The organism is Salmonella enterica subsp. arizonae (assembly GCF_008692845.1).
In the GTDB taxonomy this organism is placed as follows: domain Bacteria; phylum Pseudomonadota; class Gammaproteobacteria; order Enterobacterales; family Enterobacteriaceae; genus Salmonella; species Salmonella arizonae.
Window position 1 is genome coordinate 1 of sequence record NZ_VXJW01000015.1, and the last position, 57,671, is coordinate 57,671.

At 52.6% G+C, this 57,671-nt stretch carries 48 protein-coding genes, 1 rRNA gene and 1 pseudogene; 35 read left to right on the forward strand and 15 right to left on the reverse strand.

The window, feature by feature from the left end; all coding sequences use genetic code 11:
* Positions 1-112 (forward strand): 5S ribosomal RNA (gene rrf, locus F4V61_RS19720); the annotation flags it as partial.
* Between the two features lie 163 nt (positions 113-275).
* Here rrf and F4V61_RS19725 read toward each other — a convergent pair.
* On the reverse strand, positions 276-713 hold the full coding sequence (locus tag F4V61_RS19725) for an acetyltransferase (RefSeq protein ID WP_000973252.1): 438 nt from the start codon (positions 711-713) through the stop codon (positions 276-278).
* A 148-nt stretch (positions 714-861) separates the two neighbouring features.
* Here F4V61_RS19725 and metA point away from each other — a divergent pair, with 148 nt between their 5' ends.
* From metA to aceK, 4 genes are all read left to right on the forward strand, one after another.
* Positions 862-1,791: a homoserine O-acetyltransferase MetA gene (gene metA / locus F4V61_RS19730; protein WP_038397217.1), complete on the forward strand. Its 930-nt coding sequence runs from the start codon at positions 862-864 to the stop codon at positions 1,789-1,791.
* A 268-nt stretch (positions 1,792-2,059) separates the two neighbouring features.
* On the forward strand, positions 2,060-3,661 hold the full coding sequence (aceB, locus tag F4V61_RS19735) for a malate synthase A (protein ID WP_038397216.1): 1,602 nt from the start codon (positions 2,060-2,062) through the stop codon (positions 3,659-3,661).
* Between the two features lie 31 nt (positions 3,662-3,692).
* A complete protein-coding gene (gene aceA, locus F4V61_RS19740; RefSeq protein ID WP_000857838.1) occupies positions 3,693-4,997 on the forward strand; it encodes an isocitrate lyase in 1,305 nt (434 codons plus the stop codon).
* A gap of 93 nt (positions 4,998-5,090) precedes the next feature.
* Entirely contained in the window at positions 5,091-6,875 is a 1,785-nt protein-coding gene (gene aceK / locus F4V61_RS19745) for a bifunctional isocitrate dehydrogenase kinase/phosphatase (protein ID WP_024132059.1), read from the forward strand.
* 44 nt (positions 6,876-6,919) lie between these two features.
* Here aceK and iclR read toward each other — a convergent pair whose 3' ends face one another.
* Positions 6,920-7,744 (reverse strand): glyoxylate bypass operon transcriptional repressor IclR, encoded by an 825-nt coding sequence (iclR, locus tag F4V61_RS19750; RefSeq protein ID WP_079829275.1) that lies wholly within the window; start codon positions 7,742-7,744, stop codon positions 6,920-6,922.
* 304 nt (positions 7,745-8,048) lie between these two features.
* On the opposite strand from iclR, the gene metH reads away from it, so the two are divergent.
* Entirely contained in the window at positions 8,049-11,732 is a 3,684-nt protein-coding gene (gene metH, locus F4V61_RS19755; RefSeq protein WP_079903990.1) for a methionine synthase, read from the forward strand.
* A 266-nt stretch (positions 11,733-11,998) separates the two neighbouring features.
* Entirely contained in the window at positions 11,999-13,630 is a 1,632-nt protein-coding gene (locus F4V61_RS19760; protein WP_058344484.1) for a Na/Pi cotransporter family protein, read from the forward strand.
* Positions 13,631-13,703: 73 nt separating this feature from the next.
* Here the strand turns inward: F4V61_RS19760 and pepE are convergent, their stop codons facing one another.
* A complete protein-coding gene (gene pepE / locus F4V61_RS19765; protein WP_058818952.1) occupies positions 13,704-14,393 on the reverse strand; it encodes a dipeptidase PepE in 690 nt (229 codons plus the stop codon).
* Positions 14,394-14,614: 221 nt separating this feature from the next.
* Between pepE and F4V61_RS19770 the strand changes: the two genes are divergently transcribed.
* Positions 14,615-15,154, forward strand: coding sequence for a DUF2058 domain-containing protein (locus F4V61_RS19770; protein WP_038397211.1), 540 nt, complete (start codon positions 14,615-14,617; stop codon positions 15,152-15,154).
* Between the two features lie 47 nt (positions 15,155-15,201).
* The gene (gene rluF / locus F4V61_RS19775) at positions 15,202-16,077 is read left to right on the forward strand and encodes a 23S rRNA pseudouridine(2604) synthase RluF (RefSeq protein ID WP_038397210.1); all 876 of its coding nucleotides are present in this window, start codon (positions 15,202-15,204) and stop codon (positions 16,075-16,077) included.
* Here the strand turns inward: rluF and F4V61_RS19780 are convergent.
* Together F4V61_RS19780 and lysC are read right to left on the reverse strand one after the other, a co-directional pair.
* Positions 16,074-16,346 carry a DUF3811 domain-containing protein gene (locus tag F4V61_RS19780; protein ID WP_038397209.1) on the reverse strand — a complete coding sequence of 91 codons (273 nt, stop codon included), beginning with the start codon at positions 16,344-16,346 and terminating at the stop codon, positions 16,074-16,076. The genes rluF and F4V61_RS19780 overlap by 4 nt on opposite strands.
* A 161-nt stretch (positions 16,347-16,507) precedes the next feature.
* Entirely contained in the window at positions 16,508-17,857 is a 1,350-nt protein-coding gene (gene lysC / locus F4V61_RS19785) for a lysine-sensitive aspartokinase 3 (RefSeq protein WP_038397208.1), read from the reverse strand.
* A 298-nt stretch (positions 17,858-18,155) separates the two neighbouring features.
* Between lysC and pgi the strand changes: the two genes are divergently transcribed.
* From pgi to psiE, 6 genes are all read left to right on the forward strand, one after another.
* Positions 18,156-19,805 (forward strand): glucose-6-phosphate isomerase, encoded by a 1,650-nt coding sequence (pgi, locus tag F4V61_RS19790; protein WP_058818950.1) that lies wholly within the window; start codon positions 18,156-18,158, stop codon positions 19,803-19,805.
* A 391-nt stretch (positions 19,806-20,196) separates the two neighbouring features.
* Positions 20,197-20,439 (forward strand): exopolysaccharide production protein YjbE, encoded by a 243-nt coding sequence (yjbE, locus tag F4V61_RS19795; RefSeq protein WP_141029339.1) that lies wholly within the window; start codon positions 20,197-20,199, stop codon positions 20,437-20,439.
* 63 nt (positions 20,440-20,502) lie between these two features.
* Positions 20,503-21,141: a YjbF family lipoprotein gene (locus F4V61_RS19800; RefSeq protein ID WP_079828707.1), complete on the forward strand. Its 639-nt coding sequence runs from the start codon at positions 20,503-20,505 to the stop codon at positions 21,139-21,141.
* Positions 21,138-21,875, forward strand: a complete 738-nt coding sequence (locus F4V61_RS19805) for a capsule biosynthesis GfcC family protein (protein ID WP_079782320.1) — start codon at positions 21,138-21,140, stop codon at positions 21,873-21,875. Before F4V61_RS19800 ends, F4V61_RS19805 begins: the two co-directional genes overlap by 4 nt.
* On the forward strand, positions 21,875-23,971 hold the full coding sequence (locus F4V61_RS19810; RefSeq protein WP_079828706.1) for a YjbH domain-containing protein: 2,097 nt from the start codon (positions 21,875-21,877) through the stop codon (positions 23,969-23,971). The genes F4V61_RS19805 and F4V61_RS19810 overlap by 1 nt, the downstream gene beginning before the upstream one ends.
* Before the next feature lie 141 nt (positions 23,972-24,112).
* A complete protein-coding gene (psiE, locus tag F4V61_RS19815) occupies positions 24,113-24,523 on the forward strand; it encodes a phosphate-starvation-inducible protein PsiE (RefSeq protein ID WP_000987347.1) in 411 nt (136 codons plus the stop codon).
* 45 nt (positions 24,524-24,568) lie between these two features.
* On the opposite strand, the gene xylE is transcribed toward psiE, so the two are convergent.
* From xylE to malE, 4 genes are all read right to left on the reverse strand, one after another.
* Positions 24,569-26,044 (reverse strand): D-xylose transporter XylE, encoded by a 1,476-nt coding sequence (gene xylE / locus F4V61_RS19820; protein WP_001097248.1) that lies wholly within the window; start codon positions 26,042-26,044, stop codon positions 24,569-24,571.
* A 342-nt stretch (positions 26,045-26,386) separates the two neighbouring features.
* Positions 26,387-27,277, reverse strand: a complete 891-nt coding sequence (gene malG / locus F4V61_RS19825; protein WP_001252079.1) for a maltose ABC transporter permease MalG — start codon at positions 27,275-27,277, stop codon at positions 26,387-26,389.
* 14 nt (positions 27,278-27,291) lie between these two features.
* Positions 27,292-28,836: a maltose ABC transporter permease MalF gene (gene malF, locus F4V61_RS19830; RefSeq protein WP_080161170.1), complete on the reverse strand. Its 1,545-nt coding sequence runs from the start codon at positions 28,834-28,836 to the stop codon at positions 27,292-27,294.
* Between the two features lie 186 nt (positions 28,837-29,022).
* Positions 29,023-30,213 (reverse strand): maltose/maltodextrin ABC transporter substrate-binding protein MalE, encoded by a 1,191-nt coding sequence (gene malE, locus F4V61_RS19835; RefSeq protein WP_058818946.1) that lies wholly within the window; start codon positions 30,211-30,213, stop codon positions 29,023-29,025.
* Positions 30,214-30,573: 360 nt separating this feature from the next.
* On the opposite strand from malE, the gene malK reads away from it, so the two are divergent.
* The 5 genes from malK to ubiA all read left to right on the forward strand — a co-directional run bounded on the left by malK (position 30,574) and on the right by ubiA (position 35,775).
* A complete protein-coding gene (malK, locus tag F4V61_RS19840) occupies positions 30,574-31,683 on the forward strand; it encodes a maltose/maltodextrin ABC transporter ATP-binding protein MalK (protein ID WP_079782316.1) in 1,110 nt (369 codons plus the stop codon).
* Positions 31,684-31,771: 88 nt separating this feature from the next.
* A complete protein-coding gene (locus F4V61_RS19845) occupies positions 31,772-33,130 on the forward strand; it encodes a maltoporin (RefSeq protein WP_080161171.1) in 1,359 nt (452 codons plus the stop codon).
* Positions 33,131-33,293: 163 nt separating this feature from the next.
* Positions 33,294-34,211: a maltose operon protein MalM gene (gene malM, locus F4V61_RS19850; RefSeq protein WP_000782500.1), complete on the forward strand. Its 918-nt coding sequence runs from the start codon at positions 33,294-33,296 to the stop codon at positions 34,209-34,211.
* 180 nt (positions 34,212-34,391) lie between these two features.
* Positions 34,392-34,889 carry a chorismate lyase gene (ubiC, locus tag F4V61_RS19855; RefSeq protein ID WP_000019221.1) on the forward strand — a complete coding sequence of 166 codons (498 nt, stop codon included), beginning with the start codon at positions 34,392-34,394 and terminating at the stop codon, positions 34,887-34,889.
* Between the two features lie 13 nt (positions 34,890-34,902).
* Positions 34,903-35,775, forward strand: coding sequence for a 4-hydroxybenzoate octaprenyltransferase (gene ubiA, locus F4V61_RS19860; protein ID WP_000455252.1), 873 nt, complete (start codon positions 34,903-34,905; stop codon positions 35,773-35,775).
* A gap of 98 nt (positions 35,776-35,873) precedes the next feature.
* Here the strand turns inward: ubiA and plsB are convergent, their stop codons facing one another.
* Positions 35,874-38,294 carry a glycerol-3-phosphate 1-O-acyltransferase PlsB gene (gene plsB, locus F4V61_RS19865; protein WP_012210697.1) on the reverse strand — a complete coding sequence of 807 codons (2,421 nt, stop codon included), beginning with the start codon at positions 38,292-38,294 and terminating at the stop codon, positions 35,874-35,876.
* A 169-nt stretch (positions 38,295-38,463) separates the two neighbouring features.
* Between plsB and F4V61_RS19870 the strand changes: the two genes are divergently transcribed.
* From F4V61_RS19870 to F4V61_RS19885, 5 genes and pseudogenes are all read left to right on the forward strand, one after another.
* Positions 38,464-38,832: a diacylglycerol kinase gene (locus F4V61_RS19870; protein WP_000002902.1), complete on the forward strand. Its 369-nt coding sequence runs from the start codon at positions 38,464-38,466 to the stop codon at positions 38,830-38,832.
* Positions 38,833-38,940: 108 nt separating this feature from the next.
* Positions 38,941-39,549: a transcriptional repressor LexA gene (gene lexA / locus F4V61_RS19875; RefSeq protein WP_000646079.1), complete on the forward strand. Its 609-nt coding sequence runs from the start codon at positions 38,941-38,943 to the stop codon at positions 39,547-39,549.
* A 179-nt stretch (positions 39,550-39,728) separates the two neighbouring features.
* The gene (gene dinF / locus F4V61_RS19880; RefSeq protein ID WP_058818943.1) at positions 39,729-41,054 is read left to right on the forward strand and encodes an MATE family efflux transporter DinF; all 1,326 of its coding nucleotides are present in this window, start codon (positions 39,729-39,731) and stop codon (positions 41,052-41,054) included.
* Positions 41,051-41,164 (forward strand): annotated as a pseudogene (locus F4V61_RS22540) (hypothetical protein). Before dinF ends, F4V61_RS22540 begins: the two are co-directional and overlap by 4 nt.
* A gap of 21 nt (positions 41,165-41,185) precedes the next feature.
* A complete protein-coding gene (locus F4V61_RS19885; protein ID WP_001030592.1) occupies positions 41,186-41,395 on the forward strand; it encodes a CsbD family protein in 210 nt (69 codons plus the stop codon).
* 97 nt (positions 41,396-41,492) lie between these two features.
* Here F4V61_RS19885 and zur read toward each other — a convergent pair whose 3' ends face one another.
* The gene (gene zur, locus F4V61_RS19890) at positions 41,493-42,008 is read right to left on the reverse strand and encodes a zinc uptake transcriptional repressor Zur (protein WP_000416273.1); all 516 of its coding nucleotides are present in this window, start codon (positions 42,006-42,008) and stop codon (positions 41,493-41,495) included.
* 246 nt (positions 42,009-42,254) lie between these two features.
* Here zur and F4V61_RS19895 point away from each other — a divergent pair, with 246 nt between their 5' ends.
* The 4 genes from F4V61_RS19895 to pspG all read left to right on the forward strand — a co-directional run bounded on the left by F4V61_RS19895 (position 42,255) and on the right by pspG (position 46,926).
* Entirely contained in the window at positions 42,255-43,565 is a 1,311-nt protein-coding gene (locus F4V61_RS19895; RefSeq protein WP_001038784.1) for a conjugal transfer protein TraF, read from the forward strand.
* Between the two features lie 456 nt (positions 43,566-44,021).
* Positions 44,022-45,092, forward strand: coding sequence for a zinc-dependent alcohol dehydrogenase family protein (locus F4V61_RS19900; protein ID WP_000646534.1), 1,071 nt, complete (start codon positions 44,022-44,024; stop codon positions 45,090-45,092).
* 385 nt (positions 45,093-45,477) lie between these two features.
* Complete coding sequence (dusA, locus tag F4V61_RS19905; RefSeq protein WP_000546120.1) at positions 45,478-46,515, forward strand: tRNA dihydrouridine(20/20a) synthase DusA; 1,038 nt, start codon at positions 45,478-45,480, stop codon at positions 46,513-46,515.
* Positions 46,516-46,683: 168 nt separating this feature from the next.
* Positions 46,684-46,926: an envelope stress response protein PspG gene (gene pspG, locus F4V61_RS19910; RefSeq protein WP_000891416.1), complete on the forward strand. Its 243-nt coding sequence runs from the start codon at positions 46,684-46,686 to the stop codon at positions 46,924-46,926.
* A 174-nt stretch (positions 46,927-47,100) separates the two neighbouring features.
* On the opposite strand, the gene F4V61_RS19915 is transcribed toward pspG, so the two are convergent.
* Positions 47,101-48,084, reverse strand: coding sequence for a quinone oxidoreductase (locus F4V61_RS19915; RefSeq protein ID WP_080161172.1), 984 nt, complete (start codon positions 48,082-48,084; stop codon positions 47,101-47,103).
* 64 nt (positions 48,085-48,148) lie between these two features.
* Here F4V61_RS19915 and dnaB point away from each other — a divergent pair, with 64 nt between their 5' ends.
* The 6 genes from dnaB to F4V61_RS19945 all read left to right on the forward strand — a co-directional run bounded on the left by dnaB (position 48,149) and on the right by F4V61_RS19945 (position 53,857).
* Positions 48,149-49,564: a replicative DNA helicase gene (gene dnaB, locus F4V61_RS19920; RefSeq protein ID WP_000918370.1), complete on the forward strand. Its 1,416-nt coding sequence runs from the start codon at positions 48,149-48,151 to the stop codon at positions 49,562-49,564.
* Between the two features lie 31 nt (positions 49,565-49,595).
* Positions 49,596-50,675: an alanine racemase gene (gene alr / locus F4V61_RS19925; protein ID WP_080161173.1), complete on the forward strand. Its 1,080-nt coding sequence runs from the start codon at positions 49,596-49,598 to the stop codon at positions 50,673-50,675.
* Positions 50,676-50,859: 184 nt separating this feature from the next.
* The gene (tyrB, locus tag F4V61_RS19930; protein ID WP_038397188.1) at positions 50,860-52,053 is read left to right on the forward strand and encodes an aromatic amino acid transaminase; all 1,194 of its coding nucleotides are present in this window, start codon (positions 50,860-50,862) and stop codon (positions 52,051-52,053) included.
* 186 nt (positions 52,054-52,239) lie between these two features.
* Entirely contained in the window at positions 52,240-52,953 is a 714-nt protein-coding gene (aphA, locus tag F4V61_RS19935) for an acid phosphatase AphA (RefSeq protein WP_000724438.1), read from the forward strand.
* A 128-nt stretch (positions 52,954-53,081) separates the two neighbouring features.
* Positions 53,082-53,498 (forward strand): secondary thiamine-phosphate synthase enzyme YjbQ, encoded by a 417-nt coding sequence (locus F4V61_RS19940; RefSeq protein WP_080161174.1) that lies wholly within the window; start codon positions 53,082-53,084, stop codon positions 53,496-53,498.
* Positions 53,499-53,500: 2 nt separating this feature from the next.
* Positions 53,501-53,857: an MmcQ/YjbR family DNA-binding protein gene (locus tag F4V61_RS19945; protein WP_000155665.1), complete on the forward strand. Its 357-nt coding sequence runs from the start codon at positions 53,501-53,503 to the stop codon at positions 53,855-53,857.
* Here F4V61_RS19945 and F4V61_RS19950 read toward each other — a convergent pair whose 3' ends face one another.
* From F4V61_RS19950 to uvrA, 3 genes are all read right to left on the reverse strand, one after another.
* On the reverse strand, positions 53,858-54,196 hold the full coding sequence (locus tag F4V61_RS19950; RefSeq protein WP_038397187.1) for a hypothetical protein: 339 nt from the start codon (positions 54,194-54,196) through the stop codon (positions 53,858-53,860).
* Positions 54,183-54,626: a hypothetical protein gene (locus F4V61_RS19955; RefSeq protein WP_000776977.1), complete on the reverse strand. Its 444-nt coding sequence runs from the start codon at positions 54,624-54,626 to the stop codon at positions 54,183-54,185. The genes F4V61_RS19950 and F4V61_RS19955 overlap by 14 nt, the downstream gene beginning before the upstream one ends.
* 141 nt (positions 54,627-54,767) lie before the next feature.
* Positions 54,768-57,593, reverse strand: a complete 2,826-nt coding sequence (gene uvrA / locus F4V61_RS19960; RefSeq protein ID WP_000357718.1) for an excinuclease ABC subunit UvrA — start codon at positions 57,591-57,593, stop codon at positions 54,768-54,770.
* Between the last annotated feature and the right edge of the window lie 78 nt (positions 57,594-57,671).

The window sequence follows — 57,671 nt, forward strand, 5'->3', positions numbered from 1 at the left end:
GCGGCACTAGCGCGGTGGTCCCACCTGACCCCATGCCGAACTCAGAAGTGAAACGCCGTAGCGCCGATGGTAGTGTGGGGTCTCCCCATGCGAGAGTAGGGAACTGCCAGGCATCAAACAAGTGAAAAAGCCCATCCTGACGGATGGGCTTTTTTGCGTCTGTGCAAAAGGGCTGGCGCCCGCCCTGCAGGCCTGATAAGCGCAGCGCTATCAGGTATCCTGCACGTACCGGTACCGCCGGATGGCGGCTATCGGTCTACGGGCCCTCCAGGTGTTCACCCATACGCCAGCTTCAGCAAGGGATAGGGTTTACCGAGATCGTCAACTTCCGAGCGTCCCGTTACTTTAAATCCTGTCTTTTTATAAAACCCGACGGCCTGGATATTTTGCTCATTGACGCTGGTCGTTAAATGAGGCGCCAGCGTCAGCGCATGTTCAATCAATAGTTTGCCTATGCCACAACCACGAAAGTCCGGATCGACAAACAGAGCGTCCATATGTTCACCGGTAAGTAGCATAAATCCTACTGGCTCATCCTGATCGGTCACAGCAACCCATAGTGGCGCTTCTGGCAGAAAATCGCTCACCAGTTCTTCCAGTTCGGCCCGGTAAGCGTCTGATAGAAAATGGTGCGTGGCATCAACCGAGCGGCGCCAGATAGCAATCAGTTTTCCCCCTTCCTCATGCGTTGAACGACGAATGTTAATCATCATCTTCACTCCTTTTTTGCCTATTTATATTCTAATGCAAATGCTGTCGTGAAACTTTCTCACCTTGAACCTGCAAACTCGACATTCGCCTGATTTCTGGTTATCTTCAGCTATCTGGATGTCTAAACGTATGTCGTGAGGTTATCAGGTTATGCCGATTCGCGTGCTGGACGAGCTGCCCGCCGTCAATTTTTTACGTGAGGAAAATGTCTTCGTCATGACGACTTCTCGCGCAACAGGACAGGAAATTCGCCCGCTGAAAGTCATTATCCTTAACCTGATGCCGAAGAAGATTGAGACGGAAAATCAGTTTTTGCGCCTGCTGTCGAACTCGCCATTGCAGGTCGATATTCAGCTACTGCGGATAGATGCCCGCGAGTCGAGAAACACGCCGGCCGAGCATCTTAATAACTTTTACTGTAACTTCGAAGATATCTGCGATCAGAACTTTGATGGGCTTATCGTGACCGGTGCGCCGCTGGGTCTGGTAGAATTTAATGACGTGGCTTACTGGCCGCAGATTAGACAGGTGCTGGAATGGGCGAAAGATCACGTCACTTCGACGTTATTTGTCTGTTGGGCAGTTCAGGCCGCGCTCAATATTCTTTATGGTATCCCTAAACAGACCCGTACAGATAAGCTTTCCGGCGTCTACGAACATCACATCCTCCATCCTCATGCTCTTTTGACGCGTGGTTTTGATGATACGTTTCTTGCGCCACACTCTCGCTATGCCGATTTCCCGGCTGCGCTGATACGGGATTATACGGATCTTGAAATTCTGGCCGAAACAGAAGGGGGGGATGCGTACCTGTTTGCCAGCAAAGATAAACGTATTGCGTTTGTCACCGGTCATCCTGAATATGACGCTCATACGTTAGCGGGTGAATATTTTCGTGATGTTGAGGCCGGGTTAAATCCGGATATTCCGTACAACTATTTCCCGAAAAACGATCCGCAAAATAAACCGCGCGCTACCTGGCGCAGCCATGGTAATTTACTCTTTACTAACTGGCTCAACTATTATGTCTATCAGATTACGCCATATGATCTGCGTCACATGAATCCAACCCTGGATTAATCTTCTGCTCCTGACGATCCTAAAGCGTTTCAGCATAATGAATCAGGCACCTTCGGGTGCCTTTTTCATTTTTGAAATTGGCTTCATCATGTAATTAAACTTTATATCCTTTGTTATCAATAAGTTAATTATAAATTTAGTTAAAAATGGAAATTGTTTTTGATTTTGAAATTTAATTGGGTAGTCTTAGTTGTGTTGAACGAAAAGCGCACAATGATCCTTCGTTCGCATTGGGGATGTATCTGGATCAACGACGAGGAGCAGCATAATGAATCCACAGGCAACCACAACCGATGAATTGACCTTTACCAGGCCGCCAGGCGAGCTGGAAAAGCAGGTCCTGACCGCTGAGGCAGTCGAGTTTCTGACGGAATTAGTCACACGTTTTACGCCAAAGCGGAATAAACTCCTGGCTGCACGTATTCAGCAGCAGCAGGATATTGATAACGGTAAGTTGCCTGATTTTATTTCGGAAACCACTTCCATTAGAGAGGGTAATTGGCAGATTCGTGGTATTCCGGAGGATTTACAGGACCGCCGGGTGGAAATTACCGGACCGGTTGAACGTAAAATGGTGATCAATGCCCTGAACGCGAATGTGAAAGTGTTTATGGCGGATTTTGAAGACTCGCTGGCGCCGGACTGGGATAAAGTTATTGATGGTCAAATCAACCTGCGCGATGCGGTTAATGGCACCATTAGCTATACCAACGAAGCCGGAAAAATATATCAGCTCAAGCCCGATCCGGCCGTATTGATTTGTCGTGTACGCGGTCTGCATCTGCCTGAAAAACATGTTACCTGGCGTGGCGAAGCGATTCCCGGCAGTCTGTTTGATTTTGCTCTGTACTTTTTCCACAACTATAAAGCGTTGCTCGCCAAAGGTAGCGGCCCATACTTCTACCTGCCAAAAACGCAAGCCTGGCAGGAGGCCGCCTGGTGGAGCGAAGTCTTCAGCTATGCCGAGGACCGTTTCAACCTGCCGCGCGGCACGATCAAAGCTACCCTGTTGATTGAAACCCTGCCTGCTGTTTTCCAGATGGATGAAATTCTTCATGCGTTGCGTGACCATATTGTGGGCCTCAACTGTGGTCGCTGGGATTATATCTTCAGCTATATCAAAACGTTGAAAAATCACCCGGAGCGCGTTCTGCCGGACAGGCAGGTGGTAACGATGGACAAACCGTTCCTGAGCGCCTACTCGCGCCTGCTGATCAAAACCTGCCACAAGCGCGGCGCCTTCGCGATGGGTGGTATGGCGGCGTTTATCCCAAGTAAAGACGCTGAACGCAATGCGCAAGTGCTGAACAAGGTGAAAGCGGATAAAGCGCTGGAAGCTAACAACGGTCATGACGGTACGTGGATTGCGCATCCCGGCCTTGCGGATACCGCGATGGCAGTCTTTAACGAGGTACTGGGCGAGCACAAAAATCAGCTATTCATTACTCGCGATGAAGATGCGCCGATTACCGCTAAGCAGTTACTGGAACCATGTGAAGGTGAACGGACAGAAGCGGGAATGCGCGCCAATATTCGCGTCGCGGTGCAGTACATTGAAGCGTGGATCTCTGGCAATGGCTGCGTACCGATTTATGGCCTGATGGAAGATGCCGCGACGGCGGAAATCTCACGAACCTCTATCTGGCAGTGGATTCATCATGAGAAAACGCTGAGTAATGGAAAACCTGTAACAAAAACGCTTTTCCGCGAAATGCTGGCGGAAGAGATGCGGGTAATCCAGGACGAGCTGGGCGAGCACCGCTACAGCAAAGGGCGCTTCGACGATGCCGCACGTCTGATGGAGCAAATCACCACCTCAGATGACTTAATCGACTTCCTCACCCTGCCGGGTTATCGCTTACTGGCTTAATTCACCACAGAACAATATGGAGCATTTGTACATGAAAACTCGTACTCAACAAATCGAAGAATTACAGAAAGAGTGGACACAACCGCGCTGGGAAGGCATTACCCGCCCGTACAGCGCGGAGGACGTGGTGAAATTACGCGGCTCGGTTAACCCGGAATGTACGCTGGCGCAACTCGGCGCCGCGAAAATGTGGCGTCTGCTGCACGGCGAAGCGAAAAAAGGCTATATCAACAGTCTTGGCGCGCTGACCGGCGGCCAGGCGCTGCAACAGGCGAAAGCCGGCATTGAGGCCGTCTATCTCTCCGGCTGGCAGGTCGCGGCGGATGCTAACCTCGCGTCCAGCATGTATCCGGATCAATCGTTGTACCCGGCGAACTCTGTTCCGGCGGTGGTGGATCGGATCAACAATACTTTCCGCCGCGCGGATCAGATCCAGTGGGCGTCCGGCATTGAGCCCAACGATCCGCGCTATGTGGATTACTTTCTGCCGATCGTTGCTGATGCGGAAGCGGGATTTGGCGGCGTACTGAACGCATTTGAGTTGATGAAATCGATGATTGAAGCCGGTGCAGCGGCAGTTCACTTCGAAGATCAGCTAGCGTCGGTGAAGAAGTGCGGGCATATGGGCGGTAAAGTGCTGGTGCCGACGCAAGAAGCGATCCAGAAACTGGTGGCGGCACGTCTGGCGGCAGACGTGATGGGCGTTCCAACGCTGGTGATTGCTCGTACTGATGCGGATGCGGCGGATTTGATTACTTCCGATTGCGATCAATACGATAGCGAATTTATTACCGGCGAACGCACCAGCGAAGGTTTCTTCCGTACTCATGCGGGGATTGAACAGGCTATCAGTCGTGGTCTGGCTTATGCGCCTTATGCAGACCTGGTGTGGTGCGAAACGTCCACGCCGGATCTTGAGCTGGCGAAGCGTTTTGCTGATGCTATCCACGCGAAGTATCCGGGCAAACTGCTGGCCTACAACTGTTCGCCGTCCTTCAACTGGCAGAAGAATCTGGACGATAAAACTATCGCCAGCTTCCAGCAGCAGTTATCGGATATGGGCTACAAGTACCAGTTCATCACCCTGGCGGGGATTCACAGCATGTGGTTCAACATGTTCGATCTGGCGCACGCTTATGCTCAGGGCGAGGGCATGAAGCACTATGTCGAGAAAGTTCAGCAGCCGGAGTTTGCCGCAGCGAAAGACGGTTATACCTTCGTCTCACATCAGCAGGAAGTGGGCACCGGTTACTTCGACAAGGTCACCACTATCATTCAGGGGGGCGCTTCTTCAGTCACCGCACTGACGGGCTCCACGGAAGAATCGCAGTTTTGATCAATGCCCGATGGCGCTACGTTTACCGGACCGACGAAGGGATGTAGGCCGGATAAGCGAATGCGCTATCCGGCGTCCGATGGGGATAAAAAAATGTCGCGTGGCCTGGAATTACTGATTGCTCAAACCATCCTGCAAGGTTTTGACGCGCAGTATGGTCGATTTCTGGAAGTGACTTCCGGCGCGCAGCAGCGTTTTGAACAGGCAGACTGGCACGCCGTCCAGCAGGCGATGAAAAGCCGTATCCATCTCTACGATCATCATGTGGGTCTGGTGGTGGAACAACTGCGCTGTATTACCGATGGAAAAAATACCGACGCGAATTTCCTTTTACGCGTTAAAGAGCATTATACCCGGCTGTTGCCGGATTATCCGCGCTTCGAGATTGCGGAGAGCTTTTTCAACTCCGTCTATTGTCGGTTATTTGACCACCGCTCGTTAACACCCGAGCGGTTGTTTATTTTTAGCTCACAACCGGAACGTCGCTTCCGTACTATCCCGCGTCCGCTGGCCAAAGACTTCTTTCCCGATCACGGCTGGGAGCTGCTGTTAATGCGCATACTCAGCGACTTACCGCTGCGCCTGCCCTGGCAGAATAAAAGCCGGGATATCCGCTACATCATTGCGCACCTGACTGAAATATTGGGTGAGGACGCGTTACCTCGCTGCCATTTACAGGTGGCGAACGAGTTGTTTTACCGTAATAAAGCGGCCTGGCTGGTGGGTAAATTAGCCACACCTGACGGTACGCTGCCGTTTTTATTGCCGATTCATCGTACTGATGAGGGCGAATTATTTGTCGATACCTGCCTGACCACCACCGCAGAAGCGAGCATTGTATTTGGTTTTGCCCGCTCCTATTTTATGGTGTATGCGCCGCTGCCTGCCGCGCTGGTTGAGTGGCTGCGTGAAATCCTGCCGGGCAAAACCACCGCCGAGCTGTATATGGCGATTGGCTGCCAGAAACATGCGAAAACCGAAAGCTACCGCGAGTATTTGTGTTATCTGGCTGAAAGTGATGAGAAATTTATTGAGGCTCCTGGCATCCGCGGCATGGTGATGCTGGTGTTTACCCTGCCAGGTTTTGACCGGGTATTTAAAATTATTAAAGACAAATTCGCCCCGCAGAAAGAGATGTCTGCCGCCCATGTACGTGCCTGCTATCAACTGGTAAAAGAGCATGATCGCGTCGGTCGTATGGCGGATACTCAGGAGTTTGAGAATTTCGTGCTCGATAAACGGCAAATCGATCCGGCGCTGATGGCGCTGTTACAGCAAGAAGCGCCAGAAAAAATTACCGATCTTGGGGAACACATCGTCATCCGCCATCTCTATATTGAACGTCGCATGGTACCGCTCAATATCTGGCTGGAACAGGTAGAAGGCCAGCAGTTACGCGATGCAATAGAAGAATATGGCAATGCGATCCGCCAGCTTGCCGCCGCTAATATCTTCCCCGGCGATATGCTGTTTAAAAACTTCGGCGTAACCCGTCATGGCCGCGTGGTGTTCTACGACTACGATGAAATTTGCTACATGACGGAAGTGAATTTCCGCGATATTCCGCCAGCGCGTTACCCGGAAGATGAACTGGCCAGCGAACCCTGGTATAGCGTCTCGCCGGGCGATGTTTTCCCGGAGGAGTTTCGCCACTGGCTATGCGCCGATCCGCGTATCGGGCCATTATTTGAAGAGATGCATGCTGACCTGTTCCGCGCCGATTATTGGCGCGCGCTACAGACGCGTATTAAAGAAGGGCATGTAGAAGATGTTTACGCCTATCGCCGCCGCCAGCGCTTCAGCGTGCGTTATGATATCGATCGTAGGCTGGATAAGGCGCCTGCGCCGCCATCCGGCAATGTGTGCCGTACTGCCTGATGGCGCTTACGCTTATCAGGCCTACGATGCTGTTCTCAATGGCCTTAACGAAAACCGCCATACGCCAGCGTCACTTCTTTCGCCGCTTTAATCACCATTGCGCCAAGCTCGGTGACGCGATCGTCGGTAATACGTGAGCAGGGGCCGGAAATTGACAGAGCCGCAAACGGTTCGCGGTGCTCGTCATAGATACACGATGCCACGCAGCGAAGACCGAGCGCATGTTCTTCGTCGTCAAAGGAGTAGCCGCGCTTGCGTGTCTGAGCGAGGTCATCTTTCAAATGGATCGGCGACACCAGTGTCGCGTGAGTATAAGCGTGCAGCCCCTTGCGGTGTAGTAGCCCGGTCACCTGCTCTTCGCTAAGTTGAGACAAAAACGCCTTGCCTGCGCCGGAGGCATGCATCGGCAGCTTACCGCCAATGGGGGCCGACATGCGCATCAATTGCGTACACTGCACCTGGTCGATAATAATCGCCTGGTGGTCGCTCTGATCGAGTACCGCCAGATTGACTGTTTCGCCGGAGTCTTCCATCAGCTTGCGCAAAATCGGATGGACGATCGCCAGCAGATTACGGCTCTGCAAGAAGCTGCTGCCGACGATAAATGCGTGCGCGCCTACGGCCCAATGGCCCAGCTCACCGACCTGGCGTACAAAACCCTGCTGCTGCATGGTGGTAAGCAAACGATGAGTGGTAGAGTTCGGCAGGCCGGCCTGTTGCGCAAGCTCGGTGAGCGCAACGCTGCCGTTAGACTCGGCAATCCACTCCAGCAGCTTCAGACCGCGGGTTAATGACTGAACCTGCCCGGTTGCGGGCGCAGTGGTAGCGGCAGGTTTTCTCCCGCGTTTCGCGGAAACAGGGGCAACCATGGCAGACTCCTTTTTCTGTATCGTGGAAATCATTTTCGTTTTATTCAATTATAATGCAAGCGTTCCTGAACTGATCGGATGAGTGGAAATCACCGGATGCCCGATGGCGCTTCGCTTATCGGCCTACGTTTTGGGAGCCGGCAGAGTAATTTGTAGGCTGGATAAGGCGCTTGCGCCGCCATCCGGCGAAGTGACAGACGCGGGTAGCAAGCTGAACATGTCTCATGTTGCCCGTTGTTCTCTTTTCCGCCAGCACGCTTTGTGCCAGTATGACTCGTTACGTGGAGCGTTGTCGGGAGCGAGTGTGAGCAGCAAAGTTGAACAACTGCGTGCGCAGTTAAATGAACGTATTCTGGTGCTGGACGGCGGTATGGGCACCATGATTCAGAGTTATCGACTACATGAAGAAGATTTTCGGGGCGAACGCTTTGCCGACTGGCCCTGCGACCTGAAAGGCAACAACGACCTGCTGGTGCTCAGCAAGCCGGAGGTGATCGCGGCTATCCATAACGCCTACTTTGAGGCTGGCGCGGATATCATCGAAACCAACACCTTTAACTCGACAACTATCGCGATGGCGGATTACCAGATGGAATCTCTGTCGGCGGAAATTAACTACGCAGCAGCCAAACTGGCGCGCGCCTGCGCCGATGAATGGTCCGCGCGAACACCAGAAAAACCGCGCTATGTAGCAGGCGTGCTGGGTCCAACTAACCGCACAGCCTCCATCTCGCCGGACGTCAACGACCCGGCGTTTCGCAATATCACCTTCGATCAGCTAGTGGCGGCCTACCGTGAATCAACCAAAGCGCTGGTAGAAGGGGGCGCAGACCTGATTCTGATTGAGACCGTCTTTGACACCCTGAATGCGAAAGCGGCGGTATTTGCGGTAAAAGCGGAGCTTGAGGCGTTGGGCGTCGACCTGCCGATCATGATTTCCGGCACTATCACCGACGCCTCTGGCCGCACGCTTTCTGGACAGACCACCGAAGCTTTTTATAACTCGCTGCGCCATGCCGGGGCGCTCACCTTCGGCCTCAACTGCGCGTTAGGCCCGGATGAGCTGCGCCAGTATGTGCAGGAGCTGTCGCGCATTGCCGAGTGCTACGTCACCGCGCACCCGAACGCGGGTCTGCCAAATGCCTTCGGTGAATACGATCTGGACGCCGATACAATGGCGAAGCACATTCGCGAATGGGCGCAAGCGGGCTTCCTGAACATCGTTGGCGGCTGCTGCGGCACCACGCCGGAACATATTGCGGCGATGAGCCGCGCGGTCGAAGATTTGCCGCCGCGCAAACTGCCGGACATTCCGGTCGCCTGCCGTCTTTCTGGCCTGGAGCCGCTAAATATTGGCGATGACAGCCTGTTCGTCAATGTTGGCGAACGCACCAACGTTACCGGTTCCGCGAAATTTAAGCGTCTAATCAAAGAAGAAAAATACAGCGAAGCGCTGGATGTGGCCCGTCAGCAGGTAGAAAGCGGCGCGCAGATTATTGACATCAACATGGACGAGGGGATGCTCGACGCCGAAGCGGCGATGGTGCGGTTCCTCAGCCTGATTGCCGGTGAGCCGGATATCGCCCGTGTACCAATCATGATCGACTCCTCCAAATGGGAGGTTATCGAAAAAGGGCTGAAGTGCATTCAGGGCAAAGGCATCGTTAACTCTATTTCGATGAAAGAGGGGGTGGAGACCTTTATCCATCATGCGAAGCTGCTGCGTCGCTACGGCGCCGCGGTGGTGGTGATGGCCTTTGACGAGCAGGGGCAAGCCGACACCCGCGAGCGTAAAATCGAGATTTGCCGCCGCGCCTACAATATTCTGACCAAAGAGGTCGGTTTCCCGCCGGAAGACATTATCTTCGATCCGAACATTTTCGCCGTCGCGACCGGTATTGATGAACACAACAACTATGCGCAGGACTTTATCGGCGCGTGTGAAGATATTAAACGCGAGCTGCCGCACGCGCTGATCTCCGGCGGCGTCTCTAACGTCTCGTTTTCATTCCGTGGCAACGACCCTGTGCGTGAGGCGATTCACGCGGTGTTCCTCTACTATGCCATCCGCAACGGCATGGACATGGGGATCGTCAACGCCGGGCAACTGGCGATTTATGATGACCTGCCCGCCGAACTGCGCGATGCGGTTGAAGATGTGATTCTCAACCGCCGTGAAGATGGCACCGAACGTCTGCTGGAACTGGCCGAGAAATATCGCGGTAGCAAAACCGACGAGGCCGCCAATGCCCAGCAAGCGGAATGGCGCTCCTGGGACGTCAAAAAACGCCTCGAATACTCGCTGGTCAAAGGCATTACCGAATTTATCGAGCAGGATACCGAAGAAGCGCGTCAGCAGGCTGCCCGCCCGATTGAGGTGATAGAAGGGCCGCTGATGGACGGCATGAACGTGGTCGGCGACCTGTTCGGCGAAGGCAAAATGTTCCTGCCGCAGGTGGTGAAATCCGCCCGCGTGATGAAGCAGGCGGTGGCTTACCTGGAGCCGTTTATCGAGGCCAGCAAAGAGAAAGGTTCCAGCAATGGCAAGATGGTCATCGCTACTGTGAAGGGCGATGTGCATGACATCGGCAAAAACATCGTCGGCGTGGTGCTGCAATGTAACAACTACGACATCGTCGATCTTGGCGTAATGGTCCCGGCGGAGAAAATCCTCAAAACGGCCAAAGAGGTTAATGCGGATCTCATTGGCCTTTCCGGGCTGATTACCCCGTCGCTGGACGAGATGGTTAACGTGGCGAAGGAGATGGAGCGCCAGGGCTTTACCATTCCACTGCTGATCGGCGGCGCGACGACCTCGAAAGCGCATACGGCAGTGAAGATCGAGCAAAACTACAGCGGCCCGACGGTCTATGTACAAAACGCTTCACGTACCGTGGGCGTGGTGGCGGCACTGTTATCCGACACGCAACGCGATGATTTTGTCGCCCGTACCCGCAAAGAGTATGAAACGGTGCGTATTCAGCACGCGCGCAAAAAACCGCGTACCCCGCCGGTTACGCTGGAAGCGGCGCGCGATAACGATCTGGCATTTGATTGGGAACGCTACACCCCGCCGGTAGCCCATCGTCTGGGCGTGCAGGAGGTGGAAGCCAGTATCGAAACTCTGCGCAACTACATCGACTGGACGCCGTTCTTTATGACCTGGTCGCTGGCCGGGAGATATCCACGCATTCTGGAAGATGAGGTGGTGGGAGAGGAGGCCAAACGGCTGTTCAAAGATGCCAACGACATGCTGGATAAACTGAGTGCGGAGAAGCTGTTGAACCCGCGCGGCGCGGTCGGTCTGTTCCCGGCAAACCGCGTAGGCGATGACATCGAAATTTATCGCGACGAAACCCGTACTCATGTTCTGACGGTCAGCCATCACCTGCGTCAGCAGACCGAGAAAGTCGGGTTTGCCAACTACTGTCTGGCGGATTTTGTCGCGCCGAAACTGAGTGGAAAAGCGGACTACATCGGCGCGTTCGCAGTGACCGCCGGCCTTGAAGAAGACGCCCTGGCCGATGTTTACGAGGCGCAGCATGACGACTATAACAAGATCATGGTGAAAGCGATTGCCGACCGTCTGGCGGAAGCTTTTGCCGAGTATCTACATGAGCGCGTGCGTAAGGTTTACTGGGGGTACGCGCCGAACGAGAGCCTCAGCAATGAAGAACTGATCCGCGAAAACTACCAGGGTATTCGCCCGGCGCCGGGTTATCCTGCCTGCCCGGAACACACCGAAAAAGGCACTATCTGGCAGTTACTGGATGTCGAAAAACATACCGGGATGAAGCTCACCGAATCTTTTGCCATGTGGCCTGGCGCGTCGGTCTCCGGCTGGTACTTTAGCCATCCTGATAGCAAATACTTCGCGGTGGCGCAGATCCAACGCGATCAGGTTACAGATTATGCTTTCCGTAAAGGAATGAGCGTTGAGGACGTGGAGCGGTGGTTAGCGCCGAACCTGGGCTATGATGCGGATTGATTCATAAAATCGTCACTTTTCTTTACAACATACAAGGCACTCATTGGGTGCCTTGTCTCTTTCTTACAATTAAACCCTTATACTGAAGGAAGGCTCTACGCTGAATTTGCCGGATGGCGGCGTAAACGCCTTATCCAGCCTACCGTATTACGTATGGTAAGCCCGGTGGCGGGCAACGCCAGTAGGCCTTAACGCTGTGCGCCATCAGGCAATTTATCGCAAGTGAGCTTCAGGAAAACGTATAACGATAAGGAGAACCTGACGCCGTGTTAACTTTGCTCCATCTACTTTCTGCCGTTGCGCTGTTGGTATGGGGAACACATATCGTTCGTACTGGCGTAATGCGCGTGTTTGGCGCGCGTCTACGCACTGTCCTCAGCCGCAGCGTGGAAAAGAAACCGCTCGCCTTTTGTGCGGGTATCGGTGTTACCGCGCTGGTACAAAGCAGTAACGCCACCACTTTATTGGTAACGTCGTTTGTCGCCCAGGATCTTGTCGCCCTGACGCCAGCCCTGGTGATTGTGCTGGGCGCCGATGTCGGGACCGCGCTGATGGCGCGTATCCTCACCTTTGATTTGTCGTGGCTATCGCCGCTGCTGATTTTTATTGGCGTGATTTTCTTTTTGGGACGTAAGCAGTCCCGCGCCGGGCAGCTTGGTCGCGTCGGTATCGGGCTTGGCCTGATTTTACTGGCGCTGGAGCTGATTGTGCAGGCGGTGACGCCGATCACTCAAGCCAACGGCGTGCAGGTGATTTTCGCGTCGCTGACCGGCGACATCATGCTGGATGCGCTGATTGGCGCGATGTTCGCCATTATCAGTTATTCCAGTCTGGCGGCAGTGTTGCTGACGGCAACTCTGACGGCGGCGGGGATTATTTCGTTCCCGGTCGCGTTGTGTCTGGTTATCGGCGCCAATCTGGGATCGGGGTTGCTGGCGATGCTCAATAACAGCGCCGCCAATGCAGCCGCGCGTCGTGTGGCGCTCGGCAGCCTGTTGTTCAAATTGATCGGCAGCCTGGTCATCCTGCCGTTTGTACATCCGCTGGCGAATCTGATGGATGAGCTACCGTTAGCGAAATCAGAGCTGGTGATCTATTTCCACGTTTTTTATAACCTGGTGCGTTGCCTGGCGATGGTGCCATTTGCCGAGCCGATGGCGCGTTTTTGTAAACGGATTATTCGTGATGAGCCTGAACTGGATACCCATCTGAAGCCGAAACATCTGGATGTCAGCGCGCTGGATACGCCAACGCTGGCGCTGGCCAATGCTGCCCGTGAGGTATTGCGTATTGGCGATGCGATGGAACAGATGATGGAAGGGTTAAAAAAGGTCATGCACGGCGAGCCGCGTGAAGAGAAAACGCTGCGCAAGCTGGCGGATGACGTTAACGTGCTCTACACCGCGATCAAGCTTTATCTGGCGCGAATGCCGAAAGACGAGCTGGCGGCGGAGGAGTCCCGCCGTTGGGCGGAGATTATCGAAATGGCCCTGAATCTCGAACAGGCGTCGGATATTATCGAGCGAATGGGCAGTGAGATTGCCGACAAGTCGCTGGCGGCGCGTCGGGCATTTTCAGAAGAAGGGTTGAAAGAACTGGATGCGCTTTACGATCAACTGCTCAGTAATCTGCAACTGGCGATGTCGGTCTTTTTCTCCGGTGATGTCACCAGCGCCCGCCGGTTGCGCCGCAGTAAACATCGCTTCCGCATACTTAATCGCCGATACTCACATGCGCATGTCGACCGTCTGCACCAGCAGAACGTGCAAAGCATTGAGACCAGTTCGCTCCATTTAGGGCTTCTGGGCGATATGAAGCGTCTTAACTCACTATTCTGTTCGGTCGCCTATAGCGTACTGGAGCAGCCGGATCAGGACGAAGAGCGGGGCGATTATTAATTGGGATGCCGGATGGCATCGATACGTAGGCCCGGTACGCGTAGCGCTACCGGGCATTCAATGTGACCTGGGATTAAAAGCGGTGTCCTGCCTCCACCGCCACCGCCTCTTCGCCCGCTTTAAACACCCAAGTGGTATTCGGGCCGCCGAGAACCGCCTGACCGTTGCTCACCTGAATCCAGTTACCTTCCGGCAAACCAATCACTGTCAGTTCCGGCGCGACCACCAGCAGTTCGCGAATACGCTGCTCGCGGGTCTCGCCCTTATGACCTTCCGGCAAGGCGTTAGTGAAGTGAGGATTAATTTGCAGCGGAAACAGATCCAGCGCGTCGAAACCGTTTGGATCGACGATTGGCATATCGTTGGTCGTGCGGATAGTCGGGCAGGCAAGATTGGCGCCCGCGCTCCAGCCGATATACAGCGCGCCGCGTTTTACCCTGTCCGCAATCGGCGCCAGCAGCCCGCGTTCACGCGATTCTTTCAGTAGCTGGAAGGTATTTCCGCCGCCGACAATAATGATTTCCGATTTCTCAATCGCCTCAAGTGGAGCGGCGATACGATGAATCCCTGTTACGTTTATACCTAATGGCGTAAGTACCCCTGCGGTTTTATCCGTGTACTCATCCCATGTTTGCGTGACGCCGGCAAACGGAATAAACACGGCTGAACGTCGACCGTTCAACTGATTCGCCATCAGCGGCAGAGCATGTTCCAGCCAGGCTTTTCCCGGCAGCGTCGAGTTACTTAATAAAAGCAGTTCCATTACTTCTCCACATCATCAGGAAATGTCAAAACGCAGTAATGCTACCATTATCCATTTTATACCTTACTGATGTGGCTCATGATGTTGAGAGTGTTACAGGTAAAGAGCGCGAAGCGCAGGGACGCTAACAGTGAAAACAGGCCGGATTTGCCATCTGGTATAGCCTGAAAAATTACAGGTATAATCATCCGCAAAATTATTTAACGAGTTTAGAAACGAAAATGACAAAACTGACCTTACAAGAGCAACTGCTACAAGCGGGCTTAGTGACCAGCAAAAAAATGGCCAAAGTCCAACGCACGGCTAAAAAATCACGCGTTCAGGCTCGTGAGACAAGAGAGGCGGTGGAAGAAAATAAAAAGGCGCAACTTGAGCGTGATAAACAACTCAGTGAACAGCAAAAACAAGCGGTTTTAGCGAAAGAGTTTAAAGCTCAAGTTAAGCAGCTCATTGAAATGAATAGAATCAATGTGTCTAAAAGCGATATTGCTTTTAACTTTACAGATAATAACGTCATCAAAAAAATAGACGTGGATAAGCTTATTCAGACGCAACTGATTAATGGTCGTCTCGCGATTGCGCGTCTGGTTATCGATAACAGCGGTGAATGTGAATATGCGATTATCCCCGCGAGCGTCGCCGATAAAATCGCGCAGCGAGATGCGGACAGTATTGTCCTGAATAGTACGCTGAGTCAGGAAGAACAAGACGAAGATGATCCGTATGCCGATTTTAAAGTTCCCGACGATTTGATGTGGTAAGTCACATTACCGATATTTATATAGAAAAGATTTCTCAGAGAGTAAATATGCTGACTGACACATCCATCCGGCTTAATAAATATATCAGTGAAAGCGGCATCTGTTCACGTCGCGAGGCGGACCGCTTTATCGAACAGGGCAATGTCTTTATCAACGGCAAACGCGCCGCTATTGGCGATCAGGTGGTCGCCGGGGATGTTGTTAAAGTAAATGGTCGGTTGATTGAGCCGCGAGAAGCGGATGATTTAGTGCTGATTGCGCTGAATAAACCGGTTGGCATTGTCAGTACGACTGAAGATGGTGAGCGCGACAATATCGTCGATTTTGTAAACCATAGCAAACGTATCTTCCCGGTTGGCCGTCTGGATAAGGATTCGCAGGGGCTGATATTTCTGACTAACCACGGCGATCTGGTCAATAAGATTCTGCGTGCCGGTAACGATCACGAAAAAGAGTATCTGGTGACGGTGGATAAACCCGTTACCGACGAGTTTATTCGTGGTATGGGCGCGGGCGTGCCGATCCTTGGTACCGTCACCAAAAAATGTAAGGTGAAGAAAGAAGCGCCGTTTGTTTTTCGCATCACCCTGGTGCAGGGGTTAAACCGCCAGATCCGTCGTATGTGTGAACACTTTGGTTATGACGTGATGAAGCTGGAGCGGACGCGCATTATGAACGTCAGCCTGAGCGGGATACCTCTGGGCGAGTGGCGCGATCTGACGGATGATGAGCTGATCGATCTGTTTAAATTGACTGAGAGCTCTTCTGCCGAAGCCAAACCAAAGGCCAAAGCGAAACCAAAGCCGAAAACCGCAGGCATTAAGCGTCCGGTCGTTGCGATCGAAAAAACCAATGAGAAAGCGCGCCCGGCATCGAGCGGTAAACGCTTTACCTCGCCGGGGCGTAAGAAGAAAGGGCGTTAACGTCTGCCGCGCGTCGGCGTATTCGCCGACCAGGAGAATGACGCTTCCGTATCAGGTTTATGCGCCTGCTTTTTCTTCAACTGGCGGGCTTTTTTCGCTTCAGCCTCACGCAGCGCCATCAGCTTATCAATGTACTCCTTTTTCAAGCTGTTGGTTTCAGAATTGGTCAGCGGACGACCGTGCGCAATACGGGCGCGGTCCAGCAACGTTTTCAGTTCGCGCTGTTCGCGCTCGGTCATCTCTTTTTGGGTAATGCGGGGGAGTGCCATACGGGTGCCCTCAGTTAGCCGATGCGTTTAGTCTACGGCAATACGGAACGGGCGGATAGCGTGTAGGCCGGGTAAGCTTGCGCCACCCGGCAATATTTTACTTTTTCTGTGCCGTTTCGCCCGCTTTTTCAATAATCGGTTTCCCGGAGCGTGAAGGAAGATTATTCAAATAAGTTATGATGTAGCTTCTGCACCACCTGTTCGGCATCTTCTCCCGGCACGAGAAAGCACAGATTGTGGCTGGAGGCACCGTAACAAATCATGCGGATATTGAACGGTTCCAGTACGCTGAACACCTCTTTACCAACTCCACAGGCTTTTGACAGGTTGTTGCCAATCAGCGCGACCAGCGCCAGTCCTTCTTCGACTTCTACCCGACACAATGCGGAGAGTTCCATCAATAAAGACTGTGTCAGTAACGTATCGCCCGTTGAGGTGGAGCCTGTCGTATCCAGCGTCAGCGCGATGCTCACCTCTGAAGTGGTAATCAGATCCACCGAAATATTATGCCGCGCCAGGATGCCGAACACTTCAGCCAGGAAACCTCGCGAGTGCAGCATATTCAGGCTGTGCAGCGTCAATAGCGTTTGATTGCGGCGTAGCGCCAGCGCGCGGAACAGCGGCGGGTTTTGGGTTTTATTGCACACCAGAGTGCCGCCTGCTTTCGGATCTTTGCTGGAGCCAACGAAGACCGGAATATCGCTGCGCACGGCAGGGAGTAAGGTGGCTGGATGCAGCACTTTCGCGCCGAAGGTCGCCATCTCCGCCGCTTCTTCAAAGTCAATTTCATCAATTCGCTGTGCGACAGACACTACGCGCGGGTCGGTGGTGTAAATACCGGGTACATCCGTCCAGATATCAACCCGCGCGGCATGGAGCGCTTCAGCCAGCAACGCTGCCGTATAGTCGCTACCGCCGCGTCCTAATGTCGTGGTGCGGCCTTTGCTTTCACCGCCGATAAAGCCCTGGGTAATGACCAGAGTTTCGTTCAGGCGTGGGAGCAACTGCTGCGCGGCCAGTTCCGCAAGCGCTGCGACGTCTGGTTCCGCACGGCCGAAGCGATCGCTGGTACGCATCACTTTACGCACGTCGAACCAGTGGGCCTGCACGTCGCGCTCACGCAGGATCTCAACAAATAGCAGGGTAGACATCAGCTCGCCGTGGCTGACCAGTTCATCGGTCAGGGCCGCTGATGTCGCCAGCGATGCCGCCTCCGCCAGAATAGTGATGTTTTCCAGCAGGCGTTCAATCTCTTCGCGAATAACATTCGGATGACGTAGACGCTCAATAATATCAAACTGGATTTTACGGATGGCGTCGAGCGTGGCGAAACGTTCGCTGGGCTCCAGCCCTTCAGCCAGCGCCACCAGCAGGTTAGTGATGCCGGCAGAAGCGGAAAGCACGACTAAACGAACATTGGCGTCGGAAAGTACGATATCCGCGCTACGGTTCATGGCGTCAAAATCGGCGACGCTGGTACCGCCAAATTTGGAAACAACGATCTCTGTCATATAACCTCGTGTCAAGAAATGAAAAACGCGACCATGGCACAAGGGCAGAACAGAAACCGGTGCAGGCGCAAATGCAAGTAACGTATTTATAAATAAAAGTTGTGGCCTGGACTGTCAACGTTGGGATTATGCGGATTTTTTATGCTGGGTTTAGGCTCAGTAACAGCGCTTATAACAACTATACTTTCTATCCGGATTTGACCATGCCAGGGCAACGGCACTAAAACAATCACACTTTTCTGTGACTGGCGTTACAATCGATCCCAGTCACAATTCTCAAATCAGAAGAGTATTGCTAATGAAAAACATCAACCCAACGCAGACTTCTGCCTGGCAGGCGCTCCAGAAACACTATGACGAAATGAAAGACGTTACGATCGCCGAGCTTTTCGCGAAAGATAGCGACCGTTTCGCTAAGTTTTCCGCAACCTTTGACGATCTGATGCTGGTGGATTTCTCCAAAAACCGCATCACCGAAGAGACACTGGCAAAATTACAGGATCTGGCGAAAGAGACCGATCTGTCCGGCGCTATCAAATCCATGTTCTCCGGCGAGAAAATCAACCGCACCGAAGACCGGGCTGTGCTGCATGTGGCGCTGCGTAACCGTAGCAATACGCCGATCATCGTGGACGACAAAGATGTAATGCCGGAAGTGAACGCCGTGCTTGAGAAGATGAAAACTTTCTCGGCAGCGATTATCTCCGGTCAGTGGAAAGGCTACACCGGTAAGGCCATCACCGACGTGGTGAACATCGGCATCGGCGGTTCTGATCTCGGCCCGTTCATGGTGACCGAGGCGTTGCGTCCGTATAAAAATCACCTGAATATGCACTTCGTCTCTAACGTTGATGGTACGCACATCGCTGAAGTGCTGAAAAAAGTGAACCCGGAAACGACGCTGTTCCTGGTGGCGTCGAAAACCTTCACCACGCAGGAAACCATGACTAACGCCCACAGCGCGCGTGACTGGTTCCTGAAAACCGCAGGCGATGAAAAACACGTGGCGAAACACTTTGCTGCGCTCTCCACCAACGCCAAAGCGGTCGGCGAATTTGGTATCGACACGGCCAATATGTTCGAGTTCTGGGACTGGGTCGGCGGACGTTACTCTCTGTGGTCAGCCATCGGCCTGTCCATTATTCTGTCCGTGGGTTTTGATAATTTTGTCGAACTGCTCTCCGGCGCGCACGCGATGGACAAGCACTTCTCCACCACCCCGGCGGAGAAAAACCTGCCCGTTCTGCTGGCGTTGATCGGCATCTGGTATAACAATTTCTTCGGCGCGGAAACCGAAGCCATTTTGCCGTACGACCAGTATATGCACCGTTTCGCGGCTTACTTCCAGCAGGGCAACATGGAATCCAACGGTAAATACGTGGACCGTAACGGCAATGCTGTGGATTACCAGACTGGCCCCATTATCTGGGGCGAACCAGGCACCAACGGTCAGCACGCGTTTTATCAACTGATTCACCAGGGGACTAAAATGGTGCCGTGTGATTTTATCGCCCCGGCTATCACTCACAACCCGCTATCTGATCATCATCAGAAACTGTTGTCTAACTTCTTTGCGCAAACCGAAGCGCTGGCGTTCGGTAAATCCCGTGAGGTGGTTGAGCAGGAATACCGCGATCAGGGTAAAGATCCGGCTCAGCTTGAACACGTTGTGCCATTCAAAGTGTTTGAAGGCAACCGCCCAACCAACTCCATCCTGCTGCGCGAAATTACGCCGTACAGCTTGGGCGCGCTGATTGCGCTGTATGAGCATAAAATCTTTACTCAGGGCGCTATCCTGAACATCTTTACCTTCGACCAGTGGGGCGTTGAGTTGGGTAAACAGTTGGCTAACCGTATTCTGCCGGAGCTGGGCGATGATAAAGCTATTTCGTCCCATGATAGCTCTACCAACGGTCTGATTAACCGTTATAAAGCCTGGCGTGCCTGATGGCTTTTCGCCGTCATCCGGCAAAAAGAGATTAAGATAATAAAAAAGCCGATATTCGCATCGGCTTTTTTATAAGATAATTCCGCTTGTCTATGTTTTTCCCCATAATTTTATATTGAGCTTAATCCTAAAATAACCAATAACCCGTAAGTTACTCTGTGTTATTTTCAGATTATACGGATGATTTTGTTTTTTAATTTAATTTTAAGTTATTGATTTTTATTTAATTATTTATTAAATAAAATATGTATTATTCCTTTAAAGTTTAATTATCCTAAAACATCGCTGTTATTTCTCCCTGACGCAATCCGCCAGCTTTGGTTGTGTATACTCGGTAGCGCCCGAAATTCTTTTGGGTAAATCTCCATTCATTCAATGAAGGGAAATTATGATGAAAAAAGTACTGTATGGCATTTTTGCCATAACCGCGCTTGCGGCGACATCTGTCTCGGCGACCCCTGTTCAGGTGGGTGAAGCGGCAGGGGCGGCAGCGACGTCGGTATCGGCGGGAAGCTCCTCCGCCACCCGCGTTAGCACCGTAAGTTCGGCGGTGGGCGTCGCGTTAGCGGCTACCGGCGGCGGCGATGGTTCTAATACCGGAACCACGACCACCACGACCACCAGTACCCAGTAGTATCGGTACGTTTAACCATAACCACACTCCGGTGTGGTTATTTTGCCTCTCTGGAGAAGCGTCGTGAAGCGACCCGCACTTATCCTGATTTGCCTGCTATTACAGGCGTGTTCGGCCACCACTAAAGGCTTGGGCAATTCACTGTGGGACAGTTTGTTTGGTACGTCGGGCGTGCAGCTAACGGATGACGATATTCAAAACATGCCTTATGCCAGCCAGTACATGCAGCTTAATGGCGGTCCTCAACTGTTTGTGGCGCTCGCTTTTTCGGAAAACGGGCAGCAGAAATGGGTGACGCAGGATGGCGCAACGATCGTGACGCAGCATGGCCGTCTGGTCAAAACTCAGCTCGGCGGCGACAACCTGATCGATGTGAATAATCTGGCGGCTGACCCACTGGCGAAACCAGGACAGATTGTTGATGGCGTGACCTGGACCCGCACCCTGGGCTGGACCGAACATCGCCAGGTACGTTATGCCGCCGCCCGTTCCATCTTTACCTGGCAAGGAACCGATAGCGTTAGCGTCGGTAGCGAGGATACCGCCGTTCGGGTATTGGATGAAGAGGTGATGACCGATCAAACGCGCTGGCGTAACCGCTACTGGGTTGATAGCGAAGGCCAAATTCGCCAGTCGGAGCAGTATCTGGGCGCGAATTACTTTCCGGTGAAAACCACGTTGATTAAGGCGGCAAAATTATGATGAAAAGGACGATAAGCGCGCTGGCGCTGGTCTTTGTCGCGTCATCCGCCTTTGCCAGCGGCACTGTTACGGTTTTTATCAAAGGTCATAACGAGCCTAAGACGCTGACGGATGCCGGGCGTCTGCTCGATTTAGTCGGACAGCCGCGCTTGGCGACGAGCTGGTGGCCTGCGGCGGTGATAGGTGAAGAAAAGGCGACCGCTACGGCGCGTCAGCAGCAACAGGAACTCCTCGGGCGACTGGCGGCGCTCAGCACTGAGGAAAATGGCGATGCTGCTGCTGCGATAAACGCGCTGCGCCGGCAGATTCAGGCGGTGAAGGTGACGGGAAGACAATTCGTGAATCTTGATCCTGACGTTGTTCGCGTGAGCGAACGCGGCAATCCGCCGCTGCAAGGAAATTACACGCTTTGGGTCGGACCGCAACCCACGCAGATTACGCTCTTCGGTTTGATTAGTCGACCGGGCAGCCAGCCGTTTATCCCTGGACGGGATGTTGCCAGCTATCTCGATGGTCAACGCTTACTCAGCGGCGCGGATCGTAGCTATGCCTGGGTGGTTTACCCTGACGGACGCAGCCAAAAAGCGCCGGTGGCTTACTGGAATAAGCGTCATATCGAGCCGATGCCCGGCAGCATCATTTTTGTCGGCTTTGCCAGTTCCCGCTGGCGCGGTACGCCGGAGGCGATAAATGCCGACACTCTTCATACCCTGACGCAGCGGATACCGGAATAATGAAAAAAACACATTTGCTCAGCGTGCTGGCGCTGGGCATTAGCGCGGCCTGCCATGCCGAAACATATCCGGCCCCCATTGGGCCTTCACAATCTGACTTTGGCGGCGTGGGCTTGCTGCAAACGCCGACAGCGCGTATGGCACGTGAAGGAGAGATGAGCCTGAACTATCGCGATAACGATCAGTACCGCTACTACTCTGCTTCTGTTCAGCTTTTCCCGTGGCTGGAAACCACGTTGCGCTATACCGATGTCCGCACGAAAAAGTACAGCAGCGTGGAATCATTCTCCGGCGACCAGACTTACAAGGATAAAGCGTTTGATGTGAAATTGCGGTTGTGGGAAGAGAGTTACTGGATGCCGCAGGTGGCGGTTGGCGCGCGCGATATCGGCGGGACGGGGTTGTTCGATGCGGAATATATTGTGGCGAGTAAGGCCTGGGGACCGTTTGATTTTTCATTAGGTCTCGGCTGGGGCTATCTTGGCGCCAGCGGCAATGTGTCTAATCCTTTCTGTTCGTATAGTGATAAATTCTGTTCACGCGATAACAGCTATAAAGAGGCGGGTTCCGTCCACGGTAGCGATATGTTCCACGGTCCAGCTTCGCTATTTGGCGGCGTGGAATACCAAACCCCGTGGCAACCGCTACGCCTGAAGCTGGAGTATGAAGGCAATAACTATCAGCATGATTTTGCGGGTAAACTAGAACAGAAGAGCAAGTTTAATGTCGGCGCCCTTTACCGCGTCACCGATTGGGCCGACGTTAACCTCAGCTACGAGCGTGGCAACACTGTCATGTTTGGCGTCACGCTACGTACCAATTTCAACGACTTACGCCCCTCGTATAATGATAATTCACGCCCGCAATACCGACCGCAGCCGCAGGATGCCATCCTGCAACATTCGGTAGTGGCTAATCAACTGACACTATTGAAATATAATGCCGGTCTGGCGGACCCAAAAATTCAGGTCAAAGGCGATACGCTGTACGTTACCGGCGAACAGGTGAAGTATCGTGACGCCCGTGAAGGGATCGTGCGCGCTAACCGGATCGTCATGAACGATCTGCCGGAGGGGATCCGCACGATCCGCGTGACGGAAAACCGCCTTAACCTGCCGCAGGTCACCACCGAAACCAATGTCGCCAGCCTGAAACGCCATCTGGAAGGCGAACCGCTGGGACATGAAACGCCGCTGGCGCAAAAACGTGTGGAGCCGATCGTGCCAGAGAGCACCGAGCAGGGCTGGTATATCGACAAATCACGCCTTGATTTTCATCTCGATCCCGTGCTGAGCCAGTCGGTAGGTGGCCCGGAAAACTTCTATATGTATCAGTTGGGCGTGATGGGAACGGCGGATCTGTGGGTTACGGATCACCTGCTCACCACGGGCAGCGTGTTTGCCAATATCGCCAACAACTACGACAAATTTAACTACACTAACCCGCCGAAGGATTCGCATCTGCCGCGGGTGCGTACGCATGTTCGCGAGTATGTGCAGAATGATGTCTATGTGAATAACCTACAGGCCAACTACTTCCAGTATTTTGGCAATGGTTTCTATGGGCAGGTCTACGGCGGTTATCTGGAGACTATGTTTGGCGGTGCCGGGGCGGAAGTACTGTATCGCCCGGTGGACAGCAATTGGGCGTTTGGTCTGGATGCCAACTATGTGAAACAGCGTGACTGGCGTAGCGCGCAGGATATGATGAAGTTCACCGATTACAGCGTGAAGACCGGACATTTGACCGCATACTGGACGCCGTCGTTCGCCCAGGATGTGCTGGTGAAAGCCAGCGTAGGTCAGTATCTGGCGGGCGATAAAGGCGGTACGCTGGAGATTGCCAAACGCTTCGATAGCGGCGTCGTTGTCGGCGGTTACGCGACAATTACCGACGCATCGCCGGATGAATATGGGGAAGGAGATTTTACCAAAGGCGTATACATCTCCGTGCCGCTGGATCTCTTCTCGTCCGGCCCAACCCGTAGCCGCGCGGCAATTGGCTGGACGCCGCTGACGCGTGATGGTGGTCAACAGCTTGGCCGTAAGTTTGGCCTGTATGATATGACCAGCGACCGGAACGTGAATTTCCGTTAATATTCAGGCCGGATAAGGCGTTCGCGGCGCTGTCCGGCAAATCATCTTATTGAATAAAATTTAAACATAAATAAAAAATATAGATGTTCGTCACATTTTTGCGTTATACAGAAGCCTCGCTACAGAGAAAGAGGGGCTGTTATGATGTCATTATCGCGCTCACATCTTGAGCTCATCGCCACTATTTTACAAAACGTACTGAATTTGGGGCTGCTTACCCTCGGCCTGATCCTGGTCCTTTTTCTCGGTAAAGAGACAGTGCATCTGGCGGATGCGTTATTCGTGCCTGAGCAAGCCAGTAAATATGAACTGGTGGAAGGGCTGGTGATCTACTTTCTTTATTTCGAATTTATTGCGCTGATTGTGAAGTACTTTAAGTCTGGCTTTCACTTTCCGTTGCGCTATTTTGTGTACATTGGGATCACGGCGATAGTGCGCCTGATCATTGTCGATCATAAAACGCCAATGGATGTATTACTCTATTCGGCGGCGATCCTATTGCTGGTTATCACTTTGTGGTTATGTAATTCGAACCGACTAAGGCGAGAATAGGCGTCGCCACACCGTAACGGACGTACGGCGTGGCGATAAATCAGCTTATTGTATGGCGGCTTTCGGCGCTTTCTCTTCTGCTGGCGTCCATAATTCCTCAAGTTCTTCCAGCGTTTTGCCTTTGGTCTCCGGTACAAACTTCCACATGAATACCGCCGCCAGAACGCCCATCACACCGTAGATCCAGTAGGAAAAACCGTTGTGGAAATGAGCGACCAGCCACGAGTTTTTATCCATCATTGGGAAGGTCCAGGAGACGAAGTAGTTCGCCAACCACTGCGCGGCGACAGCAATGGCGAGCGCTTTGCCGCGAATGGCATTGGGGAAGATTTCTGCCAGCAATACCCAGCAGACCGGTCCCCAGGACATAGCGAATGCGGCGACGTAGAACAGCATCGATAGCAGCGCCACGATGCCCGGCGCCTGAGTGTAAAAGGCGGTGCCGAGGCTAAACATCCCTAAAGCCATCCCCAACGCGCCGATAATTTGCAGCGGCTTGCGGCCAAATTTATCTACCGTCATGATGGCCAGAACGGTAAAGCTCAGGTTAATAACGCCGACAATGATTGTTTGTAGCAGCGCGACATCGGTACTGGCGCCCAGAGTTTTAAAGACCTCCGGCGCGTAATACAGTACCACGTTAATCCCAACAAATTGCTGAAAGACAGACAGCATGACGCCAATCGCAATCACACCTGCGCCAAACATCAGCAGGCGTCCGCCCGTTTTGCGACCATGTTGCAGCGACAGGTTAATCTCCTGCACCGCCAGCGCGGCCAGCGATGTCCCCATAATTTTGCGCAGAATATTTTCCGCCTGGTCATTTCTGCCGCGCGCCATCAGCCAGCGCGGGCTTTCCGGTACGGTATACAGCAGCAGTAAAAAGAGCAGCGCCGGAATACATTCAGAGGCAAACATATATCGCCAGCCATTTGAATTCAGCCAAGTGGCGTCGCCGGATTTGGCAATAAAATAGTTCACGCAGTAAACCAGTAGTTGTCCAAAAATAATGGCGAACTGGTTAAATGAGACCAGTTTGCCACGAATATGGGCAGGGGCCAGTTCGGCAATATACATCGGTGACAGCATTGAGGCTAAGCCGACGCCAATCCCACCAATAATGCGATAAATGACAAATTCCGGGACGTATCCAGCTAAATAAACCGGTACGGCGTTGTCGGGATTAATGGTGGTAAACCCTAATTCCGGCCAGGCAGAACCTACGCCGGAAATAAAAAACAACAGGGCAGCGATTTTTAAAGAATCTCGACGACCAAAACGGTTACTACAGTAGCCGCCAATCGCGCCGCCGATGATACAGCCAATCAGTGCGCTGGCAACACAAAAGCCTAACAGCGAGTTGGCGGCGGATTCACTTAACTGCTGCGGAGCGACAAAAACAGTGTTTAATGACTCGACGGTACCGGAAATAACAGCGGTATCATAGCCGAATAATAACCCTCCTAATGTTGCGACTAAGGTAATCGAAAAAATATAGCGGGAATTATATTGGGTATTCATCCAGACCTGCCTTAGATGATGCAGCCATTTTGTCAGTGTGGATGATGGTGGTTTTAACCGGTAGGGAAGACAATTATCATTTTTTACATTACCATTACGTTATATCTTTTCTGTGATCTTAATTCTGTTTAATGTGTCGAAAATGAATTTGGTAATATATTTTCCGTGATAAGAAGCACAAAAGAAAATAATCATAACGGCATTACCAAATAACATAAAACCATCCGCTGCTTGTGAAGCATAAAAAAGGCGCTCCGAAGAGCGCCGAAATACGACCATAAGTGGGGATAACATAAGTTGAGGACAGTGGCATTGCCCGTTTCCGGGCTGGTATAACAAAGGTTAGCCTTTTACACCCCCTGCCGTCAGGCCGTTGACCAGCCAGCGCTGCGCCAACAGGAACACCAGGGTGATAGGAATAGCGGAAAGTACGGCGGCGGCGGCAAAATCGCCCCACAAATAGTTTTGCGGGTTGAGATATTGCTGCATACCCACGGCCAGCGTATAGCTGTCTACATCGCGCAGTAACAACGACGCGACCGGAACTTCGGTAATCGCCGCGATAAACGACAGAATAAACACCACCGCCAGAATCGGTACGGAAAGCGGCAACAACACCAAGCGGAATGCCTGCCATGGCGTTGCGCCATCCAGCGCCGCGGCTTCTTCCAGCGAGCCGTCGATAGTTTCGAAGTAGCCTTTAATCGTCCAGACATGCAGCGCGATGCCCCCAAGATAGGCGAAGATCACGCCGCCATGCGTATTCAGACCGATAAATGGAATGTATTGTCCCAGTCGGTCGAATAACGCATACAGCGCCACCAGAGACAATACCGCCGGAAACATCTGGAAAATCAGCATCCCTTTGAGCAACGTCGCTTTACCTGGAAAACGCATCCGTGCGAAAGCGTAGGCGCAGGTGGTGGAGAGCGCCACAATGCCGATGGCGGTAATACCGGCGATTTTGACGGAGTTCCACAGCCACAGCAGTACCGGGAAGGGAGGCGGCGTTACCCGACCATCCGCATGTTCCACGCTGAAACCCAGCGCCAGCCGCCAGTGCTCCCAGGATATTTTATCTGGGATCAGGCTCCCGGTGGCGAAGTTTCCTTCACGTAGTGAGATGGCGATGACCATCAGCAGTGGGAACATAATCGCCGCGATGAAAATCAGTAGCCCCAGATGTGTGATGAAGAGACGTAATTTTTGAGATTTGGGTTGGACCATAGCCATTGTTGTTATCTCCCTTAATCAAACTTCATACGCGTGGCTTTCAGGTTCACTATTGCCAGCGCGCCTACCAGCAGGAAGATCAGCGTGGCAATCGCCGCCGCCAGACCAAAGTCCTGACCACCGCCGCCTTCAAAGGCGATACGGTAGGTATAGCTGACGAGCAGATCGGTATAACCGGCTGGCGTGGTGGTGCCGAGACGGTCTGGCCCGCCGTTGGTCAATAGTTGAATCAGTACGAAATTATTAAAGTTAAAGGCGAAGCTGGCTATCATCAGCGGCGTCAGCGGTTTAATCAGCAGCGGTAAGGTGATTTTAAAGAAGTTCTGGAACGGACCGGCGCCATCCATTGCCGAGGCTTCGTACAGGTCGTCCGGGATCGCTTTTAGCAACCCCATGCACAGAATCATCATGTAGGGATAGCCCAGCCAGGTATTCACGATAATCACCATTGCCCGCGCGGTGTTGGGGTCGCTGAACCAGGCGGGTTTAATGCCGAACAGCGCGCCCAGCATCATATTGATTTCGCCAAAGCTTTGGTTGAATAATCCTTTGAAGATCAAAATTGAAATAAAAGAGGGAACGGCGTAGGGCAGAATCAGCAGTACGCGGTAGATAGCTTTACCTTTCAGCGCTTCCCACTGCACGAGGCAGGCCAATACCATCCCAACTGCCACAGTTAGCGCTACAGTGAGAACCGAGAAGACCACGGTCCAGACGAAAATAGCGAAAAAGGGCTTCTGGATCCCGTCGTCGGTAAAGACACGCGTAAAGTTTTTTGCGCCGATAGTGACGGTATAGCCGGGACTGAGTTTTTCATCCCCCCAGCTTCCGTCAGCGTTGATCGACTGATAATAACCGATATCGTTATTTGGCCGGTATTTTACGCCGCTCTGGTTATTGGTGAGCAGGCCGTCATCAGCCAGTGTGTACAATGGGCGGGTGCCGGAAAACTGACGCAGTGAGCTCATAATCACTTTACTTTCATCCGGCAAGACGGCGGTTATCTGATTCAGCGCCAGACGGTTTTGAGTGATTATCCGCAGATTAGCGCGTTCGCTGCCCGGCAGGGTATCAGTCTCTTTTAGCTGTAGTTTTTGTTCGCCGCCGAAGGAAAACGCGTCGGAGAGGTAATTTTTGCCCGTCTCGCCGTCGGTGAGGGCCAGTTGCCACTCATCGCCTGCCGGGTAAAGACCGAAGTTATAGGTTTTGCCTGCCTGATAAGAACGATCCATCAGCACTTGCTGGGCGCGTTCAAAGGTGAGTTGGTTGGTGTTGCTGTAGTTGGTAAAGGCGATGGCGATGGTACAAACCAGCGGGAATAGCACAAACAGCCCCATTCCGGCGAGGCCAGGGTATACGTAGCGCCAGGCGTAGGTTTTACGATTCGCGAAAATATACAGGCCAGCAGAGCTTAAAATCAGCGTCATGATGGCGAACAGATACTCCCCTTGTACGTACATTAAAACTACAAGGTAACCCACCAGCAGGCCTAGAAAACCAATCACTGACCATTTGAGTCGGTCGCTTTGCCGCCAATGTTTCTTTTTAATGACATCCATGGGGATCTTCCTCTTTACGCTTTATCCTTCGCACTACCTCTTTGTTGGCTGCGGAAGCTCACCCCAGTCACTTACTTATGTAAGCTCCTGGGGATTTGCCTCCTTGCCGCCTCGATGTAGCGCGAATGATTTCGCGTAACAACGTATTCAATAAACCTGATTCCCTAAAAAATAAGGGAAACCGTATTACTTGGTGATACGACCTTGTGCATCTTTCAGCGCGGCATCCACGGTCTGACGGCCGCTAGCGGCGTTGATTACAGCCGTTCGTACCGCATACCAGAAGGCGGACATCTGCGGAATATTCGGCATGATCTCGCCTTTCTGGGCGTTATCCATGGTGGCGGCGATACGCGGGTCTTTCGCTAACTGCTCCTGGAAGGATTTCAGCGCCACGGCGCCCAGCGGTTTATCTTTGTTCACTGCCTCCAGGCCCTGGTCGGTCAGCAGGTAGTTTTCGAGGAACTCTTTCGCCAGCTCTTTATTCGGGCTGGCGGCGTTAACCCCGGCGCTCAGCACGCCCACAAACGGTTTCGAGGATTTTCCTTTGAAGGTCGGCAGCAGGGTGACACCGTAGTTTACTTTGCTCTTGTCGATGTTTGACCACGCCCACGGGCCGTTGATGGTCATTGCCGTTTCGCCTTTATTGAAGGCCGCTTCGGCGATGGAGTAATCGGTATCGGCGCTCATGTTTTTGTTCTTGATCATATCGATCAGGAACGTCAGACCCGCTCTCGCGCCAGCGTTGTCGACGCCAACGTCTTTCACGTCATACTTGCCGTTTTCAAATTTGAACGCGTAACCGCCGTCGGCAGCGATCAGAGGCCAGGTGAAATACGGTTCTTGCAGGTTGAACATTAGCGCCGATTTCCCTTTCGCTTTCAGCTCCTTATCCAGTGCCGGGATCTCTTCCCAGGTTTTCGGCGGGTTCGGAACGAGGTCTTTGTTATAAATCAGGGAGAGGGCTTCAACGGCGATGGGGTAGGCGATCAGCTTGCCGTTATAGCGTACCGCATCCCAGGTGAACGGATAGAGTTTGTCCTGAAACGCTTTATCCGGAGTGACCTCCGCCAGCAGACCAGACTGCGCGTAGCCGCCAAAACGGTCGTGCGCCCAGAAGATAATGTCAGGACCGTCGCCGGTGGCTGCCACCTGCGGGAATTTCTCTTCCAGCTTATCCGGGTGCTCAACGGTCACTTTAATGCCTGTGTCTTGCTCAAATTTTTTACCGACCTCGGCCAGACCGTTATAGCCCTTGTCGCCGTTGATCCAGATAACCAGTTTACCTTCTTCAATTTTGGCGAGAGCCGGAGCGGAAATCATCATCGTCGTGAGTGCGGATAATGCGAGGATGCCTACGCCAGTTTTAATCTTCATATCTCCCATCCTTTTTGGTGATTTACACAGAGGTGGTTTAACGGTCTCTAGTTTCTTTATACGACAACCTCTTTCCATCCTCCCCGCCCCTACGCCCCACCCTCGCTTTATGTGATCTGTGTTACATAAATGTGAGTAATGCGTGTTGGCGCACATAAAAACACGCCGATTTTTGCGGACGGCATCACGAAATTCCTTTTCTGTCCGAGCCCGTGGTCTCAGGCGCGGCGCACTCATCCTCCCGCCTCCTCCCCCATAAAAAAGCCGGGGGTGGAGGATTTACGCCAGCCAGGGATCGCGCATAGTCAGGCCATCATGAATGTTGCTGTCAATGACAGGTTGTAACGAAGGGAGAAGGGCATGGCGAGCGTGCAACTACGAAATGTAACGAAAGCCTGGGGTGACGTGGTGGTATCGAAAGATATCAACCTCGATATCCATGATGGGGAATTCGTGGTGTTTGTGGGACCGTCAGGCTGTGGTAAATCGACCTTACTGCGCATGATCGCCGGGCTTGAAACCATTACTCACGGAGATCTGTTTATCGGGGAAACCCGTATGAATGATATTCCGCCTGCTGAGCGCGGCGTGGGCATGGTGTTCCAGTCTTATGCGCTCTATCCCCATCTCTCCGTTGCAGAAAACATGTCTTTCGGCCTCAAGCTGGCGGGCGCCAAAAAAGAGGTGATGAATCAACGCGTCAACCAGGTGGCGGAAGTGCTGCAACTGGCGCATCTGCTGGAGCGTAAGCCAAAGGCGCTTTCCGGCGGTCAGCGTCAGCGCGTGGCGATTGGCCGCACGCTGGTGGCTGAGCCGCGCGTGTTCCTGCTGGACGAACCGCTTTCTAACCTGGACGCCGCGCTGCGCGTGCAGATGCGCATTGAAATATCTCGCCTGCATAAACGTCTGGGCCGCACGATGATTTACGTCACCCACGATCAGGTCGAGGCGATGACGCTGGCCGACAAAATCGTGGTGCTGGACGCCGGTCGCGTCGCGCAGATCGGTAAGCCGTTGGAGTTGTACCACTATCCGGCGGACCGCTTTGTCGCGGGCTTTATCGGTTCGCCGAAGATGAACTTCCTGCCGGTGAAAGTGACCGCTACCGCGATTGAACAGGTCCAGGTCGAACTGCCGAATCGTCAGCAAATCTGGTTGCCCGTCGAAAGTCGCGGCGTGCAGGTTGGCGCCAATATGTCTTTAGGCATTCGTCCGGAACACCTGCTGCCGAGCGATATCGCCGATGTCACCCTGGCAGGCGAAGTCCAGGTGGTCGAGCAGTTAGGGCACGAAACACAAATTCATATCCAGATCCCCGCCATCCGTCAAAACCTGGTTTATCGCCAGAATGACGTGGTGTTGGTAGAAGAGGGCGCGACATTCGCTATCGGCCTGCCGCCAGAGCGCTGTCATCTGTTCCGCGAGGATGGCAGCGCATGTCGTCGTCTGCATCAAGAGCCGGGTGTTTAAGGCCTCCATAAAAAAACGAAACGCAAAACCATTCGCAGTTTTAGAAGGTGGCAGCGTTTAAAGAAAAGCAATGATCTCAGGAGATAGAATGATGATTACTCTGCGCAAACTCCCTCTGGCGGTTGCTGTCGCTGCGGGCGTCATGTCCGCTCAGGCAATGGCTGTCGATTTCCACGGTTACGCCCGTTCCGGTATTGGCTGGACGGGAGGCGGCGGCGAACAACAGTGTTTTCAGGTGACCGGTGCCCAAAGTAAATACCGTCTCGGTAACGAATGTGAAACCTATGCGGAACTGAAACTGGGCCAGGAAGTATGGAAAGAGGGCGACAAGAGCTTCTATTTCGACACCAACGTCGCCTATTCGGTTAACCAGCAGAACGACTGGGAATCGACCGATCCTGCCTTCCGCGAAGCGAACGTGCAGGGGAAAAACCTGATTGAATGGCTGCCTGGCTCCACCATCTGGGCCGGTAAGCGCTTCTATCAGCGTCATGACGTACACATGATCGACTTCTACTACTGGGATATTTCTGGTCCTGGCGCGGGTATCGAAAATATCGATCTGGGCTTCGGTAAGCTTTCACTGGCGGCGACCCGCTCTACTGAAGCGGGCGGCTCTTATACCTTCAGCAGCCAGAATATTTATGATCAAGTGAAAGATACTGCTAACGACGTCTTTGATGTCCGTCTGGCTGGTCTGCAAACGAACCCTGACGGCGTACTGGAGTTGGGTGTTGATTACGGTCGCGCCAATACGACCGATGGTTATAAGCTGGCGGATGGGGCATCGAAAGACGGCTGGATGTTCACCGCAGAACACACGCAAAGCATGTTGAAAGGCTATAACAAGTTTGTCGTGCAATATGCCATCGATGCCATGACCACGCAGGGTAAAGGTCAGGCTCGCGGTTCCGACGGTTCTTCATCTTTCACCGAAGTATTGCCTGATGGAACCAAAATTAATTACGCCAATAAGGTCATCAATAATAATGGCGATATGTGGCGTATTTTAGATCATGGCGCCATCTCGCTTGGTGACAAATGGGATTTGATGTATGTCGGTATGTACCAGAATATCGATTGGGATAATAACCTGGGTACCGAGTGGTGGACTGTGGGCGTACGTCCAATGTACAAGTGGACGCCAATCATGAGTACCCTGCTGGAAGTCGGCTACGATAACGTGAAATCTCAGCAGACCGGCGATCGTAACAATCAATATAAAATCACCCTGGCGCAACAGTGGCAGGCGGGCGACAGCATTTGGTCGCGTCCGGCTATCCGTATTTTCGCCACCTACGCGAAATGGGATGAGAAGTGGGGCTATATCAAAGACGGCGATAACATTTCCCGTTATGCCGCAGCGGCTAACTCCGGTATTTCCACCAATAGCCGTGGCGACAGCGATGAGTGGACCTTCGGCGCCCAGATGGAAATCTGGTGGTAATACGGCGGTCATCTGGCGTAACGAGGCGCGCAAGCTCCTCTGAAACGTAAGGTCTGATGATGCTTGTAAGCCGGATCAGGCGCCAGCCGCCATCCGGCGATATGTTTGGGTTGGCGCGCTATTGCCTGGCTATCGCTGAACCCGCCTTATTGAGGTGAGAATAATGAAAATGAAGAAAAGTCTCGTCGCCCTCTGTTTAACCGCAGGGCTATTCGCCAGCGTGCCGGGTATCAGCCTGGCGGAAGTGAACTATGTACCGCAAAATACCAGCGCCGCGCCCGCTATTCCTGCTGCCGCGCTACAGCAATTAACCTGGACGCCTGTAGACCAGTCAAAAACGCAGTCTACCCAACTGGCGACTGGCGGTCAGCGCCTTGAAGTTGCCGGCATTACCGGCCCGGTCGCCGCTTATAGCGTTCCGGCGAATATCGGCGAGCTGACATTAACTCTGACCAGCGAGGTCAATAAGCAAGCCAGCGTTTTTGCGCCAAACGTGTTGATTCTTGACCAAAATATGACGCCTTCGGCGTTCTTCCCCAGCAGTTATTTTACTTATCAGCAGCCGGGCGTCATGAGCGCAGATCGGCTGGAAGGCGTGATGCGCCTGACGCCTGCGTTGGGGCAGCAGAAACTCTATGTTCTGGTGTTTACGACCGAAAAAGATCTTCAGCAAACCACCACGCTGCTCGATCCGGCAAAAGCCTATGCCAAAGGCGTCGGTAACTCTATCCCGGATATTCCCGATCCGGTTGCTCGCCATACCACTGACGGCGTGGTGAAACTGAAGGTGAAAACCAACAGCAGCTCCAGCGTATTGGTCGGGCCGCTGTTTGGCTCGTCCGGTACCGGGCCGGTAACGGTAGGCAATACCGCCGCGCCGGTCGCTGCGCCTGCGCCAGTCGCGCCGAAGAAAAGCGAACCGATGTTGAACGATACGGAAAGCTACTTTAATAAAGCGATTAAGGATGCTGTAGCGAAAGGCGACGTCGATAAAGCGTTGAAACTGCTTGATGAGGCGGAACGTCTGGGATCGACATCTGCCCGTTCCACCTTTATCAGCAGTGTAAAAGGCAAGGGGTAACTGTTTCCCCACATTGCTGATTTTGCAACAACTGGTGCGTCTCCTGGCGCACCTTTTTTTATCATTTCATGCGAATTGTTATTTTTTTGTTGCGCAACAGATCACTTAATTGTGATTGCGCCCCCCGTAATGCCTTTTCTGAGATACAATGACTTTAGGTTATGAATCGGAGAGTAAGGCATGTCACACCCTGCGTTAACGCAACTACGTGCGCTGCGCTATTTTGATGCGATTCCTGCGCTTGAGCCCCATTTACGGGACTGGTTATTGCTGGAAGATTCCATGACCAAACGTTTTGAGCAGCAGGGAAAGCGGGTAAGCGTAACGTTGATTCGGGAGGCATTTGTCGGCCAAAGCGAGGTCGAGGAAGCGTCAGGTTTACTGCCATCCGAAGCCCGCTACTGGTTACGTGAGATACTCCTTTGCGCTGACGGCGAACCCTGGCTTGCCGGACGTACCGTGGTACCGGAATCTACGCTGTGCGGACCTGAACAGGTCTTACAACATCTGGGTAGAACCCCGCTTGGACGTTATCTATTTACATCATCGACACTGACCCGCGATTTTATTGAAATTGGACGCGATGCAACCCTGTGGGGACGCCGCTCTCGCCTGCGGTTAAGCGGAAAACCGCTGTTGCTCACCGAGCTTTTTTTACCTGCATCGCCGCTGTACTAAGAGGAAGATAAAGATGGAGTGGAGTCTGACGCAGAGTAAGCTGCTGGCGTTTCACCGTTTGATGCGTACAGATAAGCCTATTGGCGCGTTGCTGCTGCTCTGGCCGACGCTTTGGGCGCTATGGGTGGCGACGCCGGGTATGCCTCAGCTATGGATTTTGGCGGTTTTTGTCGCTGGCGTGTGGTTAATGCGCGCGGCGGGCTGCGTGGTAAATGATTATGCCGATCGCAAATTTGACGGACATGTAAAACGTACGGTCAACCGGCCTTTACCCAGCGGCGCCGTGACAGAGAAAGAAGCGCGCAACCTGTTTGTGGTGCTGGTGTTGCTGGCGTTTCTGCTGGTGATGACGTTGAACGTCATGACGATCCTGCTTTCCGTGGCGGCGCTGGCGCTTGCCTGGGTTTATCCCTTTATGAAACGCTATACCCACCTGCCGCAGGTAGTGTTGGGTGCCGCTTTTGGCTGGTCAATTCCCATGGCGTTCGCTGCGGTGAGCGAATCCCTGCCACTAAGCTGCTGGCTGATGTTCCTCGCCAATATTCTCTGGGCGGTGGCTTACGACACGCAATATGCGATGGTCGACAGAGATGACGATATCAAGATAGGCATTAAATCGACCGCGATTTTGTTTGGTCGTTATGACAAATTGATTATCGGGATTCTGCAGCTTGGCGTAATGGCGTTAATGGCGCTGATCGGCTGGTTGAATGGTCTGGGGGGGGGATATTACTGGGCTGTGCTGGTGGCGGGCGCGCTGTTTGCGTACCAGCAAAAACTAATCGCCAACCGTGAGCGTGAAGCCTGCTTTAAAGCTTTTATGAATAATAACTACGTTGGCCTGGTGCTATTTTTAGGCCTGGCGATGAGTTACTGGCACTTCTGATGTCATGCCGGGCGGACCCGGCCTACAAAGCCAAAATTTTCAATACGTCATATCAGTCGCCCGATAAGCTTACGCCATCGGGCATTTCAGGCACTGGCTTACTCGCCCTGCGTCGCGCTTTCAATCGTCAGACGGACATCAGAGGTAATCAGATCGGCAAGCATCTGATATATCTTCATCGTTTCTGCCGGTTCGGCATCGCCCGTATCACTGATATAACCCTCATCCCGTAGCGTCAACACGAGTGAACTGAACACCGCTTTGTCGAAAAACTCCGGCGCGTTAATACCGTGCAGGACAGACAGACGTTGCGCCACGGTACGGCTTTCTTTCTCCAGCGTACTGCGGTTGATGGACGGATTGGCGCTCAACAGCCAGAACGTAATGGCATAACGCTGTAGCGTTTCGCGCGCGCCTGCCGCCAGCAGTTGCAGCGTACGGGAATGCGCCGGGTTGATATGCAGTTCGTTATCCTGCAGGGTAATTAGCCCCTGACGCTGCATTTCACTGGCCAGCGCGTCAATGACCGAGGCTAACTCCTCGCGCTCCCAGCGCAGGAACAGCTCCGCTTTTAACATCGGATAGAGCGCTTCAACATGCTGCTGCAAGGCATCACGCGAAATGCGGCGATGTTGGGTGATAATCGCCGCCATCAGCGAAGGCATAATCAGCATATGCGCGATATTGTTGCGATAGTAGGTCATCAACACCGCCTGCTCGCGCGGCAGAATGATGATATCGCCAATGGTGTCTTTCTCGGCCTCAAACTTATTCATCTGCAGCGCGTGATCGATGAGTTCGCCAGCGCTGGCGGCAGGAACGGTTGAGTCCGTGGAATAAGGCACGTTGCGCATTAGATCGAGATAACAATCAAGTTGCTCGGTGAGCTGTTCGCGGGTAAGCGAGCGCTGACGCGATGCCAATAGCGCGGTACAACATAGGTTCATAGCGTTTGCCGCGCCAGCGTTGTTAATACGCACCATCAGATCGGCGGCGATACTATTGACCGTCGGCGTCAGCCAGGCCGGGCGTATTGCCTCTATTGGGTCGATAGATTCGCGCCACTCCGGCACATGCTGGTTCAGATACGTCATAAGCGGCATAGGTTCGCCAAAGTTAACGTAGCCCTGACCCAGATTGCGCAGCTTGCTCAGACCACGCAACATCTGCGGCAGACTCTCTTTCTCTTTTGTCGCGCCGCGCAGTTCTTTCGCATAGGTTCCCACTTCCATGACGTGCTCATAGCCGATGTAAATAGGCACTAACGTAATCGGGCGGGTACCGCCGCGCAGCATAGCCTGGATGGTCATCGACAGCGTGCCGGTTTTCGGATCTAACAAACGTCCGGTACGCGAACGCCCCCCTTCGACAAAATATTCTACGGAGTAGCCGCGGCTGAACAGCTCGCCCAGATATTCGCGAAAGACGGTGGAATAGAGTTTGTTGCCCTTAAAGGTGCGACGAATAAAGAACGCGCCCAGACGGCGGAAAATCGGGCCGGCGGGCCAAAAGTTAAGGTTGATACCGGCGGCAATGTGCGGCGGTACCAGTCCCTGATGGTACAGCACATAAGAAAGGAGCAAATAGTCCATATGGCTGCGGTGACAGGGCACATAGACAATTTCATGCCCGTCGTGCGCCAGTTGGCGTACGCGCTCGGCGTTATGGACGTTAATCCCCTGGTAAAGTCGGTTCCAGGTAAAACCCAGAATCCTATCGGTCAAACGAATCATCTCGTAAGAGAAGTTCGCCGCGATCTCTTCCATCAACGCAATGGCGTTTTGCTGCGCTTTTTCATGAGAGATTTTCTTACTGCGCGCTTCGTCTTCTACCGCGCGGGCGATAGCTTTCGAAGCCAGCAGTTTATTAAACAGATCCTGACGAGCGGGCAGGCGCGGGCCAACTGCCGCCAGCCGCTGGCGAGCAAAATGCATGCGCGCCACGCGCGCCAGTTTCTGCGCGATAATTTTATCGGTGCCGTGTTCATCAGCCATGCGACGCAACGAGACGGAAGGCGAGAATCGGACAAAGCTATCGCGACCCAGCCAGGAGATGGCAAAAAATTTCTGTACGCCGTTCAACATACGTAAAGGCGGATTCACTTCTCCCTTTTCACGACCCGGCGCGCGGCCAAACATCACGGAAACGGGCACCATCTGTACATCCAAAGCCGGATTGCCACGGTGCAGATCGAGATAATCGTGAAAAAGTTTAACCGACTCTTCTTTTGGGGTGTAATACGTAAAGACGCGCGGCCCGCCGTGAATAAATACATAGCGCGGCAGCAGCGCGCCGTCGATTTCCAGCGGCTCCAGCGGATCCGGGAGATCGTGCGCCAGACATTGAGCGCGCAACGTCAGTAAGTCTGCTTTTGAGTTGTATGGCAAGACATACATAATGGGACGAGAAGTATCGAGTCCCAATTCCTGAGCGGGTTCCGCCGGAATAGACTTGCTTTTTACCAGTATGCTTAGTGGTAAATTCAGTAATTTGTAGTAAATTCGTGGCCAGCCGGACATAAACGATGTAAAGCCTCTGGTTAACAATGCAAATGCGCTGCAAGGATATCAGAAAGTTTAGCGAATTTCTGTTGTATCCCGTCATACTTCGCGCTGCGTTACGGCAGCCCGAATCGTAGGGGCAACCGTATAATGCCATTGACGTTAATAATGTAAAAAGGTTCTTTTGATGGCCAATAATACCACTGGATTCACCAGAATTATCAAAGCGGCAGGGTATTCCTGGAAAGGATTTCGCGCCGCATGGACTCATGAAGCCGCGTTTCGCCAGGAAAGCCTTGCGGTATTGCTGGGCGTCATTATCGCCTGCTGGCTGGATGTGGATGCGATTACCCGTGTGTTATTGATAGGTTCCGTTTTACTTATCATGATCGTTGAAATCCTCAACAGCGCTATTGAAGCGGTCGTTGACCGAATCGGTTCTGAATATCATGAGCTTTCCGGCCGCGCGAAAGATATGGGCTCGGCTGCGGTGCTGCTATCTATTTTCGTTGCCCTGATGACTTGGGGAATCCTGTTATGGTCACATTTTCGATAAGGGTTCCAAATTTTATAATTCTCTTGTTTTTTGCGCTGTTTGTGGTTCCAAAATCACCTTTAACTGTATATACTCACAGCATGACTGTATATACACCCAGGGGGCGGAATGAAAGCGTTAACGGCCAGGCAACAAGAGGTGTTTGATCTCATTCGGGATCACATCAGCCAGACAGGTATGCCACCGACGCGTGCGGAAATCGCGCAGCGTTTGGGGTTCCGTTCCCCAAACGCGGCGGAAGAACACCTTAAAGCGCTGGCGCGCAAAGGGGTGCTTGAAATTGTTTCCGGCGCATCGCGAGGGATCCGTTTGTTACAGGAAGAAGAGGACGGATTACCGCTTGTCGGGCGTGTCGCGGCGGGTGAACCGCTACTGGCGCAGCAGCATATTGAAGGCCATTACCAGGTCGATCCTTCTCTGTTCAAACCCAGCGCCGATTTCCTGCTGCGCGTGAGCGGTATGTCGATGAAAGACATCGGTATTATGGATGGGGATTTGCTGGCAGTACATAAAACGCAGGATGTCCGCAACGGCCAGGTGGTTGTTGCTCGCATCGACGATGAAGTGACAGTAAAACGCCTGAAAAAACAGGGCAATAAAGTGGAACTGTTGCCGGAAAACAGCGAGTTTACACCGATAGTGGTGGATCTGCGCGAGCAAAGCTTTACGATTGAAGGGCTGGCGGTAGGCGTCATTCGCAACGGGGAATGGCTGTAATCTCTTATTAATCTCCTTGTACGCCGCTATCCGGCAGTCTTGTAGCCTGATGGCGCTGCGCTTATCAGGCCTACGGGAAATGCAGTTCCTGAGATGATTAATTTGTAGGCCGGATAAGGCGTTACACCGCCATCCGGCAATGCGCATGTTTCTTTTAACCTCTTGTCAGGCTTGTCTCCATGCCGTTTTTTACTTCCTCTGATAAAGCTCTCTGGCGTCTCGCGCTGCCGATGATTTTTTCTAACATCACCGTTCCCTTGCTGGGGCTGGTCGATACGGCGGTGATTGGTCATCTGGACAGCCCGGTTTACTTGGGCGGCGTAGCGGTGGGAGCGACTGCGACCAGCTTTCTTTTCATGCTGTTGCTATTTTTACGTATGAGCACCACCGGGCTAACGGCTCAGGCATTTGGCGCTAAAAATCCGCGGGCGCTGGCACGGGCGCTCGTTCAGCCGTTGTTGCTGGCGCTGGGCGCTGGCATGATGATTGCGCTATTTCGCACGCCGCTTATCGAACTGGCTTTACATATAGTCGGCGGGAACGACGCTGTCCTGGTACAGGCGAGGCGCTTCCTTGAAATTCGTTGGCTAAGCGCTCCTGCGTCACTGGCGAATCTGGTGCTGCTCGGTTGGCTGCTAGGCGTCCAGTACGCGCGGGCGCCCGTTATCTTGTTGGTCGTTGGCAATATCCTCAATATTGCGCTCGACCTGTGTCTGGTGATGGGACTTCATATGAACGTACAGGGCGCCGCCCTGGCGACGGTTATCGCCGAATATGCCACATTACTGATCGGCTTAATAATGGTGCGTAGAGTCCTCCATCTCCGCGGCGTGTCGCTGGATATGCTAAAACAGGCCTGGCGTGGCAACGTACGCCGTCTTTTGGCGCTCAACCGCGATATTATGTTGCGCTCATTGCTTCTTCAGCTTTGTTTTGGCGCGATCACGGTGTTGGGCGCGCGGCTGGGCAGCGATATTATCGCGGTGAATGCGGTACTGATGACCTTACTCACCTTTACGGCCTATGCGTTGGATGGCTTTGCTTATGCGGTGGAAGCGCACTCCGGTCAGGCTTACGGTGCGCGTGACGGTAGCAAGCTACTGGAGGTCTGGCGAGCGGCGTGTCGGCAGTCAGGAATAGTGGCCCTGCTATTTTCCACGGTCTATGCCCTGGCAGGCGGACATATTGTCGCGTTACTGACTTCGTTGCCGCAAATACAGCTACTGGCTGATCGGTATCTTATCTGGCAGGTGATACTACCGCTGGTGGGCGTATGGTGCTATCTGCTCGACGGCATGTTTATTGGCGCGACGCGAGCCGCTGAAATGCGCAATAGCATGGCGGTCGCTGCGGGGGGATTTGCGCTGACGCTACTCGCCTTGCCGTTATCAGGAAATCATGTTTTATGGCTGGCATTAACCGTTTTTCTGGCGCTTCGCGGTCTGTCATTGGCCTTTATCTGGCGTCGTCACTGGCGCGATGGTACATGGTTTGCCAAATCGTGACGGTTAAAAATTCTGAATATAAAACCGAAGGCCGAATTCCTGCCTACAATTAATATCACGTCCAGCAGAAATTGCAGTACATTTGGGCGAATAACACTTGCTATTCCTAACCGAATGATGAGGACAAGGTGATGAATAAAGACGAAGCCGGCGGTAACTGGAAACAGTTTAAAGGTAAAATGAAAGAACAATGGGGCAAACTGACCGATGACGATATGACCGTTATCGAAGGTAAACGCGACCAGTTGGTAGGTAAAATACAGGAGCGTTACGGTTACCAGAAAGATCAGGCGGAAAAAGAGGTTGTTGACTGGGAAACCCGTAACAACTATCGATGGTAATAAGTTCTCCCCACCAAGAGTACAAGGATGTGCTTCCCACTGTTTGCTTATGAAAATGGGCGGCACCCTCGCTATCGTCGCCCATTTTTCGCTCTGGCTAACGCGGTTTTTTCTTAACCAAAACCGAGTGATCGTGTCCGCACTCCCCCGGATAGCGACATGCTTCCACCTCTACGCATTCAGGGCACAGTCCGTGCGCCTCAATAACGTTATGTCGTAGCGCAAAACCCATCTTAGCCGCCAGCGTATGCATGATGTCTTCCACGCCTTCGGCGCACTCTTCCTTCACTACGCCGCAACGGTCGCAGATAAACATGGCCGAGCTATGCGTTGGCTGGTCGAACAGGTGGCAGACCACGTAACTATTGGTGGATTCCACTTTATGGACAAAACCCTGTTCGAGCAAAAAATCCAGCGCGCGGTAGATGGTAGGCGGTTTGGCCTGTGGTTCCGTTTCGCGCAGCAAATCAAGCAGATCGTATGCGCTGATCGCGCCCTGCTGCAGGCTCATCAGGCGCAGCACTTCGAGGCGCTGGGGCGTCAGGCGCACGTTGCGCTGCGCACAGAGTTTTTCAGCTTGCGCCAGTAACTCTTGCGTTGTGGTCTTTTCCATGTGGCACCTCGAATGGCGTGAAAGTTTAATCTGCTACTTTATCACGAGCTGCTTAAAACTCTGAAATTACCCCGGGACAATATATCGCCTGCTAAGCTTTTCCCGGCAAGTATTCTCATCTATACATAATGAGGGTCGATATTATAACAACAGGCCTTAACATAGCTATTTCACAGCAATAGTTCGCCTCTGCCCTGCAATGTATGGCGGAGGGATTACTTCACCTGATAATAAGATGGGTTAACTGTGAACAAAAACATTAAACTTTCACTAATTGCTATCGCGGTCTCGTTTTGTATGGCAAAGCAGGCGAGCGCCGCCAATACCTGGGCAGAAGCGCGTAATGATGCGATGGGCGGGACGGGCGTAGCGTCGGCGCATTATGGCAGCGGGGTGCTGTTAAACCCGGCATTACTGGCAAAAGCCAAACCGGAAGACACTATCACCGTTGTTCTTCCCGCGGTCGGCGTCCAAATCACGGATAAAGACAATCTGCAGGATGAAATTGATGATATCAGCGATAAAGTTGATTACTACGATGAGGTGGTCGATAACCTTACGCTGGGGCAAATTTTGCTCAATCCGCGAGGTGTGCTGAATCAATTTCAGGGCGCCGCGCGCGATCTGGCCGATGAACTGGAATATCTCAACGGAAAAACCGCCCGCGCCAATGCCGGCGCCGGGTTGGCGGTAAGTATTCCAGGACAAACGCTTTCTGTTGCATTTATCGCAAAAGGTTATGCGCACGGACGCGTGAGTTCGTCCATTGATCAGAACGATATTCAGTATCTGCGCGATATCCAGCATCATGACAGTATCGCGCTTCGTGAAGCGGGACGCGCTGCATTGCTGGGGTCGGATGAAATTACAAAGCATTTAAACTCTACCGCGTCGGGGCGGGTGGCGATTGTATCTGACTATGGTATTGCGCTGGCGAAGCGGTTTGTGGTGGGCGACGTGCCGGTTTCCATTGGCGTTACGCCAAAACTGCAAAAAACCTGGCTTTATAACTACACCACATCAATTTATAACTACGATAGCAGCGATTGGAATAGCAGCCGTTATCGTAACGACGATACCGGCTTTAACGTAGATGCGGGAGTTGCTGCCGATGTCGGTAAAAACTGGACTCTGGGTCTGAGCGGGCAAAACCTGGTGTCTCGCGATATTGATACGAAAGATATTTTCATCACCAATGGTATGACGAGAGAAACCACCAACTACAAAGATACGTACCAAATCCGCCCCCTGGTCACTGCGGGCGTCGCATGGCACAACGATTTGCTGACCGTAAGCGCCGATGGCGATCTGACGGAAACGAAAGGCTTTAAGAGCGAAGACAATTCACAGTACGTTGGCGTTGGCACTGAAGTCCGGCCGTTATCATGGCTGGCGGCGCGCGTAGGGTATCGTGCGGATGTGAAAAACAACGATAGCAATGTGTTTACCGGCGGTCTTGGCTTTGCGCCCTTTAACCGCGTGCATCTCGATTTAATGGGACTGTACGGCGAAGATGAAACCTGGGGGGCAGGCGCGCAGCTTACGATGACATTCTGAGGCGTTTTCACCGGAGGTACTACGCCTCCGGTTTAGCGTTATGCTATAGTGACGCCTCTTTTTTAACCTGATTTCTTTATTCGCCATGCGGCTACTGTATTTATTAAGACTATTTTCTTCAACATGACGAATATGTAGCACAATTCTATCTTATAAAATAAGAAACACATCTTGCATAGTATGAGCAGGTGAATAGTTAACATTATCTCCTTGTTATTCAGGTTGTGCTATCTGGTAAATTTAATTCTTTATAATTTAACGGGTTATACCATATTATACTTGAATGATTTTCTTATTGTATAAAAATGCCCGCTTACCACGCTCCTCCCAGTATCAACAGATTATAAAAATAGTATAAGTTTCGATATATTTTTTTCAAAGTTAGGGGGCTTACACAAAAGAGTTGTAAAATAACCATTACAGTACAATTTTGCAACAACCAAAAGGAGTATCTCTATGAAAGCAATGGTCTATTATGGTGAGCATGACATTCGTTTTGAAGAGCGTCAAAAACCACAGATCCTTAATTCTGGTGATGTCATTATTCGGATGATTAAGACCACAATCTGTGGGACAGATCTGGGAATACTTAAAGGAAAAAACCCTGAGATTGAGGAGACCGCACTGAATAAGTTCGGCACGTTTAATGGTCGAATTCTGGGGCATGAGGGTGTAGGTGTTATAGAAGAGGCCGGATCATCTGTAACTAAATTTAAAAAAGGAGATAAAGTTATTATTTCCTGTATCAGTCGGTGTGGTTCTTGTGAGAATTGCCAGAAACAACTTTATTCCCACTGTCAAAATGAAGGGGGGTGGATCATGGGTTATATGATTGATGGAACGCAGGCGGAGTATGTCCGTGTCCCTTATGCAGATAACTCATTACATTTATTGCCCGAAAATCTTAATGAAGATACTGGCGTTTTGTTATCTGATGCCTTACCAACAGGGCATGAAATCGGTGTTTTAAACGGAGAGATAAAACCAGGCGATACGGTAGCTATAGTTGGGGCTGGCCCGGTAGGTATGAGTTGTCTGTTAACCTCACAGCTTTATTCTCCTTCTAATATAATAATGGTAGATATAGATGATAATCGGTTAACAATGGCTAAAGGAATGGGGGCACATTATACGGTAAATTCAGTGAAGGAGGATGCTATTAATAAAATTATGGCATTGACCCAACAGCGTGGCGTTGACTGCGCTATTGAGGCTGTGGGTATTGAGCCAACCTGGAATATTTGCCAGAGTATTATTAAGGAAGGCGGCAATTTAGCTAATGTTGGTGTTCACGGAAAATCTGTTAAATTTTCTATAGAAAAACTGTGGAGTAAAAACATGACGATCACAACGGGTCTAGTGAATACCAATACGACAGGTTTGCTTATGAATAGTTGTTGTTCAGGAAGGCTACAGACAGAAAAACTAGTAACGCATCATTTTAAATTTAACGATATTGAGAAAGCCTATGATGTTTTTAAACATGCAGCTAATGAAAAAGCCATGAAGGTAATCATTGAGTTCTAAACAAAATATTACTGGAATCTTCGTGAAACCAATGAGTGGGTTAGAGGGTACGTGACGACGCCTCGATATTTTTCGACGCATAACGGGAAAACCGTAGATTCCAGTTCGTAAATCCGAAAGGATATCTGTGACAATTTTTTACCCTCCCCTAAACGCCTGTTATTCTCAAGGCTGTACAGCATTTTTTTGCAGTAAATCGTGAGCAGTTATGATGACGCTTTTCTCCTTGAGCAACGTTGTGCTGGGGCAGCATGGCTCGTCATCGGATTTCAGTCGTTTCTCTATGTTATAGTATTCCATTAAGCTATCTCGTCATTTCAGGTTCCGTGTGTATGGGGCCTGAGTGGGAACCCGATGAGAGAAAAATATACTCAAATGTCAAAAAATGCACGGTAATCTTGAAATGGTAAAAACCAGCCAAACCAGCGCAATAGCTGAAAATACTAACAACCACTGGAGTGGTCGGTTTAGTGTGGCGCCGATGCTCGACTGGACAGACAGACATTGTCGCTATTTCCTGCGTTTGCTGTCTCGCCAGACGTTACTCTACACCGAGATGGTGACCACGGGCGCGATTATTCATGGTAAAGGTGACTATCTGGCTTACAGCGAAGAAGAGCATCCACTTGCCCTGCAGCTTGGCGGAAGCGATCCGGCTCAGCTTACGCACTGTGCAAAGCTGGCGGAAGTGCGTGGCTATGATGAAATTAACCTCAACGTGGGTTGCCCCTCCGATCGCGTGCAAAATGGTATGTTTGGCGCCTGTTTGATGGGCAATGCGCAACTGGTCGCAGACTGTGTTAAAGCCATGCGTGATGTCGTCTCGATTCCGGTGACGGTGAAAACCCGCATTGGTATTGACGATCAGGACAGTTATGCATTTCTGTGTGATTTCATCGATACGGTTTCCGGTCAGGGCGAATGCGAAATGTTTATTATCCATGCGCGCAAAGCCTGGCTTTCTGGCTTAAGCCCGAAAGAAAATCGTGAGATCCCGCCGCTGGATTACCCGCGCGTATATCAGCTAAAGCGGGATTTTCCGCACCTGAACATGTCCATTAACGGCGGCATCAAATCGCTGGAAGAGGCGAAGGAGCACCTGCGCCATATGGATGGCGTCATGGTTGGCCGCGAAGCTTATCAGAATCCGGGTATACTGGCCGCGGTGGATCGGGAGATTTTCGGCGCCGATACCACTGATGCCGACCCGGTTGCGGTGGTTCGCGCCATGTATCCCTATATTGAGCGTGAATTGAGCCAGGGAACGTATCTGGGGCATATTACTCGCCATATGCTGGGGTTGTTCCAGGGTATACCTGGCGCGCGGCAGTGGCGTCGCTACCTGAGCGAAAACGCCCATAAAGCTGGCGCGGATATTGGTGTACTGGAACAGGCGCTGAAACTGGTCGCGGACAAGTATTAAAAATTCACCCAAAATTAGTCAATTTCACCACGCCCTGCGCAGTGTTGCAGGGCATTTTATTGGTATCTCAATAGGTTAAATATTGGCATGGTTTTTGTAATAGCTTATCTGAGTAGACCCGGTAAGCGCAGTACCGCCGGGCAATTCCATCTTTAATGGGGAGCGACTATGCTGGAACTACTTTTTGTGCTTGGCTTTTTTTTGATGCTAATGGTGACTGGCGTCTCCTTGCTGGGTATTCTGGCCGCGCTGGTCGTGGCGACCGCCGTCATGTTCCTGGGCGGGATGTTAGCACTGATGATCAAGCTGTTACCGTGGCTACTGCTGGCGGTGGCTGTGGTGTGGGTGATCAAAGCAGTAAAAACGCCAAAAATCCCAAAGTATCAGCGTAACAATCGTCGGTTTTACTAAGGCATTGAGCGGTTCGTCACAACCTGAAACTTTGTCCTCACAAGCAAATAGGAATCGATTATTAAATCTGTCATGATTGCGCGGTTAACAAATTCATCGCGCTGTACCCTACATACGGCCGAACAAAAAAAGAAAGGGCTTCCCAGGTGGAAGCCCAATTTCTTTGCAGAGATATTACGGAATCAGCAGGCTTGAGCCCTGTGTGGCCCGACTTTCCAGAACTTCATGTGCGCGACGGGCATCTTTTAACGCATAGCGTTGATTTTCAGCCACATCGACCTTAATCACGCCGCTGGCGATCAATGAGAATAATTCATTGCTGGCTTCGGTCAATTCTTCACGCGTCGTAATATACCCCTGTAGTGAAGGACGCGTGGCATACAGGGAACCTTTCTGATTCAGAATACCTAAGTTCACGCCGGTGACGGGGCCTGACGCATTGCCGAAACTGACCATCAGTCCCCGACGTTGCAGACAGTCCAGCGAGGCTTCCCAGGTATCTTTCCCCACGGAGTCATAGACCACGCGAACTTTTTTGCCGTCGGTTAACGCTTTTACCCGTTCTACAATGCTCTCTTCACGGTAATTAATCACCTGCCAGGCGCCAGCGTCCAGCGCCCGCTGTGCTTTTTGCGCGCTACCGACGGTACCGATAAGCTTCGCGCCCAGAGCTTTCGCCCATTGGCAGGCAATCAGACCGACGCCGCCCGCAGCAGCATGAAACAAGAAGGGTTCGTCTGGCTTCACTTGATAGGTTTTGCGCAACAGGTAAAAAACGGTTAATCCCTTGAGAAAAGAGGCTGCCGCTTGTTCGAAGGAAATAGCGTCAGGTAAAATCGCGATTTTATCAGCGGGGACGTTATGGACGGAACTGTAAGCGCCGAGCGTTGACTGCGCGTAGACGACGCGATCGCCGACGCGAATGTGTTCCACGCCGCTGCCGACTTTACTGACCACGCCTGCGGCTTCGGTTCCCAGTCCCGCAGGCAACGCCGGGGGCGGATATAGTCCGCTACGGATATAGGTGTCGATGAAGTTAATACCAATAGCTTTGTTCTCAACCTGGATTTCGAGTTCCGCCGGTCCCGTTGGCGTAAACTCCACGGCCTGAAGCACTTCCGGACCACCATGCTTGTGAAATTCAATACGCGTTGCCATGCTTCCTCCAAAAGAAATGTGGTAATCTTTCGACCCAATCACTAGCTCGGTAACTCCATTCACTATGGCAGGAAATAAACCCTTCAACAAACAACAGACTGATGCCCGCGACCGCGATCCGCAGGTTGCCGGGATAAAAGTGCCGCCGCACTCGATTGAAGCGGAACAGTCGGTGTTGGGCGGTTTAATGCTGGATAACGAGCGCTGGGACGATGTGGCCGAGCGCGTGGTGGCGGAAGATTTCTACACCCGCCCGCATCGCCATATCTTTACGGAGATGGGGCGCTTGCAGGAAAGCGGCAGTCCTATAGACCTGATTACGCTCGCGGAATCGCTGGAACGGCAGGGCCAACTGGACAGCGTCGGCGGCTTTGCCTATCTGGCGGAGCTGTCTAAAAACACACCAAGCGCGGCGAACATCAGCGCTTATGCGGATATTGTGCGCGAGCGCGCCGTGGTCCGCGACATGATCGCTGTGGCTCATGAAATTGCGGACGCCGGTTACGATCCACAGGGGCGTAATAGCGACGAACTGCTGGATTTGGCGGAGTCGCGCGTCTTTCAGATCGCGGAGAACCGCGCTAACAAAGACGAAGGCCCGAAAAGCATCGACCAAATTCTCGACGCTACCGTGGCGCGTATTGAGCAGTTGTTCCAGCAGCCGCACGATGGCGTTACAGGCGTGGATACCGGCTATCAGGATCTCAATAAAAAAACGGCGGGGTTACAGCGTTCGGATTTAATCATCGTCGCGGCGCGTCCATCAATGGGTAAAACTACTTTTGCAATGAACCTCTGCGAAAATGCGGCGATGTTGCAGGATAAACCGGTACTGATATTTAGTCTGGAGATGCCCGGCGAACAAATTATGATGCGTATGTTGGCCTCACTGTCTCGCGTCGATCAGACCCGTATTCGTACCGGTCAACTTGATGATGAGGATTGGGCGCGAATCTCCGGCACGATGGGCATTCTCCTGGAGAAACGCAATATGTATATTGATGACTCATCGGGCCTTACGCCGACAGAAGTCCGTTCGCGCGCGCGGCGTATTTTCCGCGAACATGGCGGGTTAAGCCTGATTATGATCGACTACCTGCAACTGATGCGCGTGCCGTCGCTTTCTGATAACCGTACCCTGGAAATCGCCGAAATTTCCCGCTCGCTGAAAGCGCTGGCGAAGGAACTGCAAGTACCGGTCGTGGCGTTATCGCAGCTTAACCGCTCGCTGGAACAACGCGCGGATAAACGCCCGGTAAACTCCGACCTGCGTGAATCCGGCTCTATTGAACAGGATGCCGACTTAATTATGTTTATTTACCGTGATGAGGTTTATCACGAGAACAGTGATTTAAAAGGCATTGCTGAAATTATTATCGGTAAGCAACGTAACGGTCCTATCGGTACGGTGCGTCTGACGTTCAACGGTCAGTGGTCGCGCTTCGATAACTATGCGGGACCGCAATACGATGATGAGTAACTCTCCGTCATTCTTTTAACAAGGAATTCAAATGCAAGCGGCAACAGTCGTCATTAACCGCCGCGCTCTGCGACACAACCTGCAACGTCTGCGTGAACTGGCGCCTGCCAGCAAGCTGGTTGCGGTGGTGAAAGCGAACGCTTATGGACACGGTCTTCTGGAGACCGCGCGAACGCTCCCTGATGCTGACGCTTTTGGCGTGGCGCGTCTCGAAGAGGCGCTACGTCTGCGAGAGGGCGGGATCACGCAGCCTATCCTGCTGCTGGAGGGGTTTTTCGACGCCGCCGATCTGCCGACCATTTCCGCGCAACGCCTGCATACCGCCGTGCATAATCAGGAGCAGCTTACCGCTCTGGAGGCGGTGGAGCTGGCGGAGCCAGTGACGGTCTGGATGAAACTGGATACCGGTATGCATCGTCTTGGCGTGCGTCCTGAAGAGGCGGAGGCGTTCTACCAGCGTTTGACGCACTGTAAAAATGTACGCCAGCCGGTGAATATCGTCAGCCATTTTGCCCGTGCGGATGAGCCGGAATGCGGCGCTACCGAGCATCAGCTTGAAATTTTTAACGCCTTCTGTCAGGACAAACCCGGTCAGCGCTCTATTGCCGCGTCTGGCGGTATTCTGCTGTGGCCGCAGTCTCACTTTGACTGGGCGCGTCCAGGAATCATTTTGTATGGCGTATCGCCGCTGGAGCATAAACCCTGGGGGCCGGATTTTGGTTTTCAGCCGGTGATGTCCTTAACCTCAAGTTTGATCGCGGCGCGTGACCACAAGGCGGGCGAGCCGGTGGGCTACGGCGGGACATGGGTGAGTGAGCGCGACACGCGGCTGGGCGTGGTGGCGATGGGCTATGGCGATGGCTACCCACGCGCGGCGCCTTCCGGTACGCCAGTACTGGTCAATGGTCGTGAAGTCCCGATTGTCGGGCGGGTGGCGATGGATATGATTTGCGTGGATTTGGGGCCAAACGCGCAGGATAAAGCAGGTGATCCGGTGGTTTTATGGGGAGAAGATCTGCCAGTTGAGCGTATCGCTGAAATAACGAAAGTAAGCGCTTACGAACTAATTACGCGCCTGACCTCAAGGGTGGCGATGAAGTATATTGATTAAATACGCGGCGGGCCGGGTGGCGCTCGCGCTTATCCTCCTACATCGCGTATTGGTTGTAGGCCGGGTAAGGCGTTTACGCCGCCATCCGTTAATATTCGCATCCACCGCAACATCCTCTCGATCTTCTCGTCCTTCCGGTTTATTGTGTTATTTCCTGCCTTCTGTAAATCTGGAGAACCATCGCGTGTTTCAAAAAGTTGACGCCTATGCCGGCGATCCGATTCTTTCACTGATGGAGCGTTTTAAAGACGACTCCCGTCACGACAAAGTGAATCTGAGCATTGGTCTGTATTACAACGAAGACGGGATTATCCCGCAGCTCAAGGCGGTCGCCGAAGCCGAAGCCCGGCTTAACGCGCAGCCGCATGGCGCCTCGCTGTACCTGCCGATGGAAGGACTCAATACTTATCGCCATACTATCGCGCCTTTGCTCTTTGGCGCCGATCACCCGGTTCTTCAGCAACAGCGCGTGGCCACTATCCAGACATTAGGCGGTTCCGGCGCGCTGAAAGTGGGCGCGGATTTCCTGAAACGTTATTTCCCTGATGCTGGCGTATGGGTGAGCGACCCCACCTGGGAAAACCACATAGCGATATTTGCCGGGGCCGGGTTCGAAGTAAGTACTTACCCCTGGTATGACGACGCGACTAACGGCATCCGTTTTAACGATTTGCTGGCCACGCTGAATACGTTACCGGCGCGTAGTATCGTGCTGCTGCACCCCTGTTGTCACAACCCGACCGGGGCGGATTTAACGCCTTCTCAATGGGATGCGGTGATTGAGATATTGAAAACGCGCGATCTGATTCCATTCCTTGATATTGCCTATCAGGGGTTTGGCGCAGGCATGGACGAGGATGCTTACGCTATTCGCGCCATTGCCAGCGCCGGGTTGCCTGCGTTAGTCAGTAATTCTTTTTCGAAGATTTTCTCGCTTTACGGCGAGCGTGTCGGAGGCCTGTCCGTGGTGTGTGAAGATGCCGAAATCGCAGAGCGGGTTCTGGGACAGCTAAAAGCAACGGTGCGCCGAATTTACTCCAGTCCGCCGAATTTCGGCGCACAGGTGGTGGCTACGGTCCTGGGCGATGAGGCGTTAAAAGCGAGCTGGCTGGCGGAAGTAGAAGCGATGCGTACCCGCATTATATCGATGCGCCAGACGCTGGTGAAGGTGCTGAAGGGGGAGATGCCCGGCCGCAATTTCGATTACCTGTTACAGCAGCGCGGTATGTTCAGCTACACCGGGTTAAGCGCGGAGCAGGTCGATCGGTTGCGCGATGAGTTTGGTGTATACCTTATAGCCAGCGGTCGCATGTGCGTCGCCGGACTTAATTCTTCAAATGTGCAGCGCGTGGCGAAGGCGTTTGCCGCTGTCATGTAATGTTCAGGCCGGACGGCGTTAACGGTGCTCTCTGGCCTGGCAATGGCTGTTGTGATCATCCTCTTTTTTCGTAACAAAACCGCAGATAATTCTTCCTTTTGACCGTTACTGGCGTTATGGTCAGATAGTTTTTTGAGCAAAGACTCATCTTAATAATTATAATATTTTGAATTTTAAGGGAAAAGCATGAAAAAAATAACCCTGGCGCTGAGTGCCGTCTGTTTGTTGTTTACGCTAAACCATTCCGCGAATGCGTTAGTGTCTTCCCCTTCGACGCTCAATCCGGGCACTAATGTTGCAAAACTCGCGGAACAAGCGCCTGTCCATTGGGTCTCTGTCGCCCAGATTGAAAACAGTCTCACCGGGCGCCCGCCGATGGCGGTCGGCTTTGATATTGACGATACTGTGTTATTTTCCAGCCCCGGGTTTTGGCGTGGAAAGAAAACCTACTCCCCGAACAGCGACGATTATCTGAAAAATCCGGCCTTTTGGGAAAAAATGAACAATGGCTGGGATGAGTTCAGTATTCCAAAAGAAGTGGCCCGACAGCTCATTGATATGCATGTTCGTCGTGGCGACAGTATTTACTTTGTCACTGGTCGTAGTCAGACGAAAACGGAAACCGTGACGAATACGCTGGCGGATAATTTCCATATTCCGGCGGCGAACATGAATCCGGTGATTTTCGCAGGCGATAAACCGGGACAAAATACGAAAATCCAGTGGCTACAGGAGAAAAATATTCGTATCTTCTACGGTGATTCGGATAACGATATTACCGCGGCTCGTGATTGTGGTATTCGCGGAATTCGCATTTTGCGCGCCGCTAACTCCACCTACAAACCGCTGCCGCAGGCAGGCGCGTTTGGCGAAGAAGTCATTGTCAATTCGGAGTACTAAAAACCAGGAGAGCGACAGGCTCTCCTTTTTTGCATGATTTTTGCACAAACTTGCCCCGCTGGCTTTTACCTTTTCCGGACTTGCTGCACACTATTCAGGAGGTGTTTGTTTTTAGTAAGGAGCAGCCTATGTGGTATCAGCGCACCATTACACTGAGCGAGAAGCAGCGCGGGTTTCATCTGATAACAGATGAAATTGTCGATAAATTGTCTGGCTTACCATCTGTCGAAACGGGTTTGCTGCATCTGTTGTTACTACATACTTCTGCCTCGCTGACGTTAAACGAAAACTGCGATCCTACCGTGCGCGCTGATATGGAGCGCCATTTCCTGAAAACCGTTCCCGATAATGCCGCGTATGAACATGATTACGAAGGGGCGGATGACATGCCTTCGCATATTAAGTCCTCATTATTGGGCGTATCGTTACTGCTGCCTGTGCGTCAGGGGCGTTTACAGTTAGGAACGTGGCAAGGTATCTGGTTGGGAGAGCACCGTATTCACGGCGGTTCACGTAAAATCATCGCGACACTACAAGGGGAATGATAATGACCATTTCGGAATTACTGCAATACTGCATGGCAAAACCTGGCGCAGAGCAGAGCGTCCACAGCGACTGGAAAGCCACGCAAATTAAAGTGGAAGACGTACTTTTCGCGATGGTAAAAGAAGTTGAAGGGCGCCCGGCAGCCTCTCTCAAAACCAGCCCGGAACTGGCAGAGTTGTTACGCCAGCAGCACAGCGATGTACGACCGAGTCGACACCTTAATAAAGCGCACTGGAGCACGGTTTATCTGGACGGGTCGCTGCCGGACTCACAACTCTATTATCTGGTCGATGCCTCTTATCAACAGGCGGTAAATGCGTTGCCGGAAGATAAACGCAAACAGTTGCCGCAGTCCTGATTATAGCGCGCCGACCAACGACGCCAGGGCGATATCAATGAGGCGGATGATCGTTGACCGGATACGACTGCCGAGGGCGATTTGCGCATTATTGGCGCGCAGCAGGGCGATATCCCGCTGCCCTTCCAGCAGAGTGATAATATCGTCGTCGTCCAGCCAGCCGCGAGTGTATTCCTGAAGTGCGCGGGCGATAAACGCGGCGGACTCGCGGATGCCTTCATCGCTATCTTCTCTTGCCTGCTTGTACGTCTGGATAAATTCGGCAATCGCCGAGGATGCTGCAGGATGTTCGGCCTGGGCGACGGTAAGCAGGTTACGCATTTCGTTAATAGACGCCATTTTGATCCCTCTGAGCGCAGCGAGCGCCCCACCGCAGACACTCACCCTGCATGGCTAATTTCCAGACCTGATTATTTTGCTGTTGGTATCTTTCTGCCTGGATGTAAGTAAGTGGTTGCTTATGTTGCATGACCCGTGCATAGAGACGCAAATAGTGATCTTTCAGCAGCGCCAGATTATCGAGCCGGTGTTTATCCCCACGTTGCCGGGCGACCCGCTCAGCCTGAAAAAATATTTGGCGGATATCGCGGTCATCCTTGAGCAGTGTCTCTTTCTGCCATGGTATTCGCGCCGCGTCCTGCAGGAAGCGGGTTGATCGCGCTTGTAATAGCGTCAACTGCTGAAAAGCCACATCGCTAAAGCGGTCAGGCAGCGTACAGGCGGATAAAAACAGGCACAGCAGTAGTGTGATTGCGTAGCGTAACTTCATGGTGTTTTCCCTAACAGATCGTTTGCGCTATTACATGCCAGAGCGACGCGGCGCGCAAATCACAAATGCTCAATGAGGGAAAATGAGATGAAATGGGGCAAATGATGCCGCTTTCCGGTGAGTCGGAAAGCGGCGTGAAGATTATTTAAGCATAGGTTTAAGGAAGCGGGCGGTATGCGACGCCTCGCACTCCGCCACGGTTTCCGGCGTACCGGAGACGAGAATTTCGCCGCCGCCGCTGCCGCCTTCCGGGCCGAGGTCGACAATCCAGTCCGCCGTTTTAATGACGTCTAGGTTGTGTTCGATCACCACGATGGTGTTGCCCTGATCGCGCAACTGATGTAGAACATCAAGCAACTGCTGGATATCGGCAAAGTGCAGGCCGGTGGTCGGCTCGTCGAGAATATACAGCGTTTGCCCGGTGCCGCGCTTCGACAGTTCGCGCGCCAGCTTCACACGCTGGGCCTCGCCGCCGGAAAGCGTGGTCGCCGACTGGCCGAGACGGATATAGGTCAGGCCTACATCCATCAGGGTTTGCAGTTTACGCGCCAGTGCCGGAACCGCATCAAAGAACTCACGCGCTTCCTCAATGGTCATATCCAGCACTTCGTGGATGGTCTTGCCTTTATACTTAATCTCCAGCGTTTCCCGGTTATAGCGTTTGCCTTTGCACTGGTCGCACGGGACATAAATATCCGGCAGAAAGTGCATTTCGACTTTAATGACGCCATCGCCCTGGCACGCTTCGCAGCGGCCGCCGCGCACGTTGAAGCTGAATCGTCCTGGCGTATAGCCGCGTGAGCGAGACTCCGGCACGCCGGCAAACAGCTCGCGAACCGGCGTAAATACGCCTGTGTAGGTCGCCGGGTTGGAACGCGGGGTGCGCCCTATCGGGCTCTGGTCGATATCGATCACTTTATCGAAATGTTCCAGCCCCTGAATATCCCGATACGGTGCTGGTTCGGCGATAGTCGCCCCGTTTAACTGACGCTGAGCGATGGGGAACAGCGTGTCGTTAATCAGCGTCGATTTACCGGAACCGGAAACGCCGGTGATGCAGGTAAACAGCCCTACCGGTAGAGTAAGCGTCACATCTTTCAGGTTGTTGCCGCGCGCGCCGGTGAGTTTGAGCACTTTTTCTGGATTTGCCGGCACGCGTTGTTTCGGCACTTCAATTTTGCGTTTACCGCTCATGTACTGGCCAGTCAGCGATTCCGGCACCGCCATTATGGCTTCCAGCGGGCCTTCCGCCACCACCTCGCCGCCGTGAACGCCCGCGCCGGGGCCAATATCAATCACATGGTCGGCGGCACGGATGGCGTCTTCATCGTGTTCCACCACAATCACGGTATTGCCGAGATCGCGCAGATGAATCAGCGTACCCAGCAGCCGCTCATTATCGCGCTGGTGCAGACCGATGGACGGTTCATCCAGCACGTACATTACGCCGACTAACCCAGCGCCTATCTGGCTCGCCAGACGAATACGCTGGGCTTCGCCGCCGGAAAGCGTCTCTGCCGAGCGGGAGAGCGTGAGATAGTTCAGGCCGACGTTAACCAGAAACTTGAGGCGATCGCCGATCTCTTTTAGCACTTTTTCGGCGATCTTCGCCCGTTGCCCGGAAAGCTTGAGATTAGTGAAAAAATCCATCGCGTGTCCGATGCTCATATCGGAAATGGCGGGCAGCGGCGTATTTTCCACAAATACATGGCGCGCTTCACGATTCAATCGCGTTCCTTCACAGCTAGCGCAGGGACGATTGCTGATAAATTTCGCCAGCTCTTCGCGTACCGCGCTGGATTCCGTCTCTTTATAACGGCGCTCCATATTATGCAGCACGCCTTCGAATGGATGACGGCGCACGGAGGTATCGCCGCGATCGTTCATATATTTAAATTCGATGTTCTCTTTGCCGGAACCGTACAGCACGACTTTGTGTACATTGGCGCTGAGGCTTGCCCACGGCGCATCCACGTCGAACTTATAGTGTTCTGCCAGCGACTTGAGCATCTGGAAGTAGTAAAAATTGCGACGATCCCAACCACGAATCGCGCCGCCTGCCAGCGACAGGTCGGGGTTCTGGATTACGCGGTCCGGATCGAAATATTGCTGAACGCCGAGGCCGTCACAGGTCGGGCAGGCGCCCGCCGGGTTGTTGAACGAAAACAGTCGCGGTTCCAGTTCGCGCATACTGTAGCCGCAAATCGGACAGGCAAAATTGGCGGAGAACAGGAGTTCCTCCGCTTTCTCATCGTCCATATCAGCAACAACCGCCGTGCCGCCGGATAATTCCAGCGCCGTTTCGAACGATTCCGCCAGACGTTGGGAAAGATCGTTGCGAACTTTAAAGCGATCAATCACCACTTCAATGGTGTGTTTCTTTTGCAGCTCCAGCTTCGGCGGATCGGATAGATCGCACACTTCACCGTCAATACGGGCGCGAATGTAGCCCTGGCTTGCCAGATTTTCCAGAGTTTTGGTGTGTTCGCCTTTACGCTCTTTAATAATCGGCGCCAGCAGCATCAGACGTTTACCTTCCGGCTGCGACAGCACGTTATCGACCATCTGGCTAACAGTTTGCGCTGCCAGCGGAACGTCATGATCCGGACAACGTGGCTCGCCCACGCGAGCAAACAGCAGGCGCAGGTAGTCGTGAATTTCGGTGATGGTGCCCACCGTAGAGCGCGGGTTATGAGATGTCGATTTCTGTTCAATTGAGATTGCGGGCGATAGCCCCTCAATATGGTCGACATCCGGTTTTTCCATGAGTGACAAAAACTGCCGCGCGTAAGCAGAGAGCGATTCAACGTAACGACGCTGCCCTTCGGCATATAGAGTGTCGAAAGCCAGTGAGGATTTGCCTGAACCCGAAAGCCCGGTCACGACAATCAGTTTATCGCGTGGGATGACGAGATTAATATTTTTGAGATTATGGGTGCGGGCGCCCCGAACTTCGATCTTATCCATTCACCTTTCCCGGTAGAGACTCGGATGCCTGGTTTGTTTGAAGGACAAACGGCAGAAACGGCTAATTATGACACAATT

Bases quoted from the DNA above. Each gene is read 5' to 3' on its own strand.
- F4V61_RS19725 (WP_000973252.1), bottom strand. From the start codon at position 713: ATGATGATTAACATTCGTCGTTCAACGCATGAGGAAGGGGGAAAACTG.
- metA (WP_038397217.1), top strand. From the start codon at position 862: ATGCCGATTCGCGTGCTGGACGAGCTGCCCGCCGTCAATTTTTTACGT.
- aceB (WP_038397216.1), top strand. From the start codon at position 2,060: ATGAATCCACAGGCAACCACAACCGATGAATTGACCTTTACCAGGCCG.
- aceA (WP_000857838.1), top strand. From the start codon at position 3,693: ATGAAAACTCGTACTCAACAAATCGAAGAATTACAGAAAGAGTGGACA.
- aceK (WP_024132059.1), top strand. From the start codon at position 5,091: ATGTCGCGTGGCCTGGAATTACTGATTGCTCAAACCATCCTGCAAGGT.
- iclR (WP_079829275.1), bottom strand. From the start codon at position 7,744: ATGGTTGCCCCTGTTTCCGCGAAACGCGGGAGAAAACCTGCCGCTACC.
- pepE (WP_058818952.1), bottom strand. From the start codon at position 14,393: ATGGAACTGCTTTTATTAAGTAACTCGACGCTGCCGGGAAAAGCCTGG.
- F4V61_RS19770 (WP_038397211.1), top strand. From the start codon at position 14,615: ATGACAAAACTGACCTTACAAGAGCAACTGCTACAAGCGGGCTTAGTG.
- rluF (WP_038397210.1), top strand. From the start codon at position 15,202: ATGCTGACTGACACATCCATCCGGCTTAATAAATATATCAGTGAAAGC.
- F4V61_RS19780 (WP_038397209.1), bottom strand. From the start codon at position 16,346: ATGGCACTCCCCCGCATTACCCAAAAAGAGATGACCGAGCGCGAACAG.
- lysC (WP_038397208.1), bottom strand. From the start codon at position 17,857: ATGACAGAGATCGTTGTTTCCAAATTTGGCGGTACCAGCGTCGCCGAT.
- pgi (WP_058818950.1), top strand. From the start codon at position 18,156: ATGAAAAACATCAACCCAACGCAGACTTCTGCCTGGCAGGCGCTCCAG.
- yjbE (WP_141029339.1), top strand. From the start codon at position 20,197: ATGAAAAAAGTACTGTATGGCATTTTTGCCATAACCGCGCTTGCGGCG.
- F4V61_RS19805 (WP_079782320.1), top strand. From the start codon at position 21,138: ATGATGAAAAGGACGATAAGCGCGCTGGCGCTGGTCTTTGTCGCGTCA.
- F4V61_RS19810 (WP_079828706.1), top strand. From the start codon at position 21,875: ATGAAAAAAACACATTTGCTCAGCGTGCTGGCGCTGGGCATTAGCGCG.
- psiE (WP_000987347.1), top strand. From the start codon at position 24,113: ATGATGTCATTATCGCGCTCACATCTTGAGCTCATCGCCACTATTTTA.
- xylE (WP_001097248.1), bottom strand. From the start codon at position 26,044: ATGAATACCCAATATAATTCCCGCTATATTTTTTCGATTACCTTAGTC.
- malG (WP_001252079.1), bottom strand. From the start codon at position 27,277: ATGGCTATGGTCCAACCCAAATCTCAAAAATTACGTCTCTTCATCACA.
- malF (WP_080161170.1), bottom strand. From the start codon at position 28,836: ATGGATGTCATTAAAAAGAAACATTGGCGGCAAAGCGACCGACTCAAA.
- malE (WP_058818946.1), bottom strand. From the start codon at position 30,213: ATGAAGATTAAAACTGGCGTAGGCATCCTCGCATTATCCGCACTCACG.
- malK (WP_079782316.1), top strand. From the start codon at position 30,574: ATGGCGAGCGTGCAACTACGAAATGTAACGAAAGCCTGGGGTGACGTG.
- F4V61_RS19845 (WP_080161171.1), top strand. From the start codon at position 31,772: ATGATGATTACTCTGCGCAAACTCCCTCTGGCGGTTGCTGTCGCTGCG.
- malM (WP_000782500.1), top strand. From the start codon at position 33,294: ATGAAAATGAAGAAAAGTCTCGTCGCCCTCTGTTTAACCGCAGGGCTA.
- ubiC (WP_000019221.1), top strand. From the start codon at position 34,392: ATGTCACACCCTGCGTTAACGCAACTACGTGCGCTGCGCTATTTTGAT.
- ubiA (WP_000455252.1), top strand. From the start codon at position 34,903: ATGGAGTGGAGTCTGACGCAGAGTAAGCTGCTGGCGTTTCACCGTTTG.
- plsB (WP_012210697.1), bottom strand. From the start codon at position 38,294: ATGTCCGGCTGGCCACGAATTTACTACAAATTACTGAATTTACCACTA.
- F4V61_RS19870 (WP_000002902.1), top strand. From the start codon at position 38,464: ATGGCCAATAATACCACTGGATTCACCAGAATTATCAAAGCGGCAGGG.
- lexA (WP_000646079.1), top strand. From the start codon at position 38,941: ATGAAAGCGTTAACGGCCAGGCAACAAGAGGTGTTTGATCTCATTCGG.
- dinF (WP_058818943.1), top strand. From the start codon at position 39,729: ATGCCGTTTTTTACTTCCTCTGATAAAGCTCTCTGGCGTCTCGCGCTG.
- F4V61_RS19885 (WP_001030592.1), top strand. From the start codon at position 41,186: ATGAATAAAGACGAAGCCGGCGGTAACTGGAAACAGTTTAAAGGTAAA.
- zur (WP_000416273.1), bottom strand. From the start codon at position 42,008: ATGGAAAAGACCACAACGCAAGAGTTACTGGCGCAAGCTGAAAAACTC.
- F4V61_RS19900 (WP_000646534.1), top strand. From the start codon at position 44,022: ATGAAAGCAATGGTCTATTATGGTGAGCATGACATTCGTTTTGAAGAG.
- dusA (WP_000546120.1), top strand. From the start codon at position 45,478: ATGCACGGTAATCTTGAAATGGTAAAAACCAGCCAAACCAGCGCAATA.
- pspG (WP_000891416.1), top strand. From the start codon at position 46,684: ATGCTGGAACTACTTTTTGTGCTTGGCTTTTTTTTGATGCTAATGGTG.
- F4V61_RS19915 (WP_080161172.1), bottom strand. From the start codon at position 48,084: ATGGCAACGCGTATTGAATTTCACAAGCATGGTGGTCCGGAAGTGCTT.
- dnaB (WP_000918370.1), top strand. From the start codon at position 48,149: ATGGCAGGAAATAAACCCTTCAACAAACAACAGACTGATGCCCGCGAC.
- alr (WP_080161173.1), top strand. From the start codon at position 49,596: ATGCAAGCGGCAACAGTCGTCATTAACCGCCGCGCTCTGCGACACAAC.
- aphA (WP_000724438.1), top strand. From the start codon at position 52,240: ATGAAAAAAATAACCCTGGCGCTGAGTGCCGTCTGTTTGTTGTTTACG.
- F4V61_RS19940 (WP_080161174.1), top strand. From the start codon at position 53,082: ATGTGGTATCAGCGCACCATTACACTGAGCGAGAAGCAGCGCGGGTTT.
- F4V61_RS19945 (WP_000155665.1), top strand. From the start codon at position 53,501: ATGACCATTTCGGAATTACTGCAATACTGCATGGCAAAACCTGGCGCA.
- F4V61_RS19950 (WP_038397187.1), bottom strand. From the start codon at position 54,196: ATGGCGTCTATTAACGAAATGCGTAACCTGCTTACCGTCGCCCAGGCC.
- F4V61_RS19955 (WP_000776977.1), bottom strand. From the start codon at position 54,626: ATGAAGTTACGCTACGCAATCACACTACTGCTGTGCCTGTTTTTATCC.
- uvrA (WP_000357718.1), bottom strand. From the start codon at position 57,593: ATGGATAAGATCGAAGTTCGGGGCGCCCGCACCCATAATCTCAAAAAT.